At 40.2% G+C, this 56378-nt stretch carries 50 protein-coding genes and 1 pseudogene; 20 read left to right on the top strand and 31 right to left on the bottom strand.

What is annotated here, in order from left to right; translation table 11 throughout:
- The 5 genes from F8B77_RS18110 to F8B77_RS15275 all read right to left on the bottom strand — a co-directional run.
- Positions 1 to 95, bottom strand: a 95-nt coding sequence (locus F8B77_RS18110; RefSeq protein ID WP_151656348.1) for a transposase family protein, incomplete at its 3' end; no start/stop codon positions are given.
- A 416-nt stretch (positions 96 to 511) separates the two neighbouring features.
- Positions 512 to 1480 carry a Wzz/FepE/Etk N-terminal domain-containing protein gene (locus F8B77_RS15290; RefSeq protein ID WP_208846160.1) on the bottom strand — a complete coding sequence of 323 codons (969 nt, stop codon included), beginning with the start codon at positions 1478 to 1480 and terminating at the stop codon, positions 512 to 514.
- A 164-nt stretch (positions 1481 to 1644) separates the two neighbouring features.
- The gene (locus tag F8B77_RS15285) at positions 1645 to 2007 is read right to left on the bottom strand and encodes a four helix bundle protein (RefSeq protein WP_130045025.1); all 363 of its coding nucleotides are present in this window, start codon (positions 2005 to 2007) and stop codon (positions 1645 to 1647) included.
- Positions 2008 to 2130: 123 nt separating this feature from the next.
- Positions 2131 to 4848: an SLBB domain-containing protein gene (locus F8B77_RS15280; protein WP_151656338.1), complete on the bottom strand. Its 2718-nt coding sequence runs from the start codon at positions 4846 to 4848 to the stop codon at positions 2131 to 2133.
- A 74-nt stretch (positions 4849 to 4922) separates the two neighbouring features.
- Positions 4923 to 6260 (bottom strand): capsule assembly Wzi family protein, encoded by a 1338-nt coding sequence (locus tag F8B77_RS15275; RefSeq protein ID WP_151656336.1) that lies wholly within the window; start codon positions 6258 to 6260, stop codon positions 4923 to 4925.
- Positions 6261 to 6495: 235 nt separating this feature from the next.
- Between F8B77_RS15275 and F8B77_RS15270 the strand changes: the two genes are divergently transcribed.
- The 4 genes from F8B77_RS15270 to F8B77_RS15255 all read left to right on the top strand — a co-directional run bounded on the left by F8B77_RS15270 (position 6496) and on the right by F8B77_RS15255 (position 10481).
- Positions 6496 to 6744, top strand: a complete 249-nt coding sequence (locus F8B77_RS15270) for a hypothetical protein (RefSeq protein WP_151656334.1) — start codon at positions 6496 to 6498, stop codon at positions 6742 to 6744.
- Between the two features lie 84 nt (positions 6745 to 6828).
- On the top strand, positions 6829 to 7494 hold the full coding sequence (locus F8B77_RS15265; RefSeq protein ID WP_151656332.1) for a YjbF family lipoprotein: 666 nt from the start codon (positions 6829 to 6831) through the stop codon (positions 7492 to 7494).
- A gap of 12 nt (positions 7495 to 7506) precedes the next feature.
- Entirely contained in the window at positions 7507 to 8265 is a 759-nt protein-coding gene (locus F8B77_RS15260) for a capsule biosynthesis GfcC family protein (RefSeq protein ID WP_151656330.1), read from the top strand.
- A 2-nt stretch (positions 8266 to 8267) separates the two neighbouring features.
- Entirely contained in the window at positions 8268 to 10481 is a 2214-nt protein-coding gene (locus tag F8B77_RS15255) for a YjbH domain-containing protein (protein ID WP_151656328.1), read from the top strand.
- A 147-nt stretch (positions 10482 to 10628) separates the two neighbouring features.
- On the opposite strand, the gene F8B77_RS15250 is transcribed toward F8B77_RS15255, so the two are convergent.
- The 6 genes from F8B77_RS15250 to F8B77_RS15225 form a co-directional block, all read right to left on the bottom strand.
- Positions 10629 to 12074, bottom strand: coding sequence for a hypothetical protein (locus tag F8B77_RS15250; protein ID WP_151656326.1), 1446 nt, complete (start codon positions 12072 to 12074; stop codon positions 10629 to 10631).
- A gap of 340 nt (positions 12075 to 12414) precedes the next feature.
- Positions 12415 to 13125, bottom strand: coding sequence for a hypothetical protein (locus F8B77_RS15245; RefSeq protein ID WP_208846158.1), 711 nt, complete (start codon positions 13123 to 13125; stop codon positions 12415 to 12417).
- Positions 13125 to 14276: a BamA/TamA family outer membrane protein gene (locus tag F8B77_RS15240; RefSeq protein WP_151656324.1), complete on the bottom strand. Its 1152-nt coding sequence runs from the start codon at positions 14274 to 14276 to the stop codon at positions 13125 to 13127. The genes F8B77_RS15245 and F8B77_RS15240 overlap by 1 nt, the downstream gene beginning before the upstream one ends.
- Before the next feature lie 234 nt (positions 14277 to 14510).
- A complete protein-coding gene (locus tag F8B77_RS15235) occupies positions 14511 to 15167 on the bottom strand; it encodes a TetR/AcrR family transcriptional regulator (protein WP_151656322.1) in 657 nt (218 codons plus the stop codon).
- 115 nt (positions 15168 to 15282) lie between these two features.
- Positions 15283 to 15630, bottom strand: a complete 348-nt coding sequence (locus F8B77_RS15230) for a four helix bundle protein (RefSeq protein WP_151656320.1) — start codon at positions 15628 to 15630, stop codon at positions 15283 to 15285.
- Positions 15631 to 15804: 174 nt separating this feature from the next.
- On the bottom strand, positions 15805 to 17250 hold the full coding sequence (locus F8B77_RS15225) for an MBL fold metallo-hydrolase RNA specificity domain-containing protein (protein ID WP_151656318.1): 1446 nt from the start codon (positions 17248 to 17250) through the stop codon (positions 15805 to 15807).
- Positions 17251 to 17629: 379 nt separating this feature from the next.
- Between F8B77_RS15225 and rfaD the strand changes: the two genes are divergently transcribed.
- From rfaD to F8B77_RS15200, 5 genes are all read left to right on the top strand, one after another.
- Complete coding sequence (gene rfaD / locus F8B77_RS15220; RefSeq protein WP_151656316.1) at positions 17630 to 18571, top strand: ADP-glyceromanno-heptose 6-epimerase; 942 nt, start codon at positions 17630 to 17632, stop codon at positions 18569 to 18571.
- A gap of 198 nt (positions 18572 to 18769) precedes the next feature.
- Positions 18770 to 19840 (top strand): lipopolysaccharide heptosyltransferase II, encoded by a 1071-nt coding sequence (gene waaF / locus F8B77_RS15215; RefSeq protein ID WP_151656314.1) that lies wholly within the window; start codon positions 18770 to 18772, stop codon positions 19838 to 19840.
- Positions 19834 to 21105 (top strand): lipid IV(A) 3-deoxy-D-manno-octulosonic acid transferase, encoded by a 1272-nt coding sequence (gene waaA / locus F8B77_RS15210; RefSeq protein WP_151656312.1) that lies wholly within the window; start codon positions 19834 to 19836, stop codon positions 21103 to 21105. The genes waaF and waaA overlap by 7 nt, the downstream gene beginning before the upstream one ends.
- A complete protein-coding gene (locus F8B77_RS15205; protein WP_151656310.1) occupies positions 21098 to 21919 on the top strand; it encodes a hypothetical protein in 822 nt (273 codons plus the stop codon). Before waaA ends, F8B77_RS15205 begins: the two co-directional genes overlap by 8 nt.
- Entirely contained in the window at positions 21909 to 22982 is a 1074-nt protein-coding gene (locus F8B77_RS15200; protein WP_151656308.1) for a glycosyltransferase, read from the top strand. Before F8B77_RS15205 ends, F8B77_RS15200 begins: the two co-directional genes overlap by 11 nt.
- 144 nt (positions 22983 to 23126) lie before the next feature.
- On the opposite strand, the pseudogene F8B77_RS15195 reads toward F8B77_RS15200, so the two are convergent.
- From F8B77_RS15195 to F8B77_RS15150, 10 genes and pseudogenes are all read right to left on the bottom strand, one after another.
- A pseudogene (locus F8B77_RS15195) lies at positions 23127 to 24131 on the bottom strand (IS630 family transposase).
- Positions 24132 to 24259: 128 nt separating this feature from the next.
- Entirely contained in the window at positions 24260 to 24718 is a 459-nt protein-coding gene (locus F8B77_RS15190; RefSeq protein WP_167512835.1) for a serine O-acetyltransferase, read from the bottom strand.
- A 24-nt stretch (positions 24719 to 24742) separates the two neighbouring features.
- Positions 24743 to 25684: a glycosyltransferase gene (locus tag F8B77_RS15185; RefSeq protein ID WP_151656304.1), complete on the bottom strand. Its 942-nt coding sequence runs from the start codon at positions 25682 to 25684 to the stop codon at positions 24743 to 24745.
- Between the two features lies 1 nt (position 25685).
- On the bottom strand, positions 25686 to 26792 hold the full coding sequence (locus F8B77_RS15180; RefSeq protein WP_151656302.1) for a DegT/DnrJ/EryC1/StrS family aminotransferase: 1107 nt from the start codon (positions 26790 to 26792) through the stop codon (positions 25686 to 25688).
- A 5-nt stretch (positions 26793 to 26797) separates the two neighbouring features.
- On the bottom strand, positions 26798 to 27253 hold the full coding sequence (locus F8B77_RS15175) for an acyltransferase (protein ID WP_208846156.1): 456 nt from the start codon (positions 27251 to 27253) through the stop codon (positions 26798 to 26800).
- A complete protein-coding gene (locus F8B77_RS15170; protein WP_151656298.1) occupies positions 27250 to 27648 on the bottom strand; it encodes a sugar 3,4-ketoisomerase in 399 nt (132 codons plus the stop codon). Before F8B77_RS15170 ends, F8B77_RS15175 begins: the two co-directional genes overlap by 4 nt.
- Positions 27645 to 28517, bottom strand: a complete 873-nt coding sequence (gene rfbA, locus F8B77_RS15165) for a glucose-1-phosphate thymidylyltransferase RfbA (RefSeq protein ID WP_208846154.1) — start codon at positions 28515 to 28517, stop codon at positions 27645 to 27647. Before rfbA ends, F8B77_RS15170 begins: the two co-directional genes overlap by 4 nt.
- On the bottom strand, positions 28517 to 29608 hold the full coding sequence (gene rfbB, locus F8B77_RS15160; RefSeq protein ID WP_151656296.1) for a dTDP-glucose 4,6-dehydratase: 1092 nt from the start codon (positions 29606 to 29608) through the stop codon (positions 28517 to 28519). Before rfbB ends, rfbA begins: the two co-directional genes overlap by 1 nt.
- A 21-nt stretch (positions 29609 to 29629) precedes the next feature.
- Positions 29630 to 31468: a DUF3413 domain-containing protein gene (locus F8B77_RS15155; protein ID WP_151656342.1), complete on the bottom strand. Its 1839-nt coding sequence runs from the start codon at positions 31466 to 31468 to the stop codon at positions 29630 to 29632.
- A gap of 47 nt (positions 31469 to 31515) precedes the next feature.
- The gene (locus F8B77_RS15150) at positions 31516 to 32220 is read right to left on the bottom strand and encodes a 3-deoxy-D-manno-octulosonic acid kinase (protein ID WP_151656294.1); all 705 of its coding nucleotides are present in this window, start codon (positions 32218 to 32220) and stop codon (positions 31516 to 31518) included.
- 417 nt (positions 32221 to 32637) lie between these two features.
- Between F8B77_RS15150 and F8B77_RS15145 the strand changes: the two genes are divergently transcribed.
- The 4 genes from F8B77_RS15145 to coaD are packed head-to-tail and all read left to right on the top strand — an operon-like array spanning position 32638 to position 36002.
- Positions 32638 to 33708, top strand: coding sequence for a glycosyltransferase family 9 protein (locus tag F8B77_RS15145; protein WP_151656292.1), 1071 nt, complete (start codon positions 32638 to 32640; stop codon positions 33706 to 33708).
- The gene (locus F8B77_RS15140; protein WP_151656290.1) at positions 33708 to 34490 is read left to right on the top strand and encodes a glycosyltransferase family 2 protein; all 783 of its coding nucleotides are present in this window, start codon (positions 33708 to 33710) and stop codon (positions 34488 to 34490) included. Before F8B77_RS15145 ends, F8B77_RS15140 begins: the two co-directional genes overlap by 1 nt.
- Positions 34491 to 34492: 2 nt before the next feature.
- Complete coding sequence (locus F8B77_RS15135; RefSeq protein WP_151656288.1) at positions 34493 to 35521, top strand: glycosyltransferase family 4 protein; 1029 nt, start codon at positions 34493 to 34495, stop codon at positions 35519 to 35521.
- A complete protein-coding gene (coaD, locus tag F8B77_RS15130) occupies positions 35514 to 36002 on the top strand; it encodes a pantetheine-phosphate adenylyltransferase (RefSeq protein WP_151656286.1) in 489 nt (162 codons plus the stop codon). The genes F8B77_RS15135 and coaD overlap by 8 nt, the downstream gene beginning before the upstream one ends.
- Before the next feature lie 44 nt (positions 36003 to 36046).
- Here the strand turns inward: coaD and F8B77_RS15125 are convergent, their stop codons facing one another.
- The 7 genes from F8B77_RS15125 to radC all read right to left on the bottom strand — a co-directional run bounded on the left by F8B77_RS15125 (position 36047) and on the right by radC (position 43569).
- Complete coding sequence (locus F8B77_RS15125; RefSeq protein ID WP_151656285.1) at positions 36047 to 38026, bottom strand: LTA synthase family protein; 1980 nt, start codon at positions 38024 to 38026, stop codon at positions 36047 to 36049.
- Between the two features lie 7 nt (positions 38027 to 38033).
- Positions 38034 to 38858, bottom strand: coding sequence for a bifunctional DNA-formamidopyrimidine glycosylase/DNA-(apurinic or apyrimidinic site) lyase (gene mutM, locus F8B77_RS15120; RefSeq protein WP_151656283.1), 825 nt, complete (start codon positions 38856 to 38858; stop codon positions 38034 to 38036).
- Between the two features lie 287 nt (positions 38859 to 39145).
- Positions 39146 to 41101, bottom strand: a complete 1956-nt coding sequence (locus F8B77_RS15115) for an LTA synthase family protein (RefSeq protein WP_151656281.1) — start codon at positions 41099 to 41101, stop codon at positions 39146 to 39148.
- A gap of 220 nt (positions 41102 to 41321) precedes the next feature.
- Complete coding sequence (locus F8B77_RS15110; protein WP_151656279.1) at positions 41322 to 41777, bottom strand: hypothetical protein; 456 nt, start codon at positions 41775 to 41777, stop codon at positions 41322 to 41324.
- Between the two features lie 503 nt (positions 41778 to 42280).
- The gene (gene rpmG / locus F8B77_RS15105; RefSeq protein WP_012549068.1) at positions 42281 to 42448 is read right to left on the bottom strand and encodes a 50S ribosomal protein L33; all 168 of its coding nucleotides are present in this window, start codon (positions 42446 to 42448) and stop codon (positions 42281 to 42283) included.
- Positions 42449 to 42462: 14 nt separating this feature from the next.
- Complete coding sequence (gene rpmB / locus F8B77_RS15100; RefSeq protein ID WP_130045066.1) at positions 42463 to 42699, bottom strand: 50S ribosomal protein L28; 237 nt, start codon at positions 42697 to 42699, stop codon at positions 42463 to 42465.
- Between the two features lie 195 nt (positions 42700 to 42894).
- A complete protein-coding gene (radC, locus tag F8B77_RS15095) occupies positions 42895 to 43569 on the bottom strand; it encodes a RadC family protein (protein WP_130045068.1) in 675 nt (224 codons plus the stop codon).
- A gap of 216 nt (positions 43570 to 43785) precedes the next feature.
- On the opposite strand from radC, the gene coaBC reads away from it, so the two are divergent.
- The 5 genes from coaBC to F8B77_RS15070 all read left to right on the top strand — a co-directional run bounded on the left by coaBC (position 43786) and on the right by F8B77_RS15070 (position 50008).
- Entirely contained in the window at positions 43786 to 44994 is a 1209-nt protein-coding gene (gene coaBC, locus F8B77_RS15090; protein ID WP_151656277.1) for a bifunctional phosphopantothenoylcysteine decarboxylase/phosphopantothenate--cysteine ligase CoaBC, read from the top strand.
- A 211-nt stretch (positions 44995 to 45205) separates the two neighbouring features.
- Positions 45206 to 45796, top strand: a complete 591-nt coding sequence (slmA, locus tag F8B77_RS15085) for a nucleoid occlusion factor SlmA (protein ID WP_151656275.1) — start codon at positions 45206 to 45208, stop codon at positions 45794 to 45796.
- 21 nt (positions 45797 to 45817) lie between these two features.
- Positions 45818 to 46756 (top strand): Kdo(2)-lipid IV(A) acyltransferase, encoded by a 939-nt coding sequence (locus F8B77_RS15080; RefSeq protein WP_151656273.1) that lies wholly within the window; start codon positions 45818 to 45820, stop codon positions 46754 to 46756.
- Positions 46757 to 46788: 32 nt separating this feature from the next.
- Complete coding sequence (gene greB, locus F8B77_RS15075; protein WP_105056706.1) at positions 46789 to 47256, top strand: transcription elongation factor GreB; 468 nt, start codon at positions 46789 to 46791, stop codon at positions 47254 to 47256.
- A gap of 415 nt (positions 47257 to 47671) precedes the next feature.
- Positions 47672 to 50008: a Tex family protein gene (locus F8B77_RS15070; protein ID WP_151656271.1), complete on the top strand. Its 2337-nt coding sequence runs from the start codon at positions 47672 to 47674 to the stop codon at positions 50006 to 50008.
- A gap of 217 nt (positions 50009 to 50225) precedes the next feature.
- Here F8B77_RS15070 and F8B77_RS15065 read toward each other — a convergent pair whose 3' ends face one another.
- Positions 50226 to 50705: an ATP-dependent Lon protease gene (locus F8B77_RS15065; RefSeq protein WP_151656269.1), complete on the bottom strand. Its 480-nt coding sequence runs from the start codon at positions 50703 to 50705 to the stop codon at positions 50226 to 50228.
- Between the two features lie 50 nt (positions 50706 to 50755).
- Positions 50756 to 51526: a pimeloyl-ACP methyl ester esterase BioH gene (gene bioH / locus F8B77_RS15060; protein ID WP_151656267.1), complete on the bottom strand. Its 771-nt coding sequence runs from the start codon at positions 51524 to 51526 to the stop codon at positions 50756 to 50758.
- 39 nt (positions 51527 to 51565) lie between these two features.
- Between bioH and F8B77_RS15055 the strand changes: the two genes are divergently transcribed.
- Both F8B77_RS15055 and F8B77_RS15050 read left to right on the top strand, forming a co-directional pair.
- Positions 51566 to 52273 carry a ComF family protein gene (locus F8B77_RS15055; protein ID WP_244298269.1) on the top strand — a complete coding sequence of 236 codons (708 nt, stop codon included), beginning with the start codon at positions 51566 to 51568 and terminating at the stop codon, positions 52271 to 52273.
- A 681-nt stretch (positions 52274 to 52954) separates the two neighbouring features.
- Positions 52955 to 54355, top strand: a complete 1401-nt coding sequence (locus tag F8B77_RS15050; protein ID WP_151656264.1) for a uracil-xanthine permease family protein — start codon at positions 52955 to 52957, stop codon at positions 54353 to 54355.
- A gap of 344 nt (positions 54356 to 54699) precedes the next feature.
- Here the strand turns inward: F8B77_RS15050 and envZ are convergent, their stop codons facing one another.
- Positions 54700 to 56004, bottom strand: a complete 1305-nt coding sequence (gene envZ, locus F8B77_RS15045) for a two-component system sensor histidine kinase EnvZ (protein ID WP_151656262.1) — start codon at positions 56002 to 56004, stop codon at positions 54700 to 54702.
- Positions 56005 to 56378: the final 374 nt, after the last annotated feature.

Below are 56378 nucleotides of genomic sequence, written 5' to 3'. Positions count from 1 at the left end.
TCTGTTCTAGCGATGGTGTCATGACTTGGTACACCGTTTTCAAACTCTCTGAAGTTACGTAACCATTCCAAGTTACACTCACCGAAGGCTTCTATTTCTTTCTATCCTTTACTTTAGAAAGGTATAAGTTCACACATTCATGATGATTAGTATTTTTTGGGGTATCCAGACACGCTACCGCCCGCAGGTGATCGCGCATCCCTGGCGCATGAAATTCATAGATGTGTGTTTTGCAGAAACTATATGCCTTGCTAACTAAAACGCTTCGCTCTAAAAACAATAAAATCAAAAGTATAAAGAACCAAATAAACGACTCTGGCTCTTATAGTAGCGAAGCGATCTAGTCTCTAGTCTCTAGTCTCTAGTCTCTAGTCTCTAGTCTCTAGCGTTATTTTGCGCTGCATTTTATCTCATTTTTCGACATAAAAGAAGGAGGAAGCAGGTAAAAACAGGTAGAAGGAAAGATTCTTTGATCTAGCTCCTACCTTAATCCTTAATCCTTAATCCTTCTTTATTCTTCCTTTCTAAACGCAAATCTAACCAGCACAACCGCAACCCCTAACATTCCACCTAGCAAGGTCGCTAACACACAAATTAAGGCACGTTTTGGTCCGGCTTTCTCTTCTGGGATAACCGCTGGGTCTATGGTTTTAAACGCAAACTCCGCTTCAACCTCTGCCAGCATTAGGTTTTTGGTTTGATCTTCAATTAGCTGATAAAACACTGAGCGCATGTCTGAGATATCGGTTTTTTGTAATTGCTGCTCTAAATAACCGATATTTCGTTTGGTTTCAGTAAGGGATTTGTCTTTCATCCATAGATTTAAATCCGCCACTAACCACTCTACCCATTGCTGAGCAACAATTGGTGAATAGTGAGTGACTGATAAGGTCACTAAACCTGAATCTTTCGAATCAGCAGTGCTAAACACAGTCTTAAAGGCTTTGTGTGCTTGCCAATCTGTTGGTACTGGTGACTCACCAGGCTTTACTTCTCGTACCCATTGCTTGGTTTCTGTATTGTATAACTCTGGGTCTATAACTAATTCGCCAGAGCCTTCATTCCACTCTGTGCTTGCCAGTAATGGCACTAATAAATCATGCTTGGTTATAAAGGCATTAATAAATTGTCGAGATTGTAGGGTAGCTAATGACATCGCTTTGCTATCAGTGCCACCGCCGCCAATATTAATACCCGCTAATGAAGCTAAGCCACCCAGTTGCCCTGCCATTGCAGCAAGGCCACCGCCGCCACTGCTCTCACCCGCAGGTGCCAATACAACTTCCGCTTTATAAGTATTAGGTTGTGACAAAGCAAATAGCACGCCGCCAACGGCGAAAATAAACGTGGTTGCTATGATTATCCATTTGCCTTTCCACAGTGCGCCAAAGAGCTCACGCAAGTCGATCTCGTCGTCGTCGGGCATTGCCTGTGGAAACGCTAAATGTTGAGGGTGTTGAACTTGTTGTTTTTCATTCATGCTAGAAACTAGAAACTAGAGGCTAGAGACTATAAAAGCTTGGTTTATTTGGCTTTTCGAGTCTTTATGCTCTTTGTTTTCCTTATGTGTGAGAGTTAGAAAAATACTAGAAACTAGAGGCTAGACCGCTTCGCTTCTATAAGATCAAAAGCTGATTAATCGTATCATTTGCCTTTGATTTTCAATTTATTTTTGTCATTTTGAATGATGGTAGCTAAAACTTTCGCTATTTCTCTTGCTTCGCTAAGCATTCGAAAACCTTCTTTCTTATGTATATTACTGGTTTCTATTGCTATAAGAAGCTGAGTAATCACTTCACCACAAGAGCCTTTTGCATAGTAATAAAAACGAATTTTTTCCTTCAACGTTTCTCGCTCTTCTCCCTCTGCTATATTTGAAGGGATTGATAATGAAGAACGAAAAATTTGATCTTTTAATGCGTAATTTTTATTACTTTCAAACTCCTCCATAATGTCACAACATAATCGAGAAGAACGTTTCCATACATTCAAATTTTCAAATAGCATACCTAACTCGCTTTTATAGTCTCTAGTCTCTAGTCTCTAGTCTCTAGTTACACTATAAAAGGAGCCAAGAAGCGATGACACCTCGATATCTTGAAGATCATCGCATTTTGCTAGTTTTTAAAACTAGTCCTTAACCGCACTCCACGCTACGCCGATTTGATACAAGATCTGCGTTGCTGAGGTTAACGTACTTAGGCCATCTAGGTAATCCGTGTCTAGCGGTACGATGATGGTATCGCCAGGGGCTAGTGGCTTGTCGCTGCGGCTGAACCAGTATGAGTTATTTGGGATCATCACTGAGCCATCTGCACGTACTACATAAATACGGTCGGTATCGGCTTGTTTTTTGGTACCACCCGCGGCTTCTATGTACTCTTCCACTGTCATGTTTGGTTCAAACAATTGGTTTGAGGCAAACTGAACTTCACCCATAATGCTGATCACCGGGTTTCTTGCTGGAATGTACAGCTTATCGCCTTTTTCTAGCATTAAGTTGGCAATTTTATCCCCTTCGATCGCTCTTGGGATAGAAATAACCATGCGGCCCATGGCTTCGGTTTTTGATAAATCATCCGCAATTAACATCGCATCTGCAGGTGGTGTGGTATATTGCGCGCTTGAGTTTTGGCGACGCAGGGCTAAATTACCAATCTCTTGCTTTAGTTGCATGTTTAAGATTTTTAAACGCTCTGCTTCTAGGCGTTTTAATCGTTCGCGACTAAAGACTGAGCCATCCGCATACGCATATTCTGTTAGCCCACCGGCACGTTCAATCACCTCTTGCAACCTTTCACCACGAATAAATGAGTACGTGCCAGGGAAAACAACTTCACCTTGCAGCTCAATGGTGTAGCCTTCTTGCCAATTTGGTTTGGTTTTCACAATTAAGCGATCTTGCTCTGTAAGCGTAAAGTTTTTTTCACCGTCAGCTGATAGCGCGTCTCTTAATGAGATTTTTCTCTGCTCGGTAATCAGCTCACTGCCGTTTACCTCACGAACTGTCCATTCGGCACTGTCTAGATACGCTTCTTCTGTTAAGCCACCCGCGGCCGATATCACTTGTTTAATCGTGCCTGTTTTTGATAACGGGTAGATACCTGGGTATTTAACGGCACCGCTGATCTCAATTAATCGCGCTGGGTTATCAAGTGTTGCTTGTGATTTTAAACGGGCAATAATTGGTGTTAACAGTTTTTCGCGGCTTTGTTGTCTTAACTGCTCACTTTTAGATACCGTCTCACCGTCATCCGTTTTTAACTTGGTTGCTGATTCTGTTTTGATTAATGCCCCTGTCGATGCATCTACTGTCTCAACATTACGTTGCTGTAACGGCTCACCATTTACGTTAGTGCCCATCGGTAAGCTTGTATTAGTAGAGCCTTGAGCAAGTTGCGATTCTGCTTGCTTCTTTTCTTCCTCTTTACGCTTTTGCTCTCTTTCATCGGCGTAAGATCCAAACCAATACTCTAGATCTAACCCGCTATTGAACACAAAGATTTGGTCACTTTCTTGCAGGCTCAAGTTTTCTTTTGAATTAGGGTTTGCGATGGCTTCGCCTAGGTTAAATTGCAGCACTTCAATATCACGCTGTTTATTGATTTCACGTACAATTAACGCGTAGTTTAAATCGGCACTTTGTTTTAAATCGGTACGAACAGAAGAGACAATATCGCTCACCTTCATGCCTTTTTTAAAGTTGTAGGCGCCTTGTCTTGCTACTTCACCACGCAGTGCTACGGCATTATTTAATGACTCTGCCGCTTTAGATACCACCACTTTATCACCATCTTTAATGATGAAGTTTTTACCCTTTGATGTGCTCATGTCTACGGTGAATTGCTCGTAGCCATTTGATCCCATGCGCGTAATATTTACTTTAGATAGGAAAGCATTTGGCTGTAAGCCACCACCAAAAGAAAGTAAACGAGAAAGCGTGGTTTTGCCTTTTAATTCATAAATTGCAGGACGTTTTACCGCACCATCGAGCTCAACGCTTGAGTTTTTGGTTGGGATATACAGGGTATCGCCACTTAGCAATCGAACATCACTGCGTGAATCGCCTTTTAGCAGTAAGTCATACACATCAAAGCGCTCAACCACTTTGCCTTTACGCTTAAGTTCGACATGACGTAGGCTGCCAGATTCTTTAATGCCACCACTGGCAATCAATGCTTGGGTCACGGTCGTTAGGCCATTGACGTTATAAGCGCCCGGTTGTGTGGCTTCACCCACCACATACACTTGCATAGTTCGCATTGCGCCCATTGAGACCAGTACATCTACCCCTAACATTTTCTGTTTGATGATGTTGGTTAAATGGGTTTGCATATCTGCAAAAGTTTGGCCTGAAACGGCAATAGGACCAAACTCAGGGAAGTTTAAACGGCCTTTTCTATCAATAACTAGGTTTAACTCTTCGCTGCTTTTACCATAAATTTGAATGGCTACTTCGTCACCCGGTGCCATAACATAATCATTAGGTACTGGCAGGTTATCAACAGGCGTTAAGGTATCGACTTGCCCTGCAAACATCTCATAACCAAAAGGTTGTAATTTACCTTCTTCTTCTTCTGCCAACTTTTTCATTTGCTCGTCATACGACACTTCTTTTGGCGCATTCGCTCTGATTGGGTCTTGAGGAACCGTGTTCGTTGAGCGGCCTTTGGATGAGCTAGCTCCGGTTAATACACTGATATCCACCCCATATTGGCGAGCGAGTTGCTCTTGCTGGGATTTTGGTAATTTTTGAAATTGAGCAATTTGATCAGCGCTTGGTGTAAAGGCTATTGCACTGGTGCTTATCATGGCAAATAAGCTAGCGGTAAGTGTTTTTTTCATCATTGATATTCAATACGCTTGTTAAAATCAGTTAAAAGAGAAAGTTTTAAAAAATAAAGAGTTTAAAAAATAAAGAGTTAAAATCTAAATTCGTAACCTAACGATGCATTGATTTGGTCATCGCTAGTGGTGGTGTTCATTTGTGTGTAACCAAGCCCTAAATGCACCATGCCTGAGGCGGCCGGTAATCGGTAATTGGCTTGGGTCGTATTACTTTGGCTATGGTGGCGACTCTGGGTATCGTTCCATTCTGATTGCTGATAACTCAGGCTTACATTATGGTCATTACTCATCTGCACATACAGTGCAACAGAATAGCTATTATCCATATCATAAGTCGAGTTAGCGTTAAATAATGCCTTATGCTCTGAGGTGCTTTGTTGAGATTCAAGCACTAAGCGTACCGTTTGTCCTTCAATATTCACACTGCCACTCCAGCCTAATAGCAAGGCTCCTAGCTCTGTGGTGTCCTCGGTTGAGGCAAGCTCGGCATACACGCTGTGATACACCTTGGTTTGGCTCTCATCACCGTAATTAGAGACGTTAATTGATGGTAAGGTTAACTTAGCATCAACGGCAGCTTGCTTAATGTTGTCGTCTGAACGGCTACTGTTAGTATTATCAAACCAGACTTGATACGTTAACCCATATTCAAAAAATGAAAAGGGTTTAGATACAAAGCGTGTCGCATTGTGGTAATTAAATTCTGCGTCATCGGGTTTTGCTACCAAGGTTTCAATGTTCCAGACACCAAATAGCTTATTTTGTCCAATATAGCTGACACTGATATCCGGTGCGGCTTTGGCGTAAGACCCAAGAATTAGGTTATGCTGCCACCCTTGACCCCACCATCTGTCTAACGTTCCGATAGAGAATAACCAAGCGCCTAAATTAAGTGATAGATAGGAGTCGTCCCAGCGGATCTCCTCTTCACCTTGATAACTTGAATAGCCAGTCGTCACACGAAACGCATAGCTAGTATCAAGGTATTCATAGCTGGCAGACGCGCCCCACTTATCTTTACTAAATTGGCCGAAGCCCGTTGACGGCGCCTCTTCATTACTGGCGACAAATTTAGTTGAGCTTTGGCCGCGATTCAGCTTGGCGGAGTTCATACTGTAGCGCACTTCTCTTTGCGCTAACGCCACAGACACATCATGTGATACTTCATTGTTGGTAATGTCATCGCCAAACAATGACCAGCGCAATGGGTATTGATTGGTGGGAGACGATATTACGCCAGAATCAGACAGTATGACTAATGAGGAGCGTAAAAAAGGATCGTTCGCTTCTAACCAAGGTGATGCCACGGCAGAAGGGGTTACCAATAGCGACGACAAGCAACACGCTAAGGCCGTAGCGATTGGCGTGAGTCTTATTTTTTTATTGGCGCAATGAGACATTACTGTGTGCATAAATAAATTGTTACCAAGTCGTTTTTTAAAAGGCGAACATTAAAAGGCGAACATTATATCAGCAATATAAAAAATGATACATATAACACATGGCATTTATTTAAGCGTATTTTTTGTTGTGAATATAAATACCAACAGGTATACTTTTTGGGTACGCGGGATTTGCGTATACATCGATGTAATACTTTTTATACTAAAAATTGTATAAAAAGACTTTTATTTAAAGGAAATTTCCATGAAAAAGACTGCTATCGCTCTTATGCTAGCTATGACTGCTGGTTCTGCATTTGCAGCCGCTGAAGCAACAACTGCTACTTCAACTACAGGTTCTGCTGCTGGTACTGCTGGCGCTTCAACTGCTGCTGCTGGCGCGGCTACTACTACTGCTATCGCTGTAGGTGCTGTTGCAGCTGTTGCTGTTGTTGCTGTTGCTGATTCAGGTTCTGATACGGCGACTTCAACGTCTACATCTGTTACTAAATAAGCCACAATAAGCTGAAAACAAAGCCATCAACCCTGTGTTGATGGCTTTTTTTATATTTTTAATAAATTACCGAAAGTAGAATTCATGAAAAATATTATTCTATATTTACTTACCTTTGGCTGCTTTTTATTAACTGGCTGCTCACAAAAAATTCAAGATGTACAGTCGACGTTTAATGAGGCTGTATTTGGTATGAGTGATGTTGAACTTTCTGCCGAGCATATTAATGAGCTGCCTTATGCTAGCGCTTTTGTTAAAATCAATGACAGTCACAACATATTTATGGTACTTGCTTTAGCGGAAAGTAACCCGATAACGGGTGCCACTCAGCTTAAGTGGCTCTCCTCTGATAATGCGATGATCGTCACTGAGAATGGCCGTATTATAAAAACACTTGCCCTACCTAATTATAATTTGATCGCATTAAACTCTACTGAATTGCCTCCATTGAGCCAACAACTTACCGCACCACAACAATGGCAAGCGACTTATGATTGGATGCCAGATTATCGATATAATTATCAAGCAAGTATCGATGTTTTGCCTGGTGAAAAAAGTACCTTAACGTCTCTGATTTGGACAAAGGAAGTAACATACCTCGAGGAGTTCGTTTCTTTTTCTACCTTAAACTTACAGTTTACCAATCAATACTGGTTAGATAATACTGGTGAGGTTGTAAAAACTCGTCAATTTATTGGTCCTAACATGGCCACAATTGAAATGACTTTTCTTAAACCTTTTCGTTCTTAATTAGGAGTGACAATGCGTATTTTTGGTTTTCTCTTTTTATCACTCTGCTCTTTCTTTTCTTATGCTAGTGACTCAGCACTCTCTATTACATTAGTTAAAAACAGCGTAATTTTATCTTTTCCTCAAGCCACTCGATTAGACTCTGTACTGTTAGAATCACTTAATTATAGTAATCTCTATGCTTACCCTTTAGGTCTCATTCTTAGTGATGATGAGAAAAAAAATACGGTTATTCAACAGCAAGAGAAACTGTCACAACAGCTAACTAAACTCGGTGACTACTCTCCCTTGCTTTCATGGGCTGAGGCACCTTACAAACTCAACTCAACCTTACTCATTAATCAATTGGCTCAGCTCTCTTTTGTTCCTCGTCTCTTTATTCCATTGGATATCGATGAAATTAGAATAAAAAAAGAACATAACCCCCTACTGAGCGGGCAGTTCTCACTATTTGTGCCAGAGCGACCAACAACCATCACCGTTCTCGGATTAACGTTATCTCCTAAACCACAAACTCTGCCATATATAGAGAATGGAAGTATAAAAGATTATCTCCATAACGTTGAGGTCAGTTCTCAAGCCAATACGTCTCAGGTTTATGTGATTCAACCTGATGGTGTCGTACAAATAGCGAGTAATAATCAATGGCAGAAAAATACGGTTTCAATTGCGCCCGGAGCCACGATTTTTATTGGATTTAATGAGTTACCAGATTCATTGTCATCAATTCACCAAGATATCATTCAACTTTTACGTAATAAGGTAAATTAATCATGCCGTATCCTAAATTTGCCTTATCTTTAATTGCAAGTGCGATTACTGCTACTTTTTCGACTTTTGCCTTGGCTGAAGAAAGTAGTGAATATATTGAACCAATAACCTTTACCCCTTCTCAAACTGATTTTGGTGGCGTTGGTTTAATGCAAATGCCTTCAGGGCGTAATGCTGAAGAGGGAACATTTAGTTTTAATACTAGCTTCAATAATGAATATCACTTTTATAACCTCTCATTGCAATTGATGCCGTGGCTTGAAACGACTATTCGCTATACTTTAGTTCAAGACTCTCTTTATAACCCTGATGAAAATTTCAGTGGCGATACCGTTTATACTGATAAAGGCATCGATTTCAAGGTTCGTCTATTAGAGGAGAGTGACTGGCTACCTGAAACCTCTATCGGTGTGCGTGATTTTGGCGGTACTGGTTTATTTGATGGTGAGTTTGTTGCGGCAACCAAGCGTTTTGGCAATCTTGATGTCACGCTTGGTATGGGCTGGGGCTACCTTGGACAAAGTGGCAATATTACTAATCCATTTTGTAAAGCATCAGATAAATTTTGCTCGCGTGAGTCTGGCTATAAAGGCAATGGCGGCAGTGTCGATTTTGAGCGTTGGTTTAAAGGCCCCGCGGCGATTTATGGTGGTTTAGAATATCAAACGCCTTACCAACCACTACGCTTAAAAATAGAATATGACGCGAACGATTATAGCCAAGATAAACCAGTACAAGATCCTCAAAATAACCATGATATGACTCAGCACACCCCATGGAACTTTGGTGTTTTATATGGTTTAGGTGATTGGGGAGATATGCGTTTAAGTTATGAACGAGGGGATACTCTCACCTTTGGCTTTACGTTAACCACCAACTTTAACACAATGAAAGCTAATTGGCGCGATACCCCTGAAACCGTATATCAAGCACCATCAGTTAATCATGTGGATGAAATAAACTGGAATTATATCGAACAAGAATTAGATAATAATGCCGGTTATTCTAACAGTAAATTTTATGTGAAAGACAATGAAATAACGATCGTTGCTGGGCAAGAAAAATACCGTAATAAAGACATTGCTCATCAAGAAGCGGCAGCAATTTTAGCAAGTAATACTCCTGAACATATTCAAACTTATCGTATTATTGAAGAAAACAATTCTTTACTCACCACTGAGACAGTGATTGATGCTGAACGTTATAAAGACGCAGCGCAGTTTAATTATGTGGGTGCTAAAATTACTGATGCAACAGTCACTCAAGATATCTCTGATCTTGATTCAATCAATGATGATAATTTAAAGCATGACTCATTTGAGCGTTGGGACGTGAGTATTTCTCCTTCTTTACGTCAATCCATTGGTGGCGCTGAAGGTTTTTATCTTTATGAAATAGGCATCAAAGCAGGATCCTCTTATTGGCTTACTGATAACCTGCAAGCTTCTGGGTCATTATATTTAAACCTTATTGATAACTATGATAAATTTAATTATATCGCTCCACCAGATGCTACCGAGGTTCCTCGTGTTCGTACCATGTTTAGAGCTTATGCCACTGAAAGCCCTTTAAGAATGGAGCGCTTACAACTTACTTGGTTTGATGAATATGCCGAAGGTCTATATGGGCAGACTTATGGTGGTTATTTAGAGAGTATGTTTGGGGGCGTTGGTACTGAGATATTATACCGCCCGATAAATAGCCGCTGGGCTGTTGGCCTTGATTATACGTACATTCAACAACGCTCTCCTGATGATTGGTTTAATTTCTATCAAGATGACCGTCAATACAGCGAAGCCGATGGACGTTATTACAATGTTCGCTCTCAAGGAACAACTGGCCACTTAACCGGATATTATATGCCTCAATGGTCATTTTTAAAGAGTACGCTATTAAAGGTAAGTTATGGTGAGTTTTTGGCAGGCGATAAAGGCTATCGTTTAGATTTTTCTAAACAGTTTGATTCAGGTGTTATTGTTGGCGCTTATGCAAGTATGACTGATTTATCTGCAGAGGAATTTGGTGAAGGCAGTTATACCAAAGGGTTTTACCTCTCTATTCCTTACGACATCATGACGGTTAAACCAAGTAAAAATAGAGCGTACTTTGATTGGCAACCTTTGACTCGCGATGGCGGTCAGATGCTGTCGAAGGAAAATACGTTGTTTGGCTTAACAGATGCAAGACAGCCGTGGTATACGAAGAAAGGGCTTTAGGACTATACGCTGCGCTGACTAGAACGCTTCGCTTCTATAAGATCTTAAGGTAAGAGCAGGGTTGAGGTTTCAGGTTTAAGAGCGGACGCGGTTGGCTTAATGTATTATAAAAGAGCGCAGTGAATACTGCGCTCTTTTTGCAATATATTACTTAGTGAATATATTGTAATTATTTTTTATCAATAGCTCTTCATGAGCCAAGCCTAAAGCTGGTGGTAATAACATTTCAACTCTACCCGCTGTTGAGCTAAAGTTTTTGGTTTTTCCAAATACAGTGAAGATATCAGTTATCTCTTTATTATCTTGATCTGAAGAGATAAAAGATGTGTTTACTGGAGTTGTATGATCTGGGTATCGAGATGTAATTACTTGTGGAATCGTTACGATAGGCCCTTTAGCATAAACAGAATGATTCATTGTAAAGACCCCCTCTTGCAAAGTATAATCTACTAATGCTCCTTGAATTGTCTCACTAGTAACATCAGTGAAATCAAATTCACATACTCCACTGATACAAGTCAAAATCAATGGGTCTGAACTTAAACTTACATTATGTAAATCAACATCGCTTAATCCATTAGTGACAATGTTATTACTTAAAGTATCCCAACCATTAATCATAGTATGATATTGAGCAGAGTACGAATATTCGCTACCAAATGGGGTTGATACTTCATAAGTATTATTCTGGTTCTCATTATTCCAAGAAAACCAATCAAATGAATGTTCATTGAATAATGACTTAACCGTCAACTTATCAAATGTAGTCGTGATTGCATTAGATGAAGGATAAACATCAATTCTTGATAAACCATCTATTGTCAATAATGTTTGATTATTCGATACGCTTGCAGGTGTATCAGTCGCCAATGTCTTACTTTCAACGTATTTATAATGAGTAATATTGTCTAATGCTCCATTTTGGTCATTCGTATAACCAGATAATAGAACAGGTTCACTAGGCGATATCACCGTTAGATTATTAATTGTTGGTGCTGAGTTAGGCGTGCTTTTCCCATCAAAATAATCTTCAGCGCTTACTGCTGAAATACCATCGTTTGGTGTATATTCTATCGTTACTTTCTTTTTATTACTGTCAATTTTTAGTGCATTTTTTGTATAACAGTTTGAATTAGCACCTTGGTTAGTATTAACCTTAATAAACGCATCGGTCAGCATCTCTTTTTGTACGCTTAGTACATATGCGACTGATCCTGTTAAATTATCAGTTTCAACAACTGATACATAACCACCATCAGGGATTTGATCTTCTGATAGAACTAATTGCCCTGAAGGTGATATATCACTCTGGTCTAAATATACCTGATGATTACCATTAATATCTGAAATGGTAATTTTTACATCTGTAGCCTCTACTGCGTAAGTGTTTTTAATCACTCCATTCACTTCTGTTGTACTAAATACTGTCGCCAATGATGAATTACAACCACTAGGTAACGTATCTACCATCTGTAAAAACTGCCAAGTATATTTAGTTGGTGCTGGAGTGCCACCACCGCCACCGCTGCTTCCGCCGCCGCATGCTGTTAAAAGTAAAGTACTGAAAAGCCCGATTGGGAGCATCTTATTCATCGTAAATCGTATCCGTTGTTAGCAAAATTATCCTGCTCAAATAATGCACAATTCGTGCCAGTAATACTGACGTAATTTTGACATTCTTTCGTATAAAAACGAGTACTCCTGCTCTTACTTTAAGATCTTATAGGAGCGAAGCGGTCTAGTCTCTCGTTTCTAGTTCCTAATTAACAACCCCCTCTAACTCCCCCTTGTATTGACTGTATCGATCTCATAGCAGTAGCTGATAAAGGGGGAGAACAAGAGCTAAAGCAAGCGCACCCTGCGTCTGCCTTAATCCCGCTCTTATCTTAAGCTCTTATAGAAGCGAAGCGGTCTAGTCTCTCGTTTCTAGTTCCTAGTTTTTACACGTCGACTTATAATCTGCAAGCGTCAAAAGACCTCGAAGAATAAACCCATGATAACGTGCTTCAACAAGTTGATACTCTAACTCTGGCGCAAACAAAAAAGTGACATCCTCTGCGCCTGTTTGCTCTACTGGGATAACCTCTAGCTCTCCCCATTTTTCAAATGTCTTAATTTGCTTTTGGTGCACTTGGTATTGATAAGGCTCAATGCCATCAGAAGCTTGACGATTTAACCGAAACGCTTGTTTACCTTGCAGTAGATTTTGACGAATTTGAATCGATAACGTATCTACATCCCTTAATGGAATATCTTTAGAAATATAGGTCGATTCTTTGCCGTCAATATCTACGTCTGATTGATGTCCACCGTCAGTAAAGGTGACTTTCATATCTCTTGAACGAAACCCGGATACTTTTTGATGAAACTTGTCGGTTATCCATTCATGATCTAAGTCTGACCAAGATACTTCAGCACTTTGTGAATAAGCGGTACCAATGCCTAGAATACTGGCTTTACTGTTTGAAACAATGCTCGCCTTTTTACCTTGCCACGCTTCTACTCGCTTCATTTTTCCGGTGTGGATACCACTTAAATAAATATCGTAACTTGAGGTAATTGTGCACGACGATAATTCATTGGCGGCGGCAGATTGCCCCCCAATACTCATCACTAAAATGAGATAAATAAGACGTAACCGCATTAAAATACTTCGTTTACATTGAGGTAGAAATTGGTTTCATTTTGACCGACACCAATATCCGCACGCAAATTGATGTTGTCTTTAATTCGGAATCGGAAGCCCGTGCCGTAAGATGTCATTAACTCATCACTTAACTCACTCACGCTTGGTGCGACACTGCCAACCGCCCCCCAAAAAACCATGCCATAACGTTGGAAAATTGGCAGTCGGTATTCTGCTTGCCCCATCATCATTTGATCGTCTCGGTATCTGCCTTTAATGTAGCCTCTCATCGCACTTGAACCACCAAGATCGGGCATGACATTCCAAGGGACATCACCTTGAGTGAAGTGGCCTTGAATTTGCCACGCGATTAACCCTGGCAAACCGTTTAAATCGATATAATTGGCAACTTCTAAGTCATACGTTGAAAAAGAATCTGTTTTATCATTATGGTATAAGCCAGCATCAAGCTGAAGTAACCAGCCTTTGGTGGCGTTAAGGCGATAATCTCTAGAGTCATATACGCTAGTGACAATAACCCCCGAGCTAAGGTTATCTGGTAAGTGTTGGTTTGATTGATAAGAGTGACCAGTGGCAACCTGCTCTAAATTTTCGGCTTTGGCGTACGTTAAGTCTGCACCAATACCAATAAAATAGTTATTAGCAACCTCTGTCATCCAACGAGGTTTAAAACTGTATACTTGCTCGTCAAACTCATGATGGTTACTGTCTTGATTTCCTTGTGCTATTCCTTTGCCATAATACACTGCGGCTTCATTATGCAGCTCTAATTCAAGTAATAGCCTCTGTTTTCCTTGATTAAAAAAGCTCATGTTCTCGATTGAGACGCCATAAGATTTGTTCATTGAAACAAAAGAGTTAACCACTAATGAGGAAGGCTGCTCTTCAACGGCTGCATTTTCTGTTTTATATAAACCAACCATCAGCAAACCGACACCAAATTTTTTCTCTGGCGTGTAATAGGCGGTAGGAAGGTAGCTCATATCGATGGCTTTACTGTCATCAAAACCTCCATCGGCACCAAAGACATCTAATAGGTTATCAACCCAAGTTGGTTCCATGTCTTTTGGCGTTTCAAATAAAGGCTCAACTTCTGCGAATGCTGGGCTTGAGGTGAGTAAGAGTGTGCTAAGTATTATGCGTTTCATTTAAGTCATTCTGTTATGAGTTGTGGTGTGGATATACGCTACGCTAACTAGAGACTAGAGACTAGAGACTAGAGACTAGAACGCTTCGCTTCTATAAGGGCAAGAGAAGAAGCTAACTCTAAAGGAGAACAGCCTTTGATCTTCCTGAAACCTGAAACCTGCAACCTGAAACCTGCTTTTTCACTTTTGATCTTATCGTCTCTAGTTAGCGCAGCGTATAGTTTCTAGTGTTCTTTAATTACTTGCAGAAACTCTGCTCTGATAATGCGCTTCCAATTCCAATATCTGCACTCGCCCCTGCTCTGTCGCTATTGGTCTTACGACATTTAGCATTTGTAGCATGCCTTGATAAATACTGTTCTCAGTAATTTCTTTATCAGAAAGCAGTGCCGTTTGGTAATTGATCCAACAAGAAGCAACGATATGCAGCGTTTTAGTCAGGGATTTTAGTTCATCATCTTTAAGGGCTATTAAACCTGAATCACGAAAGCCATTCATGATGGCAATTAAGTTATCATTTAACGCTGCCTGTGCTTTTACGTATTTTAATTTTAAGGCCTCATCTCGGCTTAAAATATCGGGTAAATTGGCGTAAAAGAAGCGGTAGTTCCACATCAATTCAAAAATCGAATCTAAGTAGCTCAGCATGATTTGCACACTAGGCATAGTCGATTGTTCTTCTTTTGCCATCGGCTTAAAACGCACCTTCAACTCTTGGGCGTAATTATCGAAAATACCATTAATGATCTCTTCTTTATTACGAAAGTGGTAATAAAGATTGCCTGGGCTGATCTCAAGGTGTGCAGCGATGTGATTGGTGGTGATATTGCGTTCACCATTTTGGTTGAAGAGGGTTAAGGCACCGTGAATGATCCTATCTTTTGTTTTCATGTTCTTTCCGCGCCAATTAAATTCAAATATTTTAAAATTGTAACTGAAAAAGGTAGATGAAACTAGAAACGATACGCTTCGCTAACTAGAGACTATAAGATCAAAAGCCCACGCTTCACTTTTTTCTCTTATCTTTTTGAATGATTATTCCGATAACTTTTGCTATTTCTCGCGTTTCTTTAACTAAAAGGAGTGCTGGTTCTTTTGGCACACTAGAGGTTTCAATTGCTATCAATAGTTGCGTAAGTAACTCTCCACATGAGCCTTTAGCATAATAGTAAAATCGAATCTTCTCCTTAATCGTTTCTCTTTCTTCACCTTCAGATATGTTTGAAGGCACAGATAGTGATGAACGTAAAATCTGATCTTTTAGGGCAAAATTTCTATTCCCTTCAAATAACTCAATTACATCACAGGCCAATCGAGCAGAACGCTGCCATATCTTCAACTTTTCAAATAACACACTATTACTCCTTTCATATTATGTAAGTAAATAAACCTCATCTATATGCATACCTTCTCTTATAGTCTCTAGTCAGCGCAGCGTATAGTTTCTAGCCCCTCTAGACATCTCTAGTTATGTAAAATACATAGATAAACTATCAGCTATAAACACTCCCGCACTTATAGTCTCTAGCTAGCGCAGCGTATAGTTTCTAGTCTCCAAAACCCTCTCAAACTCCTCGCGTACGTTATCCTCCCCATGCACCACAACAACCTCTTTCCTCCCCTCCTCAATCCCATCCACAAACTTAATCAAATCTGCTTGATCGGCGTGGGCTGAATAACCTGACATGGTATGAATTTGAGCATTAACCTCTATTGGTTGATTATCTATCCACACTCTTGATTTTTGGTTTTGCAGATCTCGACCTAAAGTGCCATGGGCTTGGTAGCCTGCGAGGATGATATCGGTGCGTTTGTCTGGCAGTAAGGCTTCTAAATAGTTCATGACTCGGCCTCCGGCGCACATGCCACTGGCAGCGACAATGATGCAGGGCTCGGCGGTACTTTTTAGACGATTGACGATTTGCATGTGTTCTTTGTGGCTTTCGATAGTGATGCATTGTTCAAAATTAAGAGGATGACGTTGGTTGTTTATTTTGGTCTTCGCTTCTTTACTCCACAGCTTTTTGAAGCGGCGGTATTGTTTGGTGACTTTGTTGGCTAACGGGGAATCTAATATGATTGGAATTTTTGAATCAATGTTGTTGTGATGGATTAAGTGCTCTATATCAAACAATAGCTCTTGGGTTCTGCCAACCGAGAATGCGGGGATGATGATTGCGCCACCATCTTTTAATGAACGCTCGATTATTTCTTGTAAGCGTTTTGCTCTGGTTTCTACGTTGTCGTGGAGTTTGTTACCGTAGGTGCTTTCTATTACTAATAAGTCGGCACGTTTTGGTGAAATAGGATCGGGTAATAGTGGCGTATTTGATGGGCCGAGATCACCTGAGAATACGACGATTTCATTGTTGGGGAGCTTAATTTCGACATAGGCAGAGCCGAGGATATGGCCTGCGGGTTGGAACCTTAAGAGCAGGTTTAGGGGTTCAGAACGCTTCGCTTTCAGGACAGAGCGAGAAGATTTAGAGCAAGAGCGGGAAGAAAGCGCGATTCGGTGCCATTGGTTGTATGGGATGGGTTTTATTTGTTTTCTTATTAATTCTAATACTCTTTCTCTTTGGCCTTTGTTTAGGCCGAGCTGCAGTTTTAAGCCATCATCGAGCATTAATGGGACTAGCTCGGCGGTAGCTGGTGTGCAGTATATGGGTTGCTTGAAGCCTTTTGCTAATAACCACGGTAAACGACCAATGTGATCTATGTGGGTATGGGTAAGAATGAGCGCGTTGAGGTGGGAGATGGGAAATTCGATATCGAGTTTTTTGTCATTGCCATGCTTGTCTTTGGCGTCTTTGCCTTGAAATAATCCGCAGTCGATTAATATACCGTGTTTATTATCTTTGTTATTAATGCGGAGTTCGTGGCAAGAGCCGGTGACGCCGAGTTTTCCGCCGTGGTGTTGGAGGGTGGTTTCGAAGTTGGGGGTTTTGGTTGAGTTTTTTGGGGGTGTAGGCATGATAACTCCATTTTAAATAAACTATACGCTTTGCTAACTATATTCACTGCGTGACTAGAAACTATAAAAGCCAGTAATACTGATTAATCAAATACATCACTAACTCGTATATTCTACCCTTAACTTTTATAGCTCAATTTCAAGTTATCAAGCATTCGATACTTAATCAATCTGCTTCATTCATTGTACTTACAACTTGTTTTTCGGTTCATATCTCATGAATCACTTACAACAATATGATCTTATAGTTTCTAGTTAGCGAAGCGTATAGTCTCTAGTGGTGACCACTCACTAATACCTTGTCGCAAAATTACCGCTGCCTTTTGCTCCTTTCTTTGCTACAATCTCACCAATTATCTTAATAAATCGTGGTATCAAAATGATCATTGTAACTGGCGGCGCTGGCATGATTGGCAGCAACATTGTTAAGGCGTTAAACGACAACGGCATTAACGACATTTTAGTGGTTGATAACCTAAAAGATGGCAAAAAATTCAAGAATTTAGTTGATCTTGATATCACCGATTACATGGATAAAGAAGATTTCATTACGCAAATCATGGCGGGTGATGACTTTGGTACAATTGATGCTATTTTCCACGAAGGTGCGTGCTCTGCTACTACTGAGTGGGATGGCAAATACATCATGATGAACAACTATGAGTACTCTAAAGAAGTGCTTCATTTTTGTATCGAGCGTGAAATTCCATTCTTATATGCATCATCTGCTGCGACTTATGGCGATACTGATACATTTGTTGAAGAGCGTGAGTATGAAGGCGCACTAAATGTATACGGTTACTCTAAACAGCAGTTTGATAACTACGTTCGTCGCCTGTGGGCCGATGCTGAAGCGCACGGTGAAACGGTTTCTCAAATTACCGGTTTCCGTTATTTCAATGTCTATGGTCCTCGTGAGCAACATAAAGGCTCAATGGCTTCGGTTGCTTTCCACTTAAACAACCAAATGAATGCCGGTGAAGATCCTAAACTGTTTGAACGCAGCGATGAGTTTAAGCGTGATTTCGTTTATGTGGGTGATGTGGCTGCAGTTAATCTTTGGTTCTTAGAAAATGGCGTATCGGGTATTTATAACTGTGGTACTGGCCGCGCTGAACCTTTCCGCGCGGTTGCTGATGCGGTAATTAAGCACCACGGTAAAGGTGAAGTTCAAAGCATTCCGTTCCCTGAGCATCTAAAAGGCGCTTACCAAGAATTTACCCAAGCCGATTTAACTAAACTGCGTGCTGCTGGCTGTGATGTTGAGTTTAAGTCAGTTGCTGATGGTGTTGCTGAGTATATGGCGATTGTGAATAAGTAAAAGCTCTGAGAAGTAAAAGCTATACGCTTCGCTAACTAGAGACTAGACCGCTTTGCTTCTATAAGAGCTAGGTTTCAGGTTTCAGGAAGAGCGTAAATCAAGTTCAAGAGCGCAACAATGGCTCTTGAACTTATAGTCTCTAGTCTCTAGTCTCTAGTCTCTAGCAAGATCTTCGCTGATGGATATTATTGGTATTACATGAAAATTTTAATTATTGGCCCATCATGGGTTGGCGATATGGTGATGTCTCAATCACTGTATATCACGCTTAAACAACTACATCCTGATGCTATTATTGATGTGATGGCTCCGGCGTGGTGTAAGCCTATTTTGGATCGTATGCCAGAGGTCAACCAAGCTATTGAAATGCCGCTTGGCCACGGTGATATTGACCTACTGGGTCGCCGCCGTTTAGGTAAGCAACTTAAAGCCAATAATTATACCCATGCTTATATCTGCCCTAACTCAGCTAAATCTGCTTTGATCCCTTGGTTTGCTGATATTCCAAAACGTATCGGTTGGAAAGGCGAAATGCGCTATGGCCTGCTAAACGATTTACGCCCAAACAAAAAATCTTTCCAGTACATGGTCGAGCGCTATGTGGCATTGGCTTATCCAAAATCAGAAATGATTGATTCAAGCTCATTAGGTGGGCTAGATACTTTGCCTCGGCCTCAGCTTACGATTGATACTGATGTTCAACAAACCACCCTGACTAAGTTTTCTTTATCTACTGATAAACCGGTACTTGGTTTATGCCCTGGTGCGGAATTTGGCCCGGCAAAACAGTGGCCTGTTGAGCATTACGCTGCTGTTGCTAATGAAATGATTAACCAAGGCCATCAAGTATGGTTATTTGGCTCTGCTAAAGATAAAGAAACCACTGAAACGATTAAATCTTTGGTTGATTTAGATAACCAAACATCCGTATTTAATCTTGCAGGCGATACCAGTTTAATTGAAGCGGTTGATTTATTAGCGGCTTGTACAACAGTGGTGAGTAATGATTCTGGTTTAATGCACATTGCGGCGGCTGTTGGTTGTCATGTTGTAGGTGTATATGGTTCAACATCACCGAAATACACGCCGCCATTGGCTGAAAAAGTCGATATTGTGAGTACGGATATTGAGTGTCGTCCTTGTTTTAAACGTGAGTGTGAATTTAAGCATTTGAAGTGTCTGACCGATCTTGATCCACAACTAGTGCTGGATAAAATTAGTTCTAAAAGCCACTCGAATGAATCTGTCATTCAGGTTTCTTCATGCTAATTCGTTTAGTTTATACCTTACTATTAACACTTCTCTCTCCTGTTTTATTGTTTGGTTTATACAAGAAAAAACCAAATAAACCTCAGTTTGGTGACCGCTGGAAAGAGCATTTTGGCTTTACACCTGCATTAAAAAAAAGTGACCAGCCACTTTGGATCCATGCCGTTTCCGTTGGGGAAGCCATTGCCGCTACGCCATTAATCAAAGCATTAAAACAGCAGAACCCTGAACAGCTAATCCTAGTAACAACCACAACAAGTACGGGTGCTGAGCAGATTGCTAAACTGGGTGATTTAGTTGAACACCGCTATATGCCAATTGATTTCCCATTTGCTGTGAACGGTTTTTTAAAAACGGTTAACCCAAGTAAATTACTGATTATTGAAACGGAATTGTGGCCAAATATCTTACATGCTGCTGGCAAAGCTAATATTCCTATTTATGTAGTCAATGCTCGTTTATCTGAAAAATCTTGCCAAGGCTACGCCAAAGTTCAACCTATTTTTACCGAGCTAAGTAAGCACTTAACAAAAGTACTGTGCCAAACTCAAGCCGATGCAGATCGCTTTGCGCGTTTAGGTATTAATAAAGAAAAATTATGCGTCACTGGCTCTATCAAGTTTGATATTCAGATCTCTGATGAGATAAAACAGCAAGGCCAAGAGTTACGTCAGCTATTAGGCAATGACCGCCCTATTTGGATTGCAGCCAGTACCCATAAAGGCGAAGATGAGCAAGTTCTTGATGCACATAAAGAGGTGTTAATAACACACCCTAACGCACTGTTAATTTTAGTTCCTCGCCATCCTGAGCGTTTTGATACTGTATTTGAATTAAGTAAAAACTCTGGATTTAAGTGTGTAAGACGCACTTCTAACAAAACGGTTACCGCTCAAACTCAGGTTTACCTTGGTGATACCATGGGTGAAATGCTTGTGCTGATGGGCGCTGCTGATGCCTGCTTTATTGGCGGAAGTCTATTAGGTGATAAAGTGGGTGGGCATAATGTCTTAGAGCCTGCGGCGCTAGGTGTTCCTGTTATTATAGGGCCGAGTTATTTTAATTTTAAAGATATTGTGGAACTTCTTCAAACCGAACAGTTAATTAAAATAATATCAGAAATAAATAAATTAGAAGAGCAAATTATTCAAAGTTTTCGTTCAATAAATAATGAACAAAAAATAAAAATCGAAAAAGTAATCAATTCAAACATTGGAGCTATATCAATAACTTTGTTAGAAGTGAAAGGAAATATAAATGAATGATTTTTTAATGCTAAGATTACGCCGTAAAGCAATAAAAAGGTATATTAAGTTAACAACTCCTAGAAGTGAATGGTTTAAAGCAGATTACTGGCCTGATTTGAAAAAACAGGATGATAACTGGTTCTTTAAAAATATAAAGTTAAATATTCGAAAATTATCGTCAATTAACACAAATAATAAAATAGTTAATATTATTGGTTCAGGCCCTAGTGTTAACGATCTTGATTTAAAAAAACTAAAATCAGGCAAGAATGTTTTCTTAAATGGTGCCGTTAGCTTAGCTTATGAAAATAAACTACCTATTTACGCTCATGTAATAATGGATTCTAATTTTATTTATAATCGTTTTGATTTACTAAAAAAAAATAATTACCGTATTAAATATATTTTAGGGTTAGGTGCAATATGTGCAATAGCAGAACGTGATATAAATATTCTTTTAGATAATGATATTTACCTTTTCTATGTAGACCCACTTACAAACAGCCGCCAATTTTCAAACTCTATAAATGATCATGTCATTGATGGTGGGACCGTGATGTCTATTGCTATTCAAGTATTTTTAAACAGTAACCCTTCGATCGTTTACTTATTAGGATTAGATATATCGAATGCTCACCTCCCTCGGTTTTATGAGCATTATCATAATATGCAAAAAAGTGGGTTACAAAAAGATTTTGAATATAAAATCTTACCTTTTATGAAATCAGCAAGTGCTCAATATCATCAAAACAATGTAGAACTTTACAACTGCTCTCCTGTTTCAAAATTACCTTTTGATATAATTCCATATAGTGATCATTATGAAAAATAATAAAGCGATTTTTATCATTCCTAACTTACAAGGGAATGGAGCAGAGAGATTTGTATTAAGTATATATAATGGTTTAAGTAAACTAAAAGGCGTTGAGTGTCATATTATCTGTTTTGAAGAATGTATTGAATATAATCTACCAGAAGACATTAATTTACATATAGTCTCACCACCTAAAATAAAGGGGTTTAGATCATTTATTAAGAGGAAGTTACAAGCTAAATTTATCGAAAATTATATCATTGCAGAAATTGGAATTCCTGACATTATACTATCTAACTTAACTAGTGCTGATAAGTTAACTAAATATTTCACATTACCTAAGGTTTATCATGTAATACATAGCACAACATCAATCGAACATTTAAAAAGTAGAATCGGTTTTAAACGTTTTCTAGCAAAGAAAAAAATAGAAAGTATCTACTCAAAGCATGATCGTATTTGCGTATCAGAAGGTGCAGCTGAAGATTTAAATAACAACTTCACATTACCTGGCATAAATCATGTTATATATAACCCAGTAAATGTTGAAGAAATAAGAATTCTAAGCCAATCAACCATATCTCAATTTGAAAATATGAAGTACTTTGTTCACATAGGTAAGTTCAATGACGCAAAACGCCACGATAGGCTGATCAAAGCGTATAAATTAGCTAATGTAGATGAACATTTAATACTTCTAGGTAAGGGACCTAAAGAACAACAAGCCCGAAAGTTGGTTAATGAATTAGGCCTTTCCGATAAAGTTATTTTTGCAGGTCATCAACAAAACCCCTACCCAACGCTCACTGCTTCTCAAGGTCTAATTCTCTCATCAGATTACGAAGGCTTACCAACCGTTATACTTGAGGCCCTATCTGTTGGTGTTCCCGTTATTTCTACCGATTGTAATAGCGGGCCTCGTGAAATTTTACCAAAATCATCACTATCTAGGCTTAATCCTAATAGCTTAGCTAAAAAGATTAGTGAGTTATCTAGGGAAACCGAAAAGTTTAAGTGTAAACTAGATGATAAATTTCGAATAGAAACAGTAGTAAAAGAGTACTATAAATTATTAAAATAATTTAATAGTTGACATTATAACTCTAAACTAAATGATTTAAATCACCAATCAGATCTTGAGAGGTGATTTAGTTTAAATTATTTTAAAAATCTAGTAGGGTATTGAACAATCACATTATCAACTCTAGGATCTCTAATTAAGTAGTCACGCAAAAGTTATTGTGAATTTTTCGCCGTAATAATTTAATATGTTTTTGATGTTAACACTGAGGTCTTCAAACGTTTTGAACGCTTCACATGGTAACCATTCATATTTTACTTTCTTCCACAATATCTCAATGATATTGAGCTCTGGAGAGTACGGTGGTAAATAGCAAACGAGCACATCACTCATCAACCACTCCTGTTTTTTTTATTTAAATTTTACTGACCTATGAAAAGAGGCATTATCTAAGATAATAAAGCATGGTTTATCGTTTTTTCGTGCGTTGATAAAGTGCTCAAATACATCAATTACTATATCGGTAGTTACTCTTCCTACCGTTGTTTGAAAACTCAATTTACCTTGTCTACTTAAGAAGCCAAGAACATTGAGCCGTTTGCTGTGTGAATGAGCAGGCCTTAGCGACTGAACACCGATAGGTCCCCAACAATAAGGAATATTAGATTTCTGACTAAAGCCTGACTCATCAAAATAAAAGAGTTCACATTTATCCGTACGTTCCATTTCAATCAATGAATTCAATATATTACTGAAATTATTGAATTTCACATCGTCACGCTTTAACTTTAATGAGTGTCGGGCTCTTTTGTAACTGTAATCACTTTTTTTATATTTCGTTTAATAGTGTCTAAGCTGGATTTTTACCTGTTTCGTCTTCAAGTATTGCTTGTGCTCGTTTAAGTTGATGTGGTTCTTCATCAACCAATGACTTCAAACGATATACTTCTGCTTCTGTGTAAATAGGTTTTCTACCTATACGAACAGCATCATACAATCCGATCATTCCACAGGCTTCCCAATGGTCGTTCCATGACGATATGGTCTCAAATTTAGCGTCTAAAATATCAGTTAACGCTAAAATAGAGTAGCCTTTATCACTGAGAATAATCGCATATGCTCGTATTCTTACTCTATTTTTTGGATGATTAGCAATCGCTTCTTTTAGGGTTATTTTTCATGGTCTGTTAAAGGATTAACTGCTTTCATTATGATATAGACACTGGCGTAAAATACTCATTTTAATACCATATTATCATATGGTAAAGGCGAAAATCGGACTCTCGAAAACTTATTATTAACTACTTAACATCCATCTCTCAACCCAAAGCTCAAGTCTATTCGTATTCCTTTGCTGCTTTAGACAATAATAGATTATATCCAGTTGCTACCATATTCTCAGGAACATCTTTTGTAATTACAGCATTAGCTCCAATAATAGCTCCCTTACCTATAGTGACTTTTCCTAGAATTTTAGCTCCTGCACATAAAATTACATTTTCTTCAATTATTTGCTCACATCCATTATTAAAAGAACCGCCTATAGTTACCCCTTGCAAGATAATTACATTATCTTTAATTATAGCCTTATCTCCAATAACAATTCCTACAGGGTGTGTAAACCTCACCATTGAAGAAATTTGAGATTGTACACTTATGTCAACATTGTACTTATAATATATTTTATTTTTCCACATCTTAGATAGATAGAACATACGATTATTTCGAAACCAATACATTATATCAATATCTATTGGTAATAACTTCTCAGGCGCTCTCTTAGTTAAATATCGCACAACCTTCCTCAAGCTAATCATGTTCTAAACCTTATTTTTAAAATATCTACGTACTTTTTGTCTAAAACTAAAAATTAAAAATGGATTAACTCCTCGTTTGAAGAATTGAATATAACTTTCCTTTTTTGATATAAATTCCCCATGAAAAAGGTCATTTAAAATAAGAACATACCGTTCTCTCTTCATAAAAAGAACTATAAACTTATCATTCCCTACCTCTTTACAATCTAAAATATTAGCTGATAACTCAGTAAGTTCGCGATTAAACATTACCCTCCATGAGTCTATATATTCTTTTCTAGATCTTGTATTTAAGGTACTAATTCCAACATTATATCTATAACTAATTAATGGCTCCATTATTTTGATTGCTCTTCCTTTTAATAAACTTCTTAGAATAAAAATCCGATCTTCACTAATAACATCTTTTGCTATTGGTTTAAAATCATTAAATAACGAAGAATCTATAGCCGCTGTACATCCTGCAGGAATGATCCTTCTGTTTACTATATGTTTAATATTATGCTGAAAGTTTTCTTTTATATCTCTACCTGAAACAAAAGTGGAATCTTCATTTATTTTATCAAACTGAGAAAGAACCAGATTTACATCTTTGTTATTTTTCCATTCATTATATTGCTTATTTAACCTCTCTAGTTTAGATATATCATCCCCAGCTTGAACAACAATCAAAGTTTCATTAAACATATCAGAAAGTTTATTAAGCTGTGAAGATAACCCAACATTAATATCATTTAATACGATTTCAACATTTAACCCATTAGGTTTCTTACTAATTGTTTCATGAATAATGTCAATTGTATTATCTGATGAACAGTCATCAAAAATATAAAGCACTTTAGGCCAAATCGTTTGATTGTATATTGAAGTAATAGATTCCTCAATATATCCTTCTTGATTATATGTAAAGATAGCGACTACAAGGTCATTGAATATTTTTTTCATCTTATTTAACCTTATAATTATTAATAACTTCAATTGCTACCTTAATATCATTAAAAGAAATTAATGAACTAATAGGCAAACTCAGCACTTCTTCATGCAACTCTTCACTAACAACAAAGCTTTCATCATTCCACTCAGAATAAGCTTCTTGCTTGTGCGGAGGCGTAGGATAATGAATCAATGTCTGAACACCATTATCGCTCAAATACTGTTGCAACTCTTGACGATATTTAGTCTTAATAACAAATAAATGCCAAACATGGCCTTCTACAGTAGTCACTTCAGGCAATTCGATTAAAGGGTTTTTAATACCGTCTAAATATTGTTTTGCTACCGCTTGTCTTGCTTTTGTTTCACGATCTAAATGCTTTAACTTAACACGTAACATCGCTGCTTGAATTTCATCTAAACGGCTATTCACGCCTTTATATTTATTCTTGTATTTTTCATGTGAGCCATAGTTACGTAAAGCACTAAGAGCCTCTAACAATTCTTCATCATTAGTCGTAACTGCACCTGCATCACCTAATGCACCTAGGTTTTTTCCTGGATAGAAACTGAATGCACCCGCATCACCCCAAGTTCCTGCTTTTTTTCCATCAATCATTGCGCCATGTGATTGAGCGCAATCTTCTAATACCAATAAATCATGCTTCTTAGCTAGTTGCATAATTTCTTTCATTGGTGAGATTTGACCATACAAATGCACTGGTAAAATCACTTTTGTTTTTTCTGTTATAGCTGATTCAATTCCGTCAGCCGTTAGGTTGAAGGTATTTATATCTGGCTCAACAAGCACGGGCGTTAAGTTATTTTCTGAAATAGCTAGGATTGAGGCAATGTAAGTATTTGAAGGGACGATAACTTCATCACCATCGTTTAGCTTACCAAGCTCTTTCCATGCTCTCAGTGTTAATATTAAAGCATCTAAACCATTAGCAACCCCAACACAATATGTTGAGCCACAATACTCAGCAAATTCTTGCTCAAATGCTTTCAGTTCATTACCCATAATGTACCAACCAGAATCAATGACTCGTGAACAAGCCTCTTTTAACTCTTGGTGATATTGACGGTTTATTTCTTTTAAATCTAAAAATGGGATCATTTCATTTACTCTATATAACGAATAATTTTAGCCGGATTACCTACAACAACAGCATTGTTAGGGACATCTTTTGTGACAACAGAACCTGCGCCTATCATTGCATTTTCACCAATAACAATTGAGGGCAAAATCGTCGCATTAGCTCCGATTGAAGCTCCTTTTTTTATAATTGTTTTTGGAAATGTTTCCGGATATTGTTTTGACCGGGGATATTTATCGTTTGCAAAAGTAACGCATGGCCCTACAAATACATTATCTTCAATATGAATTCCATCCCAAAGATAAACACCTGACTTTATAGTGACATTATTACCAAGAAAAACATCATTCTCAATTAGGCTGTGAGCGCAAATATTACAATTACTACCAATAACAGCACCTTCCAAAATTACAGAAAATTGCCACACCTTAGTATCTAAACCTATCTTAATACTTTGTACATCCGCTAATTTATGAATCATAATACAGCCTTTTTAAACTCATCATAGTCACGAATATAATCCGCTTCATCATAGTAATCACTAGCTAAAACGACCAAAACACAATCTTCTGAAAAACCATGCATTTCACGCCATTTGTTATTATCAATGTACAAACCAACACTTGGAGAATCTAACACAATTGATTCTCTGCATTTTCCATTATCTAAAATAAAACGACAACTTCCTTTTACACAAATAGCAATTTGTTGAAGATTTTTATGAGCATGAAAACCACGAGCGACACCTTGCTCTGTACCAAAAATGTAATAAACACGTTTGATATCAAAAGGAATATTTTTGTTTTCTTCAAGTGAGATCAAACTACCACGATCATCACCTAATAAATCAAACTCAATTGTCTTTATTAAACTCATTGTTCACCTTCGCACAAATCCAATAAATATTGACCATAGCTATTTTTCTTAAGTGACTGCGCTAAAGAAATAACTTCTTTTTTAGTTAACCAGCCATTGTTCAATGCTATTTCTTCTAAACAAGCTATTTTGTATCCTTGACGATTTTCTATCGTCGCAACAAATTGACCTGCTTCTAATAAGCTTTCATAAGTACCTGTATCTAACCACGCAAAACCTCGACCTAACAACTCAACATTTAATTGATTTTTTTCAAGGTACGCCTGATTAATACTGGTTATTTCTAACTCACCACGCTCAGAAGGTTCAATCGATTTTGCAATCTCTGCAACTTGGTTATCATAAAAATACAAACCAGTAACGGCATAGTTTGATTTTGGTTTTAATGGTTTTTCTTCTATTGATAATGCTTTCATTTTATCATCAAAATCAACTACGCCAAAACGCTCGGGATCTTTAACTTTATAACCAAATACTGTAGCGCCAGACTCTCTTTTAGATGCATCAATCAACATAGGAGAGAAGCCTTGACCATAAAAAATATTATCACCAAGCACTAAACAAACAGAGTCTTCACCAATAAACTCTTCACCGATAATAAAAGCTTGTGCTAATCCATCAGGACTAGGCTGAATAGCGTATTCAATTTCTACACCAAATTGACTTCCATTGCCTAATAAACGTTTAAAACTCTCATTATCTTCAGGGGTTGTGATAATTAATATTTCACGAATACCTGATAGCATTAAAACAGACAGTGGATAATAAATCATTGGCTTATCATAAACAGGTAATAATTGCTTAGATACGCCCATGGTTATTGGATAAAGGCGAGTTCCGGAACCACCTGCAAGAATAATTCCTTTCATTATTTGTCTTCCTTGTTTACTGCCGGTTCACTTGATACGCCTAAGCGTTCGCCCGCATAAGACCCATCAAGAACGCGAGACCACCATTGTTTATTATCTAAATACCATTGAACGGTTTTGCGGATCCCTGACTCAAAACTCTCTTCTGGTTTCCAACCTAATTCACGCTCAATTTTTGAAGCATCAATAGCATAACGAACATCATGACCAGGGCGATCGGTGACATAAGTAATTAGATCAAGGTATTGGGTAACACCTTTTGGCTTATTTGGTATTAACTCTTCGAGTAATGAACAGATGGTTTTAACTACTTCAATATTCGCTTTTTCGTTATGACCGCCAATATTGTAAGTTTCCCCTACCTCACCCTCAGTAACAACTTTATACAAAGCACGCGCATGGTCTTCAACAAATAGCCAATCACGAATTTGCATTCCATTGCCATAAACAGGTAAAGACTTACCTTCTAAGGCATTTAAAATCATTAATGGGATCAGCTTTTCAGGGAAATGATATGGTCCATAGTTATTTGAACAATTAGTAATAACTGTTGGTAGGCCATAAGTACGTTGCCATGCACGAACTAAATGGTCTGAAGAAGCTTTAGATGCGGAATAAGGGCTTGATGGCTCATAAGAGGTTGTTTCGGTAAACAAGTCATCTGTACCTTCTAAATCACCATACACTTCATCCGTTGAAATATGGTGGAAACGAAAGGCTTGTTTTTTACCATCAGCTAACGAATTCCAATAGGCACGCGTTGCTTCAAGCAAGGTATAAGTACCAACAATATTAGTTTCAATGAACGCAGCAGGACCATCTATTGAGCGATCTACATGTGACTCCGCAGCTAGGTGCATGACTGCATCAGGTTGATATTCAGAAAAAATACGGTCAAGCTCAGTACGGTTACAGATATCAACGTGTTCAAATGAATAGCGATCTGATGCTTCAACCTGACTCAAAGACTCTAGATTTCCTGCGTAGGTAAGAGAATCAACATTGATGACAGAGTTTGATGTATTGCTGATAATGTGGCGAATAACTGCTGAGCCAATAAAACCTGCGCCGCCGGTGACTAAAATATTCATATTTATCCTTTAATCTAAAATCTACTTACTAAATCGACTAATCTGCTCTAACGCTTCTTGAAGATGCTGAAAGTTTAATTCAGCATTTTTCATTGGGCGGTTAGTCTTATCTAACAATTGATATTGTCCTGTTGCACCAACTTCTAAAATCGACTCTTTATCTATAATAGCGTAGCCACTGTAGTTAGAAGACATAATCCAATTACGATCAACATGCTTACCTAGTAAATCTTCACCCACAGAGTAATCTTTAATATTGTTCGTTATTCCTAAATAGTTCTTCATCAAGGTTGGAACCACATCTTGGTGGCTAGTTAAGTCATCTGCCGTCCAATCTAACGCTTTACCATTTATCTTTGGCCCAAATATAGCAAACGGAACCTTCACCTGAGCGTCAGTAAAGTTACTATTATGACCCCAGAAATTCATGCGGTTATCATTCATTTCTTGACCGTGATCACCCGTAATAATTACTAACGTATTTTCTAGATCACCAGTTTCTTTCAGTTTATCCAATACTTGTTTTGCTACGCTATCAACAAAGCTAACGCTGGTTTTATAGCGATTAAAGAACAAGGTTGGATCACTGTCATTATTCAACTCTAAATAATTAATCTCATCTAGCATTGGCTCATAACGATGTGCATAATTTTTAGGGAAATCATACCCATGCGGTGCATCATAGAATAGGAATGAGAATGCAGGTTTAGAGGTATCACGCTTGCTGTACCACTCTAACCAATCTTTGGTTAAGTCTTTATCTAACGCTGATGGTGAGTTGCCTTCTGATTTTATACGTAAGTTGGGGATATTTTTAAATACCGTTTGATTAAACTCTGGTTTCTCAAGTTGAGCGGCGGTAAAAATACCCATTTCATAATTAAGCTCTTGCAGGCGGTCAATCAACACGGGTGATTTTTGATTAGCTAAGAAGCCATGCCAGTACGTACCTGGAATACCATAAAATAAACCAAAAATACCCGTACGCGTGGCATTACCCGTTGCGATGTGATTATTAAATATTACTCCCTCTTGTGCGTACTCCCACATATTTGGGGTATTTTCAGCATTAAAGGTGTCTGCTCGCCATGAATCTACCGCTAAAATCATGATATTAAGTGGTTTTTCAACCGCTTCTTTTTGCAGTGGTACAAGTGGATAATTTAAGTCACTCTTACGATTTATCTTCATTGCTTTTTGTTGAGCAATCGCCTCTTCATTTACCCATCCGTATTTTTTCATCATGCTTGTTGATGTTGCAGGATAAAAAACAGGTAAGTAACGCTTCACTGTCGTCACTGGCTGGTAGGCATTCGCTGCAGCCCAAATATGAATACCGTGTGTAGCGAGTAATGCCAAAAAAGTGATAATTGCAAATTTACGACCTAATTTATGCTGAGTTACTGCTGCTGGCTTTTCTAACCAAGAGATCAATAAATATTGACCAACAACCAGAGCTATCACTCCACTAATAACCGTTATCCATGTAATTAACGGGAAGCTCACCACTTGACCCGATAGGACTAACTCTAATACGACTGCATTAATGTGGAATCGATATTGGGCAAAAACTAAGGTATCAATAAATAATGTTGCAATACCAAGTGAAGCAATAATCGCTTGTAGTACATGCCTAATTTTATTGTTTGGAATAAGAAGTGTTGGAAGTGCGACCAAACCTATTAACCCAGCCAGCAATACCATTTGACTAAAGGTGCCTGCGGTAATGAAACTAAAACCCAGTATGTCCGTTGGGATCTCTGGCAGGAAAGCAAAATAACGAGTAGCAATGGCCATCGCAATAAGACTGTTGATTAAAATAAACCAACCGTGGCTATGAAGCTTTTGTTTAAATGTCAATGTATTCAAAATAATGAATCCAGCTGTAATGGGTGAATAAAAATGGGTTAAATTGAGCTGTAGCCCGAAATTAAGTGTTGCCACTCATCTTCCGACCATTTTATCTGTCTTTTGTTTACTTCTTTATGAAAAGAGCGACTCAAACGAGATAAGTTACTTTCTTTCCAATCGCTACCATCTTGTTGGTAGCATTTATCAAAATCGATTATCCAAACGTTATCTAAATCATCAATCAAAATATTATGAATATTTAAGTCGGTATGATTTACTTGTGCGGCATGCATCTTACCAATCTCAGTCCCTATTTTTTGATATATTTCTTTAGAGAGTGATTCTTCTTGTAAAATAGCCACTAAATCTCGTGCATTTGGAATCTTTTCGCTCAATAAATCCGCTTGGTAACAAAAGATGCGTTTTACGGTTCTTGCTGCTATTGGTTTTGGTACGTTAACGCCTGCTTCGATTAATGTATTCAATAATTGAAATTCTTGGTAGCTACGTGTGCTTTCCCAACCAGTAAAAATGTAGTGATCTTTGATTAGCTTTCCAAACAAGCCACCACGACGATAGTGGCGCAATGCTGCATCCATCTTATCTAATGCAATAAACCACGTGGTTCCGCGCCCTTGGGCTGACCCGATGATTTTATTTTGTTGTTGCCAATACTCGGGTTCACAACATTGTTCTGGTGGGTCATTAAGGACTGAGTCGTCGTACCAAATGGTTTGATTTGTTGTTTGGATTTTTTGCATGTTACAGGTACTCCAATATTAAACATTAGAGACTATACGCTGCGCTAACTAGATCGCTTCGCTTCTAGAAACTATAAGAGCAAAAGCTAAATGCCTCTAAACTCTGCAAGCACAGCGATCTTAATTCTGTTCTTATAGTCTCTAGTTAGCGCAGCGTATAGTTTCTAGCTAGCAACCCCTCCCAGCCTCCCCTTATATCAACATTTATAGCCAAGCGACTATATCGATAAAGGGGAGGAGCTAAAAACAAGCTCCTCTGAACTCTGCAAGCGTAGCGACCTGAACCCTGCTCTTATAGTCTCTAGTTAGCGCAGCGTATAGTCTCTCGTCTCTCGTCTCTTTCTCGCTCTTTGCCATTTTACATTTATGAGCGTTAATAGCATAATTCTACCTCATTCTTTCTGGGTAAACATCTCTATGGCTTTATTCACTTCTGCCCCTGACTCACTCTGTATATTACGCTTATCTGCTATTGGTGATGTGTGCCATGCTATTGCTGCAGTTCAAGCAATTCAAAAAGAGTGGCCGACAACCAAAATCACTTGGATTGTGGGAAAAATAGAAGCGCAATTAATTCATGATTTACCTGGTATTACGGTGATCCCGTTTGATAAAAAAATGGGATTAAAAGGGATGAAAGCAATATGGTCACAACTGAATAACCAACGTTTTGATGCGTTAGTTCATATGCAGCTTGCGCTACGTGCTAGTGTGTTAACGCTTGGTATAAAAGCTAAATATAAAGTCGGTTTTAATCGCAAGCGCGCGAAAGAAGGCCAATGGCTTTTTACCAATCGCAAAATTGAAGATACGGCCTCAGCACATGTTCTAGATAGCTTCTACTCTTTTGTTGAATATCTTGGTGTGCCTAAAAGTGAACCAACATGGAATATCCCTTTATCTGAAGCGGATATGGCGTTTGTTGATGAGCATATCCCAACGGAAACACCGTATGTGGTGATCTCCCCTGCGGCAAGTAAGGATGAGCGTAACTGGCTAACCGAACGCTACGCTCACTTGGCTGGTTGGCTACATGAGCAAGGTTATCATGTGGTGCTATGTGGCTCGCCAAGCGATCGTGAACGTCTATTGGGAGAGAGCATTGCGTCACTCTCTCAAACTGCTCTTATTAATTTGATTGGTAAAACGTCATTAAAACAATTAACCGCTGTATTAAATAAAGCGGCGGTGGTTATCGCCCCTGATTCAGGGCCCGCACACATCGCGACGACGCAAGGCACCCCTGTGATTGGGTTATATGGTCACAGCAACCCTAAACGTACGGGCCCATACAACAGCTTACCTTATGTGGTGAGTGTGTATGAACAACATGTTACCCAACAACAAAATAAACCCATTGAAGAGTTAAAATGGAGTACGCGTGTTAAAGGCGATCATATTATGCAAGATATTACTCTTGATATGATTACTAACTCATTTCAGCAACTAGCAAGTACTTTCAATAGTACTGAAAAAGGGAATAAATAATGACAACATCATCTCCAACCTTAGCGGTTGCGCTTATTGTTAAAAATGAAGCAAAACATTTAAAAGCCTGTCTTGATACCGTTGCAGGGTGGGTTGATGAAATTGTGATAATGGACTCAGGTAGTACTGATTCGACTGAAACCATTGCTCGTGAATTTACTGATAAATTTTTCATAAATAAAGAGTGGCCAGGGTTTGGTAAACAGCGTCAATTAGCACAACAGCACGTGACTACCGATTATGTATTATGGCTTGATGCCGATGAGAGAGTCACTCCAGAGTTAAAAATTGAAATTTTAGCTGCCGTGAAAGCAAACAAAGCAAACACCGCCTATAAAATAAACCGCTCAAGCTCTGCATTTGGAAAATTTATTAAGCACTCTGGTTGGTCTCCTGATTGGGTTGTTCGTTTATATAAAACCAATGAAACACAATATAGCGACTCTCTTGTACATGAAAGTGTCGTTATTCCAAACCACATTCAAATCAACGCTTTAACTGGCCGTTTATTGCATTTCACATACGATGCCTTGCAGCAATATAATGCAAAAAATGTCATGTATATAAAATCTTGGGTCGACCAACGCGAAGGAAAAAAGAAAGGCTCACTCAGTGGTGCTTTTCTTCATGGCTTCTTTTGCTTTATCCGTATGTATATTTTAAAGCGTGGTTTTTTGGATGGCAGACATGGCCTATTACTTGCCACATTAAGCGCAAGTGTGACATTTAATCGTTATGCTGATCTCTGGCTGCGAGATTACAATAAATCAAACAAGGAATAATGATGAAAATTTATCACGTTAACCTTGCTCGTGGTTTTAGTGGCGGAGAACAACAAACCCTTGCACTCATCCAACAACATCTAAAAGAGAAGCAAAATATCGCAGTCATTGCTTTAACTAACAGCCCTTTTTATGATGCGGTATCTGATTTAGGTTGTGAAGTCATTACGATTCGACATTATCTACTAGGCCACACGATTTCTCTTCCAAAAGACGCGGTTTTGCATGTTCATGAGGGACATGCTATCTATTGGGCGGCACTTCAACATAAAGTCAGTCAAACGCCTTATATAATTACTCGACGTTTAGACAACCCTATTAAGAAAAAATGGCTCACTACTTTTGCGTATTCAAATGCAGCGGCCATTGTTGGGATCAGCACTTGTGTTTCTGAGGTAGTGCGACAACGCCTTCCGCAACAACATATTGTGACGATTCCTGATTCACCGGTTACTTATCCGATCAATCACTCTGAAGTCGCCAATATTAGGGCGCGATTTAAGGGTAAATTTTTGGTGATACAAGCCGGTAATATGATCCCTCATAAAGGGTTTGATGTCACCGTTAACGCCGCAATGCGACTGAAAGATCCTCGTGTTCATATCTGTTTATTGGGGGATGGGAAACAACGCGGTGAACTCGAAAAGCAAGCTTCTGAATTAACTAATATTTCGTTTATGGGTCGCCAACATAATATGGGTGACTGGTTTGCTGCTGCAGATTTGTTGATCCACCCTTCTTATACTGAAGGGCTCGGGTCTGTGATTTTAGAAGGCATGAGTACAGGGCTTCCTGCTATAGGTTCGCGTGCAGGAGGGATCCCTGACATTATCGAACATGAAAAATCAGGGCTACTTATCGAGCCGGGTAATTCTGTAGAACTGGCCGAAAACATTGAAAAAATAGCTAATAATGCCACGCTAAAAGAGCACTTAATTGAAGGTGGGTGTGAAAAATTAACCGCCTTTATGATTGAGCATACTGCGGCTCTGTATTTCAAGGTTTACCAACGAGCTTTACAACATGACTAGATTAACGCTTTATCCTGGCACTTTTGATCCAATCACTAATGGACATTTAGATTTAATTAAACGCTCTGCGGCCATGTTTGAACACATTATTGTGGCGGTGGCGGCCAGTCCGAGTAAAAAGACTTTATTTACGCTCGATGAGCGCGTTCAATTGGTGCAAGACGTGACTCAGGATCTGCCAAACGTTTCTGTTGAGGGTTTCTCTGGACTAATGGTGGATTTTGCAAAAGAAAAAGAGGCGAACTTACTGGTTCGAGGCTTAAGAACCACCATGGATTTTGAGTACGAATTTGGCTTAACCAGTATGTATCGTAAGCTAATGCCGGAGTTAGAGAGTGTATTTCTTACGCCTTCTGAAGAGTATGCTTTTCTCTCTTCGACCATTGTTCGCGAAGTGGCATTACATGGGGGAAGTGTGGAAGCCTTTGTTCCTTCTGTGGTAAATCAAGCATTAATACATAAAGTAAAGTCACCAGTTTAATACCAATAAAAAGGCCACTCAAAATAAGTGGCCTATGATTACAATTAATGAGCGCCTTTTACTTGACTATTGATGTATAAGGTTTGCAATGTGTGGTAATCATTACCTAAAAGCTTACCGTTATTTGGAATCGATTCAGGGGTTATCGCCACCTCTGATGCCCATGGATATAATCGATCTGGCTGGTTATTTATATATATCCCCTGCTCTATCAACGTCATTTCTGGGTTATAACCAAATCGGTTTGTGTCTGTTGTGCTCAACATATTCTCTCCACCTAAGCTGTAATACGTCGCTTCTGACAAGCTGAATGCATACAAGGTTGGGAAGATATCTTTGTGTGACCCTACGCGTTTTTCATCATAAAGATATGGCACTTGCTGTTGTATTTTTTCAGGCACATACAGATAAAATGGCACAGCATGAATAATAGGAAGATCATTAGGATAAGCCATAGTAAACCCTCTTAAACGATGATCACCTGTTGCCGCTATTAATGTTGAGTCTCCTAGTGGTGACTGTTTTATATCCATAATAAATTCACCGAGTGCGTTATTGGCGTATTGATACGTTTCCAACAATCGCATCGCTTCCTCTTCGCCTTTTTGCATACGTCCTAATAATTGCTCACTCACTTTTAGTGGCTTTACGTCATAATTTTTTGGCACTTCATAAGGCGTGTGATTGGTTATCGTTAAGATGTAAATCATCAGCGGTTGCGTGGCTTCATTGAGCTCTTTTTCGGCTAGTTTGAAGGCATATTCATCTGAAAGCCCCCACTCACCACGAAACGCTTCCGCTTCAGGAAAGGCTTTTAATATGGCATTTTCATCTAAGATCTCATCAAAACCTTGTGCAGGTAAGTAGTTTGCTACATTACGCCACATACCATTGGTTGCGGTTATAAAAATCGTTTTATATCCTGCGGCTTTATAAGGACGCGCGGCCGCTGCAGCTACCTCTACTTTTTGAGCTGAAGAGTGACTGATAGTAGGAACATTACTTTGCCCTAGCATATTAACTAATGAGTTGATCGTTGCCGAAGTTTCAGCTAAAAATCGCTTAAAGACAAAGTCCGATTCAAATGCAGGTCGTAATTCACCTAATAAATCATTCTCAGGGTAATTATCTTCAACCAACACATTGGTGCCCATGCCTTCCATTAATGCCATCACGACATGAGGCTTATTATTGGCTAAATAGGCATTTTTAGGCGTGATAAATTGACCATCAGCATTGCCTACCACTTTATTAAATTGCGCCTCTAGTTCAGATTGGCTGACTGAGTGAAATTGACTCTGTTTTTTATAATCACTTTTTGCCCATTCTAACGCAATAATGCCATTTGGAGTGATGCTGTTCAGCACTTTATAATCGGAGACTTGTGCGTGATAACGTTTTAATGGATGAGAGCCTAAGGTACCTCTAGCAAAGAAAAAGATCGTCAATATCATTACGATAATAGACACCGTTGTCATGCCTTTATGCTGTGGTTTCCATGCCCATTCCTGCATTTTTTTCACCGCTGTACGTACTAATATGGCGAAAACAAACGCCACAACGACACTGCTAATAAACGAGGTAAAAATAGGGTAATCGGCCCATGCGTTGGCTAGTACGGCTTGAGTATCATCATCCGCTAATCCAAATACAAAGACATCAATATAGTTTCCGTAAGTCAGGTAATAATAGTAATTACCAATAGAAAAACTGGTGACAATAAAAAAGATAAGCCCTGCGTACCATGGGATCACTGTTGAAAAGGTACGATAAAGGCGAGGAAATGCGGCAACAGCTAAACCAATTAAGAACAGCGGAGCAAAACCGATTGCTGCAATTTTTAAATCAAAGCGTAAACCGGTAAATAAAGCACGCCATAGATCGCCCCCTCGGTGTACTAATTCTGTCATGTCGCCAATATTAGCAAGGAAGACTAATCGACCTACAGACATTATGACTGTGGCAATAAAAACAGATAACCAAATGGCTCGACTGAGTTGTTTGAAATTTTGCTGGAAGTTCATAATTTCTCTATTTTGTTTTAGGTAATGGTTGGCACTTATCACACCAAAATGTATTTCGTTGTCCTATTTTCTCTTCTTGAATGAGAGATTTACAAATTAGGCACAGTTTATTGGCTCTGCCATACACATGCAATTCTTGTGCAAAGTAACCTGGTTTACCATCAACTTGATTAAAGTCTTTTAAGGTGGTCCCACCTTGCTTAATTGCGGTTTCCAGTACGTTTTTAATTTTACTAACCAGTGTTTTTATTTGCTTTGGTTTTAATGAACCAACGGGTGTTTTAGGGTGTATTTTTGCCATAAATAGGGATTCACTGGCGTAGATGTTGCCCACTCCCACGACTACAGCGTTGTTCATAATAAACTGTTTTACGACGGTTTTTTTATTCTCTGCTTTTTCTGCTAAATATTCCACATTAAATGAATCTGTAAGTGGCTCTGGACCAAGTTTAGCAAGCACGTCATGTTGCACGCCGACTTCTGAATATAACCAAGCACCAAACTTACGTGGGTCGTTATAACGAAGGAGTTTGCCATTATCTAATACAAGATCCACATGATCGTGTTTTGCTGAAGGGATCGCTTCATCGAGTATCCGTAAACTACCTGACATCCCAAGGTGAATAATGGCAGTGCCTTCTGGAGTGTCTATCATTAAGTATTTAGCACGACGACGAATGGATTGAATTCTTTGCCCTACGAGTTTTTGTAGCTCTTGTGGGATAGGCCAGCGGAGTTTCTCTGTTCTGACGGTGATCGCTTTGATGGTTTGGCCTTGTAAGTGCGGTGTTATTCCTAATCGGCTGGTTTCGACTTCTGGTAGTTCTGGCATTTTTGATCCTTTGTAAAATAAGGTTTCAGATTTCAGGTTTCAGGTTTCAGGAAGATCAAAAGCGAGTCCCCCTGAATCCTGCAAGCGCAGCGTCCTGAAACCTAAAACATTACCACGCCAGTCACACATGCTCTTATAAGCTTCTAGTTAGCGAAGCGTATAGTCTCTAGTTATTTACTAACTACCCCTCCCAACCTTCTCTTATATTGACTTTATCAGCCAAGTAACTATACCGATAAAGGGGAGGATCCCTAAAGGCGAAGCCTCCTGCTTATCTCTGCTTTGACTTATTTATAGCTTTCTAACTGCTTATAATAACCCTCACGATAAGCCATGCTGCCCCATAACGCGTTAGCATTCGCTCGTTTGATTATCGCTGCATCTACATCGCTTTTTATTAAATGATCATTTTTAAAATCATACTTATAGGTTTGAGTCGGTTGCTCTGGTAAGAACACAACCACTTGATTGTCTTCTGTCATCCATGCGAATGTCTTATCTCGCTGCATCATCACTCGTTGCTTTTCTTTTGGAATTTCACGAGTTAAATCATGGCCGATCATTGGTGTTTTTGCGCTAATACCTGCCAATGACAATAGCGTCGGAGCAAGATCTAACTGGCTGACTAAGCGGTTGTCTTTTTGCGCCTCAATGCCGTCACCAAAGATAATCGCAGGGATACGGAAGTGATCAACTGGAATCACTTGGTTGCCCCATGTTCTTGCATCATGGTCAGCGACAACAACAAAGACAGTATCTTTCCAGTAATTCGATTTCTTCGCTTTTTCTATAAACTGACCTAACGCGTAATCAGCATATTTAACGGCGTTTTCTACCGTTTGTTTTGGCTCGTTATATTGCTCAATCGTATTATCTGGGTACTCAAATGGACTGTGGTTTGATGAGCTAAACACTAGGCTAAAGAATGGCTTGCCTTCTTTTTCTAGCTGGGTGAACTGCTTATCTGCATGATCATACAAATCTTCATCTGATGCGCCCCAAGAACCAACGAATTTTGGATTGTCAAACGTCGGTAGATCTTGCATGTCAGTAAAGCCGTTCCCTAAGAAGAACGATTTCATGTTATCAAAATGACTTTCCCCTCCATAAACAAATTGGGTGTGATAACCCTTTTTTTGCAGTAAATCAGCAATAGTAAAGAAACCCGTTTGACTCTTACCTAACTTAACCGTTGAACGTGCAGGGGTTGGAGAGAAACCACTAGTCACCGCTTCAATACCACGCACGGAACGCGTACCTGATGCGTATAAACGAGTGAATGCCCATCCTTCATTAATGGCTTTATCTAGGTTTGGTGAAAGATCAAGGCCGCCTAATTCACTGACGTATCGTGCACCGTGACTTTCTAGCAGCAAGATAACAATGTTCTTTTGTTTACCTTGATTTGCCGCTTCATGATAAGCCATTGATGGTTGAGTTTCAGATACAAAATCTTCTGACGCTACATTCATGCTGTTTCTAACTTCAGAGATGATCTCTTTTCTATCCATACGAGGATAAAACTTAGCCGCATCGGCCTCTGCGTCCATCTGCTTATAGGCAAACAGAACAGAATAAGAAGAGTTAAGCACTAAATCATTCACTAATGGATCCGTTGAGAAGGCAACTAGCGCAGGGTTCATCGGACGATGACCAAAAGATGAACGAGCCCCCATGATACCAAGTGCCACAACAATAAGTGCTAGCACTGGACGCCAATACCATTTCGGATACGTTAGGCTAGACACCATATAACGGCTTGCTTTCCAACCTAAAACAACACTCAGAATACTAACAACGGTACCAAGGAATAATTCAAGTTTATAACCACCCCAGAGCATGCTCATGACTTCTTTAGGGTAAATTAAGTATTCAATGAATAAGCGGTTAGGACGTAAATCGTATTCTAGAATAAATGGGGCGGTTGCGGCTTCCATATAAACAAGAAGCCAAATACCAAAGGTGATCCATACTCTTAAAATGGCATGCCACACTTTTCCTACTACGGTATCGCTCGATACAAGCGCAGAAAGCAGTCCTGGTAAAATAAATAGGTAGCAAAGAGACGATATATCAATGCGTAAACCACTAATGGCTACGTCTAAGAATCCATCGGTATCGGCAACACGATCCCATTGCCATACAACTAATAGCTGCCTAGAAATGGTTAAAATCGCTAAACAGACAGTAAATGCGGCTATGATAGGATACAGAACCCCTAGCCTAGATTTTATATTATTCATTTATTCTCACTTTAAAATTGAGTTTAAACACACGTAGTTTCTGTGTTCGTTATTTGTCACACGCACTTAAATCGAAACGATTAATGCTATGTTGATAAAGGGGAGGAGCTAGAAGTAACTGCCTCTAAACTCTACAAGCACAGCTATCTGAACTCTAATGTTGCTCTCCTTAATCCTTCAGGACGAAGTCCGCCCTTAAGCGAAGCCCTCTCAAGCTCTTCTATCTAAACAAATACCCTTCTTCCGCACTAACAGCAATCCATTCCCCCTGCCAGTTCTGCATCATCCAGAAATTCGGGGCTTGGTAAATGGTTACACGCTGTGGTTCTTCTTGATTTTCTAGCCATACTTCTACTGTGCTTGGTGCAGGTAATTTGGTTTTGAGTACTTTCAATGATTCTTCATTTAGTACGGTGCCTTCAAGAGTAAACCAACGTTCAATCAATTGACTATCTGTTTTTGACGTATCGGAAGCAAGATCATAATCTGCAAAGTGCATTTTTTGGATGGCGTTAACACCTTCAAATAAAGGCTGTACGCCTGTTATCGTTTCTACTTGTTGTTCTGGTTCAAGTAAGTAGGTTTTGATTAGCTGAGGGGCTTGTAGTATGCCAATAAAGAGTAATACAAAGATGATCAACATGTTGTTGTATTTGCGGCGTGATGGTCTTTTCATTTTAAATCCTTTTTTAAAAGCAGAGTTCAGATCGTTCGCAAGCTCCCTTCAGGGTTCAGAGGTGATCGTTGTAATTTTAGCGTATTATATTTGAAACTAGAGGCTATACGCTTCGCTAACTAGATCGCTTCGCTCCTATAAAAGCAAAAAGCGAAGGATTCAGGTCTCAGGTTTCAGGAAAGGCAAAAGCGAGCATACCTGAAACCTGCAAGCGCAGCGCCCTGAAACCTAGAACTCAAAACACCTACCATACTCGCTTTTATAGTATCTAGTTAGTACTGCGTATAGTTGCTAGTTCTTTACTAGCAACACCTCCCAGCCCCTTATATTTACTTTATCAGCCAAGTAACTATGCCGATAAAGGGGAGGAGCTAGAAGCAAGCACTCCTGAAACCTGCAAGCGAAGCGTCCTGAACCCTGCTTTTACTGCTCTTCCGCGCAAAAAAAAACCCAGCAACAAGGCTGGGTTTTCAATATTATCAAAGTTGCAATCAGTAATCGAATTACTTGATTTTAGCTTCTTTGTAAAGAACGTGCTGACGTACAACAGGATCAAATTTTTTGATCTCCATTTTGCCAGGCATGTTACGTTTGTTCTTATCTGTTGTGTAGAAGTGACCAGTGTTAGCAGTTGATACTAACTTGATTTTCTCACGTGCGCCTTTAGCCATTTTTCAGATTCCTCTTAAACGTTCTCGCCACGAGCACGCATATCTGCAAGAACGGTATCAATACCTTTCTTATCAATGATACGCATACCTTTAGCGGTAAGACGAAGTTTAACGAAGCGTTTTTCGCTTTCTACCCAGAAACGATGAGTTTGTAGGTTCGGCAGAAAACGACGCTTGGTGGCATTTTTTGCGTGTGAGCGGTTGTTACCAACTGCAGGACGCTTACCAGTTACTTGGCATACTCGGGACATTGCTGTCTTCTCCAAATCGTTTCAGCTCGATATCACCTTGGTGGCAAAAAACCACTAGATATTTCAAATGAAATAACTAATTCAAGGCTATCAAAGGTCGCGCATTATACTAACTGAATGCGCATTGCTCAAGACCCAAAGGGATCCTTTTTACTGTTTTTTGTGTTTTTTTTATTCAATCGGTAAAAAAAACACTCAAATCCAGCCCCTTTCGGCAAAAGAGACTATTTCTCCATCACCGATCACAAAATGATCAAGGACTCGGATATCTACCAATTCTACCGCATCTGAAATACGTTTTGTAATTCTTCTGTCGGCTTGACTTGGCTCGGCGACGCCGGAAGGGTGATTATGCGCTAAAATGATGGCGGCTGCATTATAATCTATCGATCTTTTTACAACTTCTCTCGGATATACCGCTGCCGCGTCGATTGTTCCTTCAAATAACACCTCCCCTTTTAGCACTCGATGTTGATTATCTAAGAACAAAACATAAAACGCTTCTCTGTGTCTGTCTCTTAACATTTTCGTGAGATAACGTTTTGTATGTTCAGGGCTGGTGAGTGCGTCTTCTTTTTCCATAGTTTCAAATAAATAGCGCTCCGTCATCTCCACAACGGCTTGCAGTTGAGCAAACTTTGCCGTGCCCAACCCTTTATGGCTGCAAAACTCCCCTTCATTGGAACTGAGTAGCCTTCTTAACGACCCAAACTCTTTTAATAGTTTATCTGCCAACTCGATTGCATTCATCCCCCGAATGCCGGTGCGAAGAAAAATCGCCAGTAGCTCAGCATCGGTTAATGACTTTGGCCCTAGAGCGAGTAATTTCTCTCTTGGGCGAGATTCCTCTGGTAGATTCATTAAAGACATAAATAACTCGTTGGGTGAATACTATTTATACAGCCTACGCACAATAAATAATGACTGCCCTTTTGATTGAGCGCCCTTCGACTTGGTTCAAAGCTTGATTGCAATTATGTTTTTGCTCATTTACTTACTTGAAGAGATTGAAGTGCATCACTCTGAAAAAAAATTATGCTATGGTTAGCGCATTACGATGAATCTCTTATTAAGGTTATTAGTGTCATGGCATCTCTTTCAGGAAAACGCATTCTTCTTGGTATCAGCGGCGGCATTGCAGCGTATAAATGTGCCGAGCTAACTCGTCGGCTTATTGAGCGAGGCGCAGAAGTACGTGTTGTCATGACAACGGCGGCTAAAGAGTTTATTACCCCATTAACCATGCAAGCGGTCTCTGGCCACCCAGTCGCCGACAGTTTATTGGACCCTGCGGCTGAAGCATCAATGGGACACATTGAGTTAGCTAAATGGGCTGACATCGTATTACTTGCTCCAGCTACGGCAGATTTAATCGCTCGCATGGCGGCGGGAATGGGTAATGATTTATTAAGCACATTAGTATTAGCGACCAATTCTCCGATTGCGGTGTCTCCTGCGATGAACCAACAAATGTACGCTAATATCGCCACACAAGAGAACATTGCGACATTAACTCGTCGTGGTATGCGTATTTGGGGACCGGCAGCGGGCCAACAAGCGTGTGGTGATGTGGGTATGGGTCGGATGCTTGAGCCGATGGAGTTAGTTCATTTATGTGAAGACTTCTTTCAAAAGGATGAAGATAAGCCGCTTTATGGCCACTCTCTGTTAATTACTGCAGGGCCGACTCGTGAAGCGCTTGACCCGGTTCGCTATATTTCAAACCACAGCTCAGGAAAAATGGGGTTTGCGATTGCACAAGCTGCTGCGCAATTAGGTGCCGATGTGACGTTAGTAAGCGGCCCTGTGAACCTTGCGACACCCGATAACGTGAAGCGCATTAATATTGAAAGTGCCGAGCAAATGCATACAGCGGTAATGAATAATGCGGCGTCTCACTCTATTTTTGTTGCCTGTGCTGCAGTGGCTGATTTCAGACCACGTCAAATGGCGACGCAAAAAATGAAGAAAACTGCCGATGAAGATGGCATGACTCTCTCCATGGTGAAAAATCCTGATATCGTGGCTTCTGTGGCTGCTATGATTGAGCAACGCCCATTTACGGTTGGCTTTGCAGCAGAAACACAAGATGTAGAGAAGCATGCTCGTGGTAAATTAGAGCGTAAAAATCTAGATATGATCTGCGCGAACGATGTCTCAATTCAAGGACAAGGCTTTAATAGTAATGACAATGCCCTCCATCTATATTGGAAAGGTGGCGATAAAGCTTTACCGTTGAGCTCGAAGTCAGAGTTGGGTAAGACGATTATGTTGGAGATAGTTGAGAGACTATAAAAGCAGAATTCAGGACACTTAGGTTTCAGGGTTCAAGAAAAGCACTAGAAACTATACGCTACGCTAACTAGAAACTATAGAAGCAAGAGCCAGTGCCCCTGAAAACTGAAACCTGTTTTGCTCTTATAGGAGCGAAGCGGTCTAGTTTCTAGTTTCTAGTTTCTAGTTTCTAGTTTCAGAACCATCAAATAAAAAAGACAAAGGAACCACAATGACGACAACAAAAAAAACAAATCGTCGTGATGAAATATTACAAGCGCTAGCAGAAATGCTGGAATCTAACGAAGGTGCTTCACGCATTACTACCGCGAAACTTGCCAAACAAGTGGGTGTCTCTGAAGCAGCGTTATATCGCCACTTTCCAAGCAAAGCAAAAATGTTTGAAGGCTTGATTGAGTTTATTGAAGAGTCTTTATTTTCTCGTATTAATCGAATTATTGAAGATGAAAAAGATACCTTAAAACGCATTGAACTATTATTAAAACTGCTGCTGGCCTTTGCAGAGCGTAATCCGGGGTTAACTCGTATTATGACGGGTCACGCGTTGATGTTTGAAAATGAGCGCCTTCGTGAGCGTATCAGTCAGTTATTTGAACGTATTGAACTGCAGTTTAAGCAGACCCTTCGTGAGCGTATGCTACGTGAAGGTAAAGCGTTTCCTGTTGATGAAGCCATTTTGGCAGCACAGCTTGTTGGGCAAGTGGAAGGCAGTTTCTGTCGCTTTGTGCGCTCTGATTTTAAATACCAACCGACCGCTAATTTTAATGAATATTGGGCGCTGCTTAGTGCTCAAATCCGATAGCTTGATTTAAATAGGTTTACGATGTCAAAGTACCCAGCTCCGCAATTTTCTACCGCCCTGCTTCACCCTAAATATTGGGGTGTTTGGTTTGGGTTTGGTTTATTGTTCGCTACTGTTACTCTTCTTCCTTACAAGGCAACCAATAAACTTGGTCGAGCGATTGGATTATTAGGTTTAAAGTTAGGTAAATCCCGAACTCATGTGGCACGCCGAAATTTAGAACTCGCTTTCCCAGAAATGGCATCGTCAGAGCGTGAAGCCATTGTTATTGAGAATTTTAAAAACTCAGGATTAGCCATTTTTGAAACGGCAATCGCATGGGTCTGGCCAAATTGGCGTATTGAAAAGCATTTTAGTTTTGAGAATAAACAACATATGCTTGATCTTGAAGCACAAGGACGAGGCGTACTTGTTGTCTGTGTACACGCATTAAACCTTGAGTTAACTGCACGTGCCTTCTCTCTATTTGCACCGGGTTATGGTGTTTATCGTCCGCATACTAACCCTGCGTATGATTTCATTCAATATTGGGGCCGTACTCGCTTTGGTCATCATATGGTGGACAGAAAAGACGTAAAAGGCATGCTGCGTATATTACGAAAAGGCGAGCGTTTATGGTATTTGCCTGATCACGATTACAACCGTAAAAACTCCGTATTTGTGCCTTTCTTTGCAGTACCTGATGCTTGTACCACCGTCGGCTCTGACATTTTGATCAGCGCAAGTAAATGTGCTGTCGTTACGGCTTCTGGATTTAGGACTTACAATAATTATCACCTACAAATTGATAATGACATTAGTGAGCAGTTTCCGAAGAAAGATCCCGTTGGCGTCGCAACAGTAATGAACCAAGCAATAGAACGTGTCATTTTACGCTGTATTCCACAATGGATGTGGCTACATAAGCGTTTTAAAACCATGGAAGATCCAAGCATTAAGAAAGGCATTCGCTACGATTAGCAGCAAATATGCATGCCTTTCAAGGAAGATAGATGAAAACCAATTTAATTACCCGTGAGGGATTCAATAAGCTACAAGATGAACTCACGTTTCTATGGAAGGAAGAGCGCCCAGAAGTCACTAAAAAGGTGACTTGGGCGGCGAGTTTAGGTGATCGCAGTGAAAACGCGGATTATCAATACAACAAAAAACGCCTGCGTGAAATAGACCGCCGTGTGCGCTATTTGCGTAAGCGTTTAGACCAAGTAAAAGTGGTCGATTATTCCCCTCAACAAGATGGCAAAATCTTTTTCGGTGCGTTCGTTGAAATTGAAAACGAACAAGGCGATACCCTCTCTTTTCGCATTGTCGGCCCAGATGAAATTTTTGGCCGTCACGATTACATCTCGATTGATTCCCCTATGGCGCGTGCGCTGATCAAAAAGGAAGTCGATGAAGAAGCGATTGTGAAGACGCCTGAAGGGGATAAAGAGTGGTTTGTGAATTCGATTAGGTACTAGGAGCAGGACGCAACAAGTTGCTGAAGGGCGCTTCGCTTAAGGGCGGACTTCGTCCTTAAGGATTCAGGAAGAGCGAAATAGTGATCGTTGAAATTACAGCGACCAAAGAAGGTTCTCCCCCCTTTATCTCTAAGGTTATGAAAGTGGCATTGTTAATATAAGGGGGAGTTAGAGGGGGTTGGTGACACCATACTCTAGTGATTAAGATAAACTAAACATTATCACTAGCAACCCCTCCTAGCCTCCCCTTAGATAGACATTTGCTACCAATCAGCATTTATGAACAAGGGGAGGAACTGTATTGTGATCGCTTGAACTACCACGACCTCCTCTGAACCCTGCAAGGGAGCTTGCGACCGATCTGAACCCTGCTCTTTGCTTCTATCCAATAATTTTTAATTAAAAAAGAATCAAAATGATAATAAATATAATTGCTAAAGAACTTAACGTTCGCCCTCAACAAGTTGCAGCAGCCGTTCAATTGATTGACGAAGGCAGCACCATCCCATTTATTGCGCGTTACCGTAAAGAAGTAACTGAAGGTTTGGACGATACTCAACTTCGTACCCTTGATACGCGTTTAACTTACCTACGTGAATTAGATGATCGTCGTCAGTCAATTTTAAAATCGATCAAAGAACAAGACAAACTGACGCCTGAATTAGAGCGTGAGATTTTAGATGCCGACAGTAAAACACGCCTTGAAGATCTCTATTTACCTTTCAAACGCAAGCGTCGCACGAAAGGCCAAATCGCGATTGAAGCCGGTATTGAACCACTAGCAGACTTACTGTGGACACAACCTGAAAATACCCCAGAAGATGCTGCTCAATCGTACCTTGATGCCGATAACGGATTTGCTGATACCAAATCCGTATTGGATGGTGCTCGTGCCATCTTGATGGAGCGTATTGCTGAAGACGCTAACTTACTTGAAAAAGTACGTAACTACTTAACCACAAATGCGGAATTAAGCTCTAAAATGGTCGATGGCCAAGAGCACGCTGGTGAGAAGTTTAAAGATTACTTTGAGCATAATGAGAAGCTAACCCGTGTCCCTTCTCACCGTGCGCTTGCGATGCTTCGTGGTCGTAACGAAGGCTTCTTACAGCTTTCAATTAACGCAGATCCGAATCAAGAAGAAGGCGTTCGTGGTTCTTACTGTGAAATCATCATCGCTAATCATTATGGCATTACCCTAGGTTCTCAACCTGCAGATTTGTGGCGTAAGCAAGTGATCAGCTGGGCATGGCGCATTAAGATTTTAATGCACATGGAAACCGAGTTAATGGGCGCATTAAAAGAGCGTTCTGAAAACGAAGCGATCGATGTTTTTGCCACTAACCTTAAAGACTTATTAATGGCTGCACCTGCTGGCCTTAAAACAACATTAGGTTTAGATCCGGGTTTACGTACTGGTACCAAAGTCGCCGTTGTAGATGCAACAGGTAAGGTATTAGCAACAGATACTATCTACCCTAACCAACCTCACAACCAAATTGCGAAGTCTGCACACACAATTGAAACATTAATTAAAAAACACAACGTGGATTTGATTGCAATTGGTAATGGTACGGCTTCACGCGAAACCGATGCGTTTGTTGGTAATCTGCTTAAAGACGCTGGTCTATCAACGGCAAAAATCATCGTAAGTGAAGCGGGGGCATCGGTGTATTCGGCTTCTGAATTGGCAGCAAAAGAGTTCCCAGATTTAGATGTATCGATCCGTGGCGCAGTCTCTATCGCTCGTCGCTTGCAAGATCCACTGGCAGAGCTCGTAAAAATTGACCCGAAAGCGATTGGTGTTGGCCAATATCAACACGATGTTAGCCAAAGCCAATTAGCGAAAAAGTTAGATGCGGTAATTGAAGACTGTGTAAACGCCGTAGGTGTCGATGTAAATACCGCTTCTTCTGCATTATTAACGCGAGTTGCTGGTTTATCGACGACAATCGCGCAAAACATCGTAGATTACCGCGATGAAAATGGTCGCTTTGAAAACCGTACCACACTGAAAAAAGTAGCTCGTTTAGGGCCTAAAGCGTTTGAACAATGTGCTGGTTTCTTACGTGTAATGAACGGTAAAAACCCACTGGATGCCTCAGCCGTTCACCCTGAAGCTTACCCTGTTGTGAAATCCATTGCTGAGAAAAACGGTAAAGCGATTGATGCGATTATTGGCAACACTGAGTTCTTACGCTCGGTAGCTGCTAACGATTACATTAGTGCGGATTTTGGTTTACCAACGGTAACGGACATTATTTCTGAGCTTGATAAGCCGGGCCGAGATCCTCGTCCTGAGTTCAAAACAGCAACCTTTGCTGATGGCGTAAATACGGTGTCGGATCTTGAGCTAGGCATGGTTCTAGAAGGTGTGGTGTCTAACGTGGCGAACTTTGGTGCCTTTGTTGATATCGGTGTTCACCAAGATGGTTTGGTTCATATCTCTGCTCTGAGCGATACCTTTGTTTCTGATCCGCGTGAAGTGGTTAAAGCGGGTGATATCGTGAAAGTGAAGGTGATGGAAATCGATGTGCAACGTAAGCGTATCGCCCTTTCTATGCGCTTGAATGATCAGCCTGGGGAAGATAACCGCCCTCAGCGTCAATCAAATAAACCACAGCAACGTAATGAACGTTCTCATTCACCAAGACCGTCCTCTTCTACAAGACAACAGCGTCAAAGCAATGATGTTGGTAATGCAGCAATGGGTGGTGCATTTGCAGCGGCGTTTGCGAAGGCGAAGAAGTAGCAATATGGAAAGCGAAGCTAGCAACTATACGCTTCGCTGACTAGAGACTATAAGATCGTGTATAGCTGGCGTGGTGATAACTTAGGTTTCAGGACGCTACGCTTGCAGGTTTCAGGTATACTCGCTTTTGAACTTCCTGAAGCCGGAGACCTGAAACCTCGCTTTTGCTTTTATAGAAGCGTAGCGATCTAGTTAGCGCAGCGTATAGTCTCTAGCCTCAAAGCACTGCCAATATATCCGACGGGTTATTCGGCACTACCGCTTTATCATAATGAAAACTGATCACACTGCGTCTGCGCACCATTCTTCCCATCTCAGCCAGTTTCTCTAGTAGCTCTTTAGGTAAATTGAAACGCATGGTGTACCCCGTGCCCTCACCTTGCGCATACGTATCTAACGACAACAATCGAGCGAGTTTTGCTAGATCATCGTCTACATCATACAAAGTGCCAATGTGAGGTTTTTTTTCTGTTTTCTCTTCAAGTACATCATAACCAGGGTGTTCTGACGGTTCCCACGCATCCCGTTTATGTTGTTTATCGTCGCCTTTAATCGCTTTTTCAGACGTCGTCTCACTCATCTTTGTCGTTGCCACAACAGGCTTTTTAACACGATTTTCACGTGCTACTTGTTCTGTTGGCAAGTTAACAGAAGGTGCAATAAGCGGCACGCTAATACTGTTAGTTGAAAAGTTCATAAAACGTTTCCTTATCGAAAAACTAGGCGTAATAAACTAAGACAAAACCGCTATTGTTGCTGTAAAAAATAGCGCAGCTCAGCGATAAACTCATCACTGTGCGAAATAAATGGCGCGTGTGAGGCTTGCTCAAATACCACCTTACTTGAATGAGGGAGCAAGGTATCCATATCTTGAGCAACTTTAATGGGCACTAAACCATCTAAACGGCCGTACATTCGACATACTGGCATCGTTAATTGAGATAGACACTCTCTTAGATCTATATCGGCCAAAATCGCCAAACCTGTAGCTAAAGCCGCTTGATTTGGTGATGGTCTTGAAAACACCGCACGTTTTACCTGTTTTATGTCTTGTTTAGCGTTTGGACTTCCCATTGCTTGCAATGCCATAAAGCGCTCAACCGTTAGGGTAAAGTCATCTTTAAGCTGCTCTGTAAACTGAGATAACACCACAGGTTTAATTCCTCTCCATCCTTTTCCAGCAGAGAATCGTGGTGAGCTTGCTACGGTAATTAATTGACTTACTCGATCGGGTGCCGTTAACGCCGCTTGGGTTGCGATTAAACCACCAAGAGACCACCCAAGCCACGCGGCTTTTGCTGGTGCTTGATCTAATACTTGTGCCACCATCTCATCAAAATCAGCACTGCCAAGCTCGGTACTGTGTCCATAACCTGATAAATCTACGGAGTGAACTCGATATTGCGAGCGCAGTTTCTCTACCGTAGGTTGCCACACTGCTCCGTTCATTCCCCATCCGTGAATGAGAACCAGATCGGAACCTTCGCCTTCCGTTTGCCAATAAAGAGAGCTTGTCATCTACACTGCCTATTCGTGTTCAAAAATAAGGAGGGCTAAGTGTTCATCAGGTTACTGCGAAGGTCAATGCAAAAATTAGGTACGAGCCATTGCGACTATTGCCGTTTAGCTATGCCTGCTTCAGAAACGATTTGGTGTCAAAAGTGTATTGCCTTAATTCCTAAGGTTCGGCGTTGTCGACAATGTGGCTTGCAAACCGAACATGAAACAAAGGTGTGCGGTGAGTGCTTAACCCATCCACCACAGTGGGACCGCTTGTTTTGTGTTAGTGATTATACGGAGCCTTTACGTGAGTACGTTGGTCGTCTTAAATATGCTCAACATTTTTGGTTAGCTCAAGATTTAGGAGTATTGCTGAGTAAACAGATCTCGGACCCCGCTCCGCTTATTCTTCCTGTTCCTCTCCATTGGAAGCGTTTTTGGTGGCGTTCATATAACCAAAGTGACCATCTTGGTTGGACTCTTGCACAACAGTTTAATGTAAACGACATGACTTCTCGCTGTGACAACAAGATATTAAAGCGCATTAAGGCAACTCGGCCTCAACAAGGACTCTCAAGATCGTTTCGACAAACCAACCTACTTGGTGCGTTTAAAGTGGCTAAACCGATTACTGAAAAGCATGTCGCTATTGTTGATGATGTGGTAACAACAGGAGCGACGATTGATCTTTTGTGTGTTCAGTTGAGAAAAGCGGGGGTTGAGAGAATTGATGTTTATACGATTTGTCGAACAGGGCGGAGTTAGGGACTAGACGCTGCGCTAACTAGAGACGATAGAAGCCTGTATGACTGATGTGGTGATATTTTAGGTTTCAGGACGCTTTGCTTGCAGGATTCAGGGGTGCTCGCTTTTGATCTTCCTGAAACCTGAGTCCTGAACCCTCGTTTTGCTCTTATAGAAGCGAAGCGATCTAGTTAGCGCAGCGTATAGCTTCTAGTTTCAAACGCTGTTAGTACAACGACAAAGAATGGTTCTCCCCCTTTATCGCTATAACCATGAGATCGATATAGTGAACACAAGGGGGAGTCAGAGGGGGGTTGGTTATGCTGTCTTTTATATTAACAATTACTGCCAAGTAACATTCTCGAACAAGGAGAGGAACTGCATTGTGATTATAGATATCACAACGATCTCCTTGAACCCTGCTCTTGCCCTTCCTGAAACCTGAGACCTGAATCCTCGTTTTTTGCTCTTCCTCGATTCTCGCCTCTTCTTTCACCCTGCTCTTAAAAATTTTAGCAAACGATTGCTTTTCGTTTAATTATCTATAGAATACCGTCCCAATTGATTAACCACTCATTTTAATCAACCAACCCCAATAGAGATAGGTTCTGATTAACAGCAATCACAGATTGACGCCTACTCACTTCAAACTCCCATTCAGCGAGCTTTGAAGACAACGTTATACTATTAGGAATATCGGCCATGACCGTTAAAAACAACACCACAAAACCATCTGAACTGATTTATCAATTAGATGAGCGTCCACCGCTACCGCACACTTTATTTGCTGCACTTCAGCATTTATTGGCGATGTTTGTCGCGATTATTACCCCATCTCTGATCATCTGTCAGACGCTTGGTGTTCCAGCTGCAGAAACCAATACCATCATTAGTATGTCTCTGTTCGCTTCTGGTATTTCTTCTTTTATTCAAATTAAAACCTTTGGCCCAATTGGCTCTGGTCTTCTTTCTGTTCAAGGTACGAGCTTCAACTTCTTAGGCCCAATCATTGGTGCAGGTCTGGCGCTTAAAGCGGGTGGTGCTGATGTTCCGACCATGATGGCTGCGATTTTCGGCACTATCTTAGTGGCTTCGACTGCTGAAATTTTCCTTTCTCGTGTTCTTGAGTACGCACAAAAAATTATAACGCCATTAGTGTCTGGTATCGTTGTGACATTAATTGGTTTAACACTTATTCAAGTCGGCCTAGTTTCTATGGGGGGCGGTTACTCTGCAATGGGTGAAGGTACATTTGGTAGCCTTGATAAATTGGCTCTTGCTGGCACTGTTTTACTTATTATTGTGGTATTAAATCGTGCAACTAACCCTTACCTACGTATGGCCTCTATCGTAATTGCGATGGCTGTTGGTACTTTAGCTGCATGGGCAATGGGTATGCTTAATACCAATATGGCTCACGATGCTGAACTTATCGCGCTGCCTATTCCAATGCAATATGGCTTAGGCTTTGATTGGTCTCTGTTTATCCCTCTGGTTCTGATCTTCTTAATTACCGCACTAGAAGCGATTGGCGATATTACCGCAACGTCTGAAGTATCAGGCCAGCCAGTAAAAGGACCGGTATACATCAAACGTATTAAAGGTGGCGTATTAGCTGATGGCCTTAACTCTGCCATTGCTGCCGTGTTTAACAGTTTTCCTAACTCAACCTTCAGCCAAAACAACGGCGTGATTTTATTAACGGGCGTTGCAAGCCGTTACGTTGGTTATTTTATTGCTGGTATGTTGGTTATTCTTGGACTATTCCCTGGTGTTGCAAGCATGGTGCAAATCATTCCTGAACCGGTACTTGGTGGCGCAACGATTGTGATGTTCGGTACGATTGCCGCTGCGGGTGTGCGTATTATCTCTCGTGTTGAGCTAGACCGTCGTGCAATCCTAATCATGGCAATGTCTTTCTCTATGGGGCTTGGTTTAGCTCAAAAGCCTGAGATCCTTCAGTTCATGCCTGAGATGATTAAGAATATTTTCTCATCAGGTGTAACCGCTGGTGGTGTGACGGCGATTCTTCTGAATATTATTCTTCCAAGTAATGAAGTGCTAAAGGAAGAGAAGGAAAAGCAGGATGCAACAAGTTGCTAAAGGACACTTCGCTTAAGGGCGGACTTCGTCCTTAAGAAAAAACAGAAAGGCCGCAGATGATGATCGTCTGCGGCCTTTTTTATGTTTGAGGAGAAATAACTAGAGGCTATACGCTGCGCTAACTATAAACTATAAAAGCGAGTATGGCTGATGTGATGAGTTTTAGGTTTCAGGACGCTGCGCTTGCAGGTTTCAGGTGTACTCGCTTTTGAGTTTCCTGAAACCTGAGACCTGAACCCTCGCTTTTGCTCTTATAGGAGCGAAGCGGTCTAGTTAGCGCAGCGTATAGCCTCTAGTTCTTTTCCTGAAACCTGAACTTGCTTTTGCTCTTCCTCGCCACTGCTCTACCCCAGCGGCAACTCTACCTGAACTTTCAAGCCACCTTCACGACGGTTCGACAAACTTACCGCACCTTGGTGTTGACCAACAATTCGCTTAACAATCGCCAAACCTAAGCCGGTTCCTTCGCTGCCTCGCGCCGTATCACCGCGAGTAAATGGTTCAAATACCGATTCTAATTGGGATTCATCAATACCCGAGCCATTATCTTCAATAATAATCCATGCTGTTTTGTGATCAGCAGAGACACGAGTAGACACTGAAATCCAATCACCACCATAACGAATCGCATTAACTACCAAGTTAGTCACTACTCGTTTAATGGCTATCGCATTACCGTGAAGAGATTTAGGTATCTCAACTAGATTGGTTTTAATCTCACGCTCATAGCCCCCTTCAGCCAAAATCACTTCATTAACGATAGTGTTGATATCGACATCAATAAAATCTTGTCTTGCTACTGGCTTAAGATAATCCATAAACTGACCGATGATTTCATTACACTCCTCTGTGTCTTTAATCATACTTTCAGCTAAGTAATCATCTTGAGGTGACATCATTTCGGTTGCTAAACGAATGCGTGTTAATGGAGTACGAATATCATGGCTCACCCCAGCCATTAATAATGCTCTGTCTTGCTCTAGCTGCTGGATCCCTTTTGACATTTGGTTAAAAGCACGAGTTACCGCTTGAATTTCTGATGCACCCTTTTCTGGTAATGGTTCTGGGATCTCTCCTTTACCAACTTTACGTGCGGCGGTTTGCAGAGCCATTAATGGCCGATTTTGAATTTTAATAAATGCCCATCCACCCAATATCACTAATAAGGCGATAAATAGGCTGTTTCTGAATAACGGTGCAAAGTCTTCTTCTTGTAACTCGGAAAGCGGTATTCGCATATAAAAATCAGCCATCGCTTCTGTTTTCATCCAGAGAACATAGCTATCCGCCCCTAGTATCAAACGCACTTCTGTTGGTGAGTCTAACTCCTGGGTCATCTCTTCACTTAAAAATGTAACTGGGCTCGCCTGATAATACTCTCTCATTTCAGGATCATGTTCATCATGAATGCTTACGCCTAGTTGTTCTAATAACTGACGACGTAAAGGCTGACCTAGCTGTACATTTTTACCATCTTCAAGTGTGACATCTTCCGCCAACATTAAACGAACTTCATAAGCTAAAATGCGGTTGAATTGCTGCAAACTAGGTAAGAGTGCATAGTTGAATACGGCAAGGTAAGAAAATACCTGACTGGCGATTAGGAGTGAAGCGAGAAGTAAAAGTGTTCTGGCGAAGGTACTTTTCATGGGAGTTCTCTGTGGTTGCTAATTTGAAGAGGGCTAGAGACTATACGCTGCGCTAATTAGAAACGATAACAGCGAGTATGGTTGGTGTAGTAAATTCTAGGTTTCAGGGCGCTTCGCTTGCAGGTTTCAGGAAGAGCAAGAGCTGAGTTCGGTTTCTTTTTGCTCTTCCTGAACCCTGAACCCTGAGACCTCGCTTTTTGCTCTTATAGGAGCGAAGCGGTCTAGGTAGCGCTAGCGTATAGTATCTAGTTTCGAACACTGTTGTTACAGCGACAAAGAATGGTTCTCCCCCTTTATCGCTATAACGATGAGATCGACATAGTCAATACAAGGGGAGGAACTGTATTTTTGACGCTTCAATGACAACGATCACC

Origin of the sequence: Aliivibrio finisterrensis (assembly GCF_008933155.1) — a bacterium.
Lineage (GTDB): Bacteria > Pseudomonadota > Gammaproteobacteria > Enterobacterales > Vibrionaceae > Aliivibrio > Aliivibrio finisterrensis.
The sequence above is the reverse complement of the archived record's forward strand: the minus strand, read 5'-3'. Positions and strand labels throughout refer to the sequence as shown.

Bases quoted from the DNA above. Each gene is read 5' to 3' on its own strand.
- envZ (WP_151656262.1), bottom strand. From the start codon at position 56,004: ATGAAAAGTACCTTCGCCAGAACACTTTTACTTCTCGCTTCACTCCTA.
- F8B77_RS15240 (WP_151656324.1), bottom strand. From the start codon at position 14,276: ATGAAACGCATAATACTTAGCACACTCTTACTCACCTCAAGCCCAGCA.
- F8B77_RS15145 (WP_151656292.1), top strand. From the start codon at position 32,638: ATGGCTTTATTCACTTCTGCCCCTGACTCACTCTGTATATTACGCTTA.
- F8B77_RS15290 (WP_208846160.1), bottom strand. From the start codon at position 1,480: ATGAATGAAAAACAACAAGTTCAACACCCTCAACATTTAGCGTTTCCA.
- F8B77_RS15225 (WP_151656318.1), bottom strand. From the start codon at position 17,250: ATGCCTACACCCCCAAAAAACTCAACCAAAACCCCCAACTTCGAAACC.
- rpmG (WP_012549068.1), bottom strand. From the start codon at position 42,448: ATGGCTAAAGGCGCACGTGAGAAAATCAAGTTAGTATCAACTGCTAAC.
- F8B77_RS15170 (WP_151656298.1), bottom strand. From the start codon at position 27,648: ATGAGTTTAATAAAGACAATTGAGTTTGATTTATTAGGTGATGATCGT.
- F8B77_RS15070 (WP_151656271.1), top strand. From the start codon at position 47,672: ATGATAATAAATATAATTGCTAAAGAACTTAACGTTCGCCCTCAACAA.
- F8B77_RS15180 (WP_151656302.1), bottom strand. From the start codon at position 26,792: ATGATCCCATTTTTAGATTTAAAAGAAATAAACCGTCAATATCACCAA.
- F8B77_RS15275 (WP_151656336.1), bottom strand. From the start codon at position 6,260: ATGCACACAGTAATGTCTCATTGCGCCAATAAAAAAATAAGACTCACG.
- radC (WP_130045068.1), bottom strand. From the start codon at position 43,569: ATGTCTTTAATGAATCTACCAGAGGAATCTCGCCCAAGAGAGAAATTA.
- F8B77_RS15175 (WP_208846156.1), bottom strand. From the start codon at position 27,253: ATGATTCATAAATTAGCGGATGTACAAAGTATTAAGATAGGTTTAGAT.
- F8B77_RS15110 (WP_151656279.1), bottom strand. From the start codon at position 41,777: ATGAAAAGACCATCACGCCGCAAATACAACAACATGTTGATCATCTTT.
- F8B77_RS15250 (WP_151656326.1), bottom strand. From the start codon at position 12,074: ATGAATAAGATGCTCCCAATCGGGCTTTTCAGTACTTTACTTTTAACA.
- F8B77_RS15260 (WP_151656330.1), top strand. From the start codon at position 7,507: ATGCGTATTTTTGGTTTTCTCTTTTTATCACTCTGCTCTTTCTTTTCT.
- F8B77_RS15205 (WP_151656310.1), top strand. From the start codon at position 21,098: ATGAATGATTTTTTAATGCTAAGATTACGCCGTAAAGCAATAAAAAGG.
- F8B77_RS15280 (WP_151656338.1), bottom strand. From the start codon at position 4,848: ATGATGAAAAAAACACTTACCGCTAGCTTATTTGCCATGATAAGCACC.
- F8B77_RS15270 (WP_151656334.1), top strand. From the start codon at position 6,496: ATGAAAAAGACTGCTATCGCTCTTATGCTAGCTATGACTGCTGGTTCT.
- F8B77_RS15285 (WP_130045025.1), bottom strand. From the start codon at position 2,007: ATGCTATTTGAAAATTTGAATGTATGGAAACGTTCTTCTCGATTATGT.
- rfbB (WP_151656296.1), bottom strand. From the start codon at position 29,608: ATGAATATTTTAGTCACCGGCGGCGCAGGTTTTATTGGCTCAGCAGTT.
- F8B77_RS15185 (WP_151656304.1), bottom strand. From the start codon at position 25,684: ATGAAAAAAATATTCAATGACCTTGTAGTCGCTATCTTTACATATAAT.
- F8B77_RS15065 (WP_151656269.1), bottom strand. From the start codon at position 50,705: ATGAACTTTTCAACTAACAGTATTAGCGTGCCGCTTATTGCACCTTCT.
- waaA (WP_151656312.1), top strand. From the start codon at position 19,834: ATGCTAATTCGTTTAGTTTATACCTTACTATTAACACTTCTCTCTCCT.
- coaD (WP_151656286.1), top strand. From the start codon at position 35,514: ATGACTAGATTAACGCTTTATCCTGGCACTTTTGATCCAATCACTAAT.
- F8B77_RS15150 (WP_151656294.1), bottom strand. From the start codon at position 32,220: ATGCAAAAAATCCAAACAACAAATCAAACCATTTGGTACGACGACTCA.
- greB (WP_105056706.1), top strand. From the start codon at position 46,789: ATGAAAACCAATTTAATTACCCGTGAGGGATTCAATAAGCTACAAGAT.
- slmA (WP_151656275.1), top strand. From the start codon at position 45,206: ATGACGACAACAAAAAAAACAAATCGTCGTGATGAAATATTACAAGCG.
- rfaD (WP_151656316.1), top strand. From the start codon at position 17,630: ATGATCATTGTAACTGGCGGCGCTGGCATGATTGGCAGCAACATTGTT.
- rfbA (WP_208846154.1), bottom strand. From the start codon at position 28,517: ATGAAAGGAATTATTCTTGCAGGTGGTTCCGGAACTCGCCTTTATCCA.
- F8B77_RS15255 (WP_151656328.1), top strand. From the start codon at position 8,268: ATGCCGTATCCTAAATTTGCCTTATCTTTAATTGCAAGTGCGATTACT.
- F8B77_RS15135 (WP_151656288.1), top strand. From the start codon at position 34,493: ATGAAAATTTATCACGTTAACCTTGCTCGTGGTTTTAGTGGCGGAGAA.
- coaBC (WP_151656277.1), top strand. From the start codon at position 43,786: ATGGCATCTCTTTCAGGAAAACGCATTCTTCTTGGTATCAGCGGCGGC.
- F8B77_RS15050 (WP_151656264.1), top strand. From the start codon at position 52,955: ATGACCGTTAAAAACAACACCACAAAACCATCTGAACTGATTTATCAA.
- mutM (WP_151656283.1), bottom strand. From the start codon at position 38,858: ATGCCAGAACTACCAGAAGTCGAAACCAGCCGATTAGGAATAACACCG.
- F8B77_RS15115 (WP_151656281.1), bottom strand. From the start codon at position 41,101: ATGAATAATATAAAATCTAGGCTAGGGGTTCTGTATCCTATCATAGCC.
- bioH (WP_151656267.1), bottom strand. From the start codon at position 51,526: ATGACAAGCTCTCTTTATTGGCAAACGGAAGGCGAAGGTTCCGATCTG.
- F8B77_RS15140 (WP_151656290.1), top strand. From the start codon at position 33,708: ATGACAACATCATCTCCAACCTTAGCGGTTGCGCTTATTGTTAAAAAT.
- F8B77_RS15200 (WP_151656308.1), top strand. From the start codon at position 21,909: ATGAAAAATAATAAAGCGATTTTTATCATTCCTAACTTACAAGGGAAT.
- F8B77_RS15235 (WP_151656322.1), bottom strand. From the start codon at position 15,167: ATGAAAACAAAAGATAGGATCATTCACGGTGCCTTAACCCTCTTCAAC.
- F8B77_RS15245 (WP_208846158.1), bottom strand. From the start codon at position 13,125: ATGCGGTTACGTCTTATTTATCTCATTTTAGTGATGAGTATTGGGGGG.
- rpmB (WP_130045066.1), bottom strand. From the start codon at position 42,699: ATGTCCCGAGTATGCCAAGTAACTGGTAAGCGTCCTGCAGTTGGTAAC.
- waaF (WP_151656314.1), top strand. From the start codon at position 18,770: ATGAAAATTTTAATTATTGGCCCATCATGGGTTGGCGATATGGTGATG.
- F8B77_RS15125 (WP_151656285.1), bottom strand. From the start codon at position 38,026: ATGAACTTCCAGCAAAATTTCAAACAACTCAGTCGAGCCATTTGGTTA.
- F8B77_RS15080 (WP_151656273.1), top strand. From the start codon at position 45,818: ATGTCAAAGTACCCAGCTCCGCAATTTTCTACCGCCCTGCTTCACCCT.
- F8B77_RS15265 (WP_151656332.1), top strand. From the start codon at position 6,829: ATGAAAAATATTATTCTATATTTACTTACCTTTGGCTGCTTTTTATTA.